This is a genomic window from Klebsiella sp. KP20-425-1, from assembly GCF_025813515.1.
Taxonomy (GTDB): Bacteria; Pseudomonadota; Gammaproteobacteria; order Enterobacterales; family Enterobacteriaceae; genus Klebsiella; species Klebsiella pneumoniae.
The window spans coordinates 783656-840329 of record NZ_CP109614.1; the positions used below are offsets into that span (position 1 = coordinate 783656).

Annotated in this window: 56 protein-coding genes and 1 other RNA gene (1 of these 57 only partly in view); 42 read left to right on the forward strand and 15 right to left on the reverse strand. The window is 58.5% G+C overall.

The genetic code is table 11. The annotated features are described in order from the left end of the window. Positions 1 to 125: 125 nt before the first annotated feature. Positions 126 to 1346 (reverse strand): MFS transporter, encoded by a 1221-nt coding sequence (locus OHJ17_RS03930; RefSeq protein ID WP_032433522.1) that lies wholly within the window; start codon positions 1344 to 1346, stop codon positions 126 to 128. A 427-nt stretch (positions 1347 to 1773) separates the two neighbouring features. Here OHJ17_RS03930 and OHJ17_RS03935 point away from each other — a divergent pair, with 427 nt between their 5' ends. The 14 genes from OHJ17_RS03935 to OHJ17_RS04000 all read left to right on the forward strand — a co-directional run bounded on the left by OHJ17_RS03935 (position 1774) and on the right by OHJ17_RS04000 (position 14489). Continuing rightward, the gene (locus tag OHJ17_RS03935) at positions 1774 to 2097 is read left to right on the forward strand and encodes a Rieske (2Fe-2S) protein (protein ID WP_004151769.1); all 324 of its coding nucleotides are present in this window, start codon (positions 1774 to 1776) and stop codon (positions 2095 to 2097) included. Then, a complete protein-coding gene (locus OHJ17_RS03940) occupies positions 2094 to 2402 on the forward strand; it encodes a recombinase-like helix-turn-helix domain-containing protein (protein WP_009308626.1) in 309 nt (102 codons plus the stop codon). The genes OHJ17_RS03935 and OHJ17_RS03940 overlap by 4 nt, the downstream gene beginning before the upstream one ends. A 10-nt stretch (positions 2403 to 2412) precedes the next feature. Next, positions 2413 to 3435 (forward strand): aromatic ring-hydroxylating oxygenase subunit alpha, encoded by a 1023-nt coding sequence (locus tag OHJ17_RS03945; RefSeq protein ID WP_004151770.1) that lies wholly within the window; start codon positions 2413 to 2415, stop codon positions 3433 to 3435. Next, positions 3435 to 4184: an SDR family oxidoreductase gene (locus OHJ17_RS03950; protein ID WP_004174430.1), complete on the forward strand. Its 750-nt coding sequence runs from the start codon at positions 3435 to 3437 to the stop codon at positions 4182 to 4184. Before OHJ17_RS03945 ends, OHJ17_RS03950 begins: the two co-directional genes overlap by 1 nt. Positions 4185 to 4197: 13 nt before the next feature. Further along, the gene (locus OHJ17_RS03955) at positions 4198 to 4986 is read left to right on the forward strand and encodes an IclR family transcriptional regulator (protein ID WP_009308625.1); all 789 of its coding nucleotides are present in this window, start codon (positions 4198 to 4200) and stop codon (positions 4984 to 4986) included. 88 nt (positions 4987 to 5074) lie between these two features. Next, on the forward strand, positions 5075 to 6001 hold the full coding sequence (locus OHJ17_RS03960; protein ID WP_004149799.1) for a VOC family protein: 927 nt from the start codon (positions 5075 to 5077) through the stop codon (positions 5999 to 6001). Further along, the gene (locus tag OHJ17_RS03965) at positions 5998 to 7194 is read left to right on the forward strand and encodes an NAD(P)/FAD-dependent oxidoreductase (RefSeq protein WP_004174432.1); all 1197 of its coding nucleotides are present in this window, start codon (positions 5998 to 6000) and stop codon (positions 7192 to 7194) included. The genes OHJ17_RS03960 and OHJ17_RS03965 overlap by 4 nt, the downstream gene beginning before the upstream one ends. Positions 7195 to 7220: 26 nt before the next feature. Beyond that, on the forward strand, positions 7221 to 8477 hold the full coding sequence (locus OHJ17_RS03970) for an MFS transporter (protein ID WP_004149797.1): 1257 nt from the start codon (positions 7221 to 7223) through the stop codon (positions 8475 to 8477). A 10-nt stretch (positions 8478 to 8487) separates the two neighbouring features. Beyond that, positions 8488 to 9018 carry a cupin domain-containing protein gene (locus OHJ17_RS03975; RefSeq protein WP_004174433.1) on the forward strand — a complete coding sequence of 177 codons (531 nt, stop codon included), beginning with the start codon at positions 8488 to 8490 and terminating at the stop codon, positions 9016 to 9018. Between the two features lie 9 nt (positions 9019 to 9027). Further along, positions 9028 to 9798, forward strand: coding sequence for an alpha/beta fold hydrolase (locus OHJ17_RS03980; protein WP_004174434.1), 771 nt, complete (start codon positions 9028 to 9030; stop codon positions 9796 to 9798). After that, positions 9782 to 10576 carry an SDR family oxidoreductase gene (locus OHJ17_RS03985; protein WP_002916526.1) on the forward strand — a complete coding sequence of 265 codons (795 nt, stop codon included), beginning with the start codon at positions 9782 to 9784 and terminating at the stop codon, positions 10574 to 10576. The genes OHJ17_RS03980 and OHJ17_RS03985 overlap by 17 nt, the downstream gene beginning before the upstream one ends. Before the next feature lie 9 nt (positions 10577 to 10585). After that, positions 10586 to 11350, forward strand: coding sequence for an aspartate dehydrogenase (locus OHJ17_RS03990; RefSeq protein WP_004211378.1), 765 nt, complete (start codon positions 10586 to 10588; stop codon positions 11348 to 11350). 15 nt (positions 11351 to 11365) lie between these two features. Next, positions 11366 to 12835, forward strand: a complete 1470-nt coding sequence (locus OHJ17_RS03995) for an aldehyde dehydrogenase (protein ID WP_004151779.1) — start codon at positions 11366 to 11368, stop codon at positions 12833 to 12835. A gap of 13 nt (positions 12836 to 12848) precedes the next feature. Then, a complete protein-coding gene (locus OHJ17_RS04000) occupies positions 12849 to 14489 on the forward strand; it encodes a thiamine pyrophosphate-binding protein (protein ID WP_023278740.1) in 1641 nt (546 codons plus the stop codon). A 136-nt stretch (positions 14490 to 14625) separates the two neighbouring features. On the opposite strand, the gene OHJ17_RS04005 is transcribed toward OHJ17_RS04000, so the two are convergent. Next, positions 14626 to 15894, reverse strand: coding sequence for an OprD family porin (locus tag OHJ17_RS04005; RefSeq protein ID WP_032433521.1), 1269 nt, complete (start codon positions 15892 to 15894; stop codon positions 14626 to 14628). A gap of 377 nt (positions 15895 to 16271) precedes the next feature. Next, positions 16272 to 17030 carry a metalloprotease LoiP gene (locus OHJ17_RS04010; RefSeq protein WP_032433520.1) on the reverse strand — a complete coding sequence of 253 codons (759 nt, stop codon included), beginning with the start codon at positions 17028 to 17030 and terminating at the stop codon, positions 16272 to 16274. Between the two features lie 278 nt (positions 17031 to 17308). On the opposite strand from OHJ17_RS04010, the gene tkt reads away from it, so the two are divergent. From tkt to OHJ17_RS04045, 7 genes are all read left to right on the forward strand, one after another. Continuing rightward, entirely contained in the window at positions 17309 to 19300 is a 1992-nt protein-coding gene (tkt, locus tag OHJ17_RS04015) for a transketolase (RefSeq protein ID WP_004174438.1), read from the forward strand. A gap of 383 nt (positions 19301 to 19683) precedes the next feature. Then, positions 19684 to 20712: an erythrose-4-phosphate dehydrogenase gene (epd, locus tag OHJ17_RS04020; protein ID WP_002916512.1), complete on the forward strand. Its 1029-nt coding sequence runs from the start codon at positions 19684 to 19686 to the stop codon at positions 20710 to 20712. A 39-nt stretch (positions 20713 to 20751) separates the two neighbouring features. After that, positions 20752 to 21915, forward strand: coding sequence for a phosphoglycerate kinase (gene pgk, locus OHJ17_RS04025; RefSeq protein ID WP_002916508.1), 1164 nt, complete (start codon positions 20752 to 20754; stop codon positions 21913 to 21915). A 97-nt stretch (positions 21916 to 22012) separates the two neighbouring features. After that, positions 22013 to 23092 carry a class II fructose-bisphosphate aldolase gene (gene fbaA / locus OHJ17_RS04030; RefSeq protein WP_004144748.1) on the forward strand — a complete coding sequence of 360 codons (1080 nt, stop codon included), beginning with the start codon at positions 22013 to 22015 and terminating at the stop codon, positions 23090 to 23092. A 190-nt stretch (positions 23093 to 23282) separates the two neighbouring features. Further along, on the forward strand, positions 23283 to 24140 hold the full coding sequence (locus OHJ17_RS04035; protein ID WP_002916504.1) for a small-conductance mechanosensitive channel MscS: 858 nt from the start codon (positions 23283 to 23285) through the stop codon (positions 24138 to 24140). 151 nt (positions 24141 to 24291) lie between these two features. After that, positions 24292 to 24927 carry an arginine exporter ArgO gene (argO, locus tag OHJ17_RS04040; protein ID WP_004144747.1) on the forward strand — a complete coding sequence of 212 codons (636 nt, stop codon included), beginning with the start codon at positions 24292 to 24294 and terminating at the stop codon, positions 24925 to 24927. Positions 24928 to 25016: 89 nt separating this feature from the next. Then, positions 25017 to 25784, forward strand: coding sequence for an oxidative stress defense protein (locus OHJ17_RS04045; RefSeq protein WP_002916499.1), 768 nt, complete (start codon positions 25017 to 25019; stop codon positions 25782 to 25784). Between the two features lie 53 nt (positions 25785 to 25837). On the opposite strand, the gene argP is transcribed toward OHJ17_RS04045, so the two are convergent. Then, a complete protein-coding gene (argP, locus tag OHJ17_RS04050) occupies positions 25838 to 26731 on the reverse strand; it encodes a DNA-binding transcriptional regulator ArgP (RefSeq protein ID WP_002916497.1) in 894 nt (297 codons plus the stop codon). A gap of 167 nt (positions 26732 to 26898) precedes the next feature. On the opposite strand from argP, the gene rpiA reads away from it, so the two are divergent. Both rpiA and serA read left to right on the forward strand, forming a co-directional pair. Continuing rightward, positions 26899 to 27558 (forward strand): ribose-5-phosphate isomerase RpiA, encoded by a 660-nt coding sequence (gene rpiA / locus OHJ17_RS04055; protein ID WP_002916495.1) that lies wholly within the window; start codon positions 26899 to 26901, stop codon positions 27556 to 27558. A gap of 269 nt (positions 27559 to 27827) precedes the next feature. Beyond that, positions 27828 to 29060 carry a phosphoglycerate dehydrogenase gene (gene serA, locus OHJ17_RS04060; RefSeq protein ID WP_002916493.1) on the forward strand — a complete coding sequence of 411 codons (1233 nt, stop codon included), beginning with the start codon at positions 27828 to 27830 and terminating at the stop codon, positions 29058 to 29060. 83 nt (positions 29061 to 29143) lie between these two features. Here the strand turns inward: serA and OHJ17_RS04065 are convergent, their stop codons facing one another. The 3 genes from OHJ17_RS04065 to zapA form a co-directional block, all read right to left on the reverse strand. Beyond that, positions 29144 to 29740: a 5-formyltetrahydrofolate cyclo-ligase gene (locus OHJ17_RS04065; RefSeq protein ID WP_004144746.1), complete on the reverse strand. Its 597-nt coding sequence runs from the start codon at positions 29738 to 29740 to the stop codon at positions 29144 to 29146. Positions 29741 to 29838: 98 nt separating this feature from the next. Next, positions 29839 to 30022, reverse strand: a non-coding RNA gene (gene ssrS / locus OHJ17_RS04070) — 6S RNA. Between the two features lie 41 nt (positions 30023 to 30063). Next, on the reverse strand, positions 30064 to 30393 hold the full coding sequence (gene zapA / locus OHJ17_RS04075) for a cell division protein ZapA (protein ID WP_002916488.1): 330 nt from the start codon (positions 30391 to 30393) through the stop codon (positions 30064 to 30066). A gap of 166 nt (positions 30394 to 30559) precedes the next feature. Between zapA and OHJ17_RS04080 the strand changes: the two genes are divergently transcribed. From OHJ17_RS04080 to OHJ17_RS04125, 10 genes are all read left to right on the forward strand, one after another. Beyond that, positions 30560 to 31138, forward strand: coding sequence for a YecA/YgfB family protein (locus tag OHJ17_RS04080; RefSeq protein WP_002916486.1), 579 nt, complete (start codon positions 30560 to 30562; stop codon positions 31136 to 31138). A gap of 23 nt (positions 31139 to 31161) precedes the next feature. Then, the gene (pepP, locus tag OHJ17_RS04085; RefSeq protein ID WP_032417592.1) at positions 31162 to 32478 is read left to right on the forward strand and encodes a Xaa-Pro aminopeptidase; all 1317 of its coding nucleotides are present in this window, start codon (positions 31162 to 31164) and stop codon (positions 32476 to 32478) included. Further along, positions 32475 to 33653 (forward strand): 2-octaprenyl-6-methoxyphenyl hydroxylase, encoded by a 1179-nt coding sequence (gene ubiH / locus OHJ17_RS04090; RefSeq protein WP_002916482.1) that lies wholly within the window; start codon positions 32475 to 32477, stop codon positions 33651 to 33653. Before pepP ends, ubiH begins: the two co-directional genes overlap by 4 nt. A gap of 10 nt (positions 33654 to 33663) precedes the next feature. Continuing rightward, a complete protein-coding gene (ubiI, locus tag OHJ17_RS04095; RefSeq protein WP_032433519.1) occupies positions 33664 to 34866 on the forward strand; it encodes an FAD-dependent 2-octaprenylphenol hydroxylase in 1203 nt (400 codons plus the stop codon). 422 nt (positions 34867 to 35288) lie between these two features. Then, complete coding sequence (gene gcvT, locus OHJ17_RS04100) at positions 35289 to 36383, forward strand: glycine cleavage system aminomethyltransferase GcvT (protein ID WP_032433518.1); 1095 nt, start codon at positions 35289 to 35291, stop codon at positions 36381 to 36383. A 24-nt stretch (positions 36384 to 36407) separates the two neighbouring features. Continuing rightward, positions 36408 to 36797, forward strand: a complete 390-nt coding sequence (gene gcvH, locus OHJ17_RS04105; protein ID WP_002916479.1) for a glycine cleavage system protein GcvH — start codon at positions 36408 to 36410, stop codon at positions 36795 to 36797. A gap of 206 nt (positions 36798 to 37003) precedes the next feature. Continuing rightward, positions 37004 to 39877, forward strand: coding sequence for an aminomethyl-transferring glycine dehydrogenase (gene gcvP, locus OHJ17_RS04110; RefSeq protein ID WP_023313619.1), 2874 nt, complete (start codon positions 37004 to 37006; stop codon positions 39875 to 39877). A gap of 62 nt (positions 39878 to 39939) precedes the next feature. Further along, complete coding sequence (locus OHJ17_RS04115) at positions 39940 to 40683, forward strand: SDR family oxidoreductase (RefSeq protein WP_004174442.1); 744 nt, start codon at positions 39940 to 39942, stop codon at positions 40681 to 40683. Between the two features lie 54 nt (positions 40684 to 40737). Further along, positions 40738 to 41040, forward strand: a complete 303-nt coding sequence (locus OHJ17_RS04120; RefSeq protein ID WP_124103178.1) for a hypothetical protein — start codon at positions 40738 to 40740, stop codon at positions 41038 to 41040. Positions 41041 to 41337: 297 nt separating this feature from the next. Then, positions 41338 to 41469, forward strand: a complete 132-nt coding sequence (locus tag OHJ17_RS04125) for a hypothetical protein (protein WP_255069851.1) — start codon at positions 41338 to 41340, stop codon at positions 41467 to 41469. Positions 41470 to 41563: 94 nt separating this feature from the next. On the opposite strand, the gene OHJ17_RS04130 is transcribed toward OHJ17_RS04125, so the two are convergent. The 6 genes from OHJ17_RS04130 to OHJ17_RS04155 form a co-directional block, all read right to left on the reverse strand. Beyond that, a complete protein-coding gene (locus OHJ17_RS04130; protein WP_032433517.1) occupies positions 41564 to 42067 on the reverse strand; it encodes a protein disulfide oxidoreductase in 504 nt (167 codons plus the stop codon). Next, positions 42057 to 42668, reverse strand: a complete 612-nt coding sequence (locus OHJ17_RS04135) for a DsbA family protein (RefSeq protein ID WP_032433516.1) — start codon at positions 42666 to 42668, stop codon at positions 42057 to 42059. Before OHJ17_RS04135 ends, OHJ17_RS04130 begins: the two co-directional genes overlap by 11 nt. A gap of 1 nt (position 42669) precedes the next feature. Further along, positions 42670 to 44676 (reverse strand): protein-disulfide reductase DsbD family protein, encoded by a 2007-nt coding sequence (locus OHJ17_RS04140; protein ID WP_032433515.1) that lies wholly within the window; start codon positions 44674 to 44676, stop codon positions 42670 to 42672. Positions 44677 to 44725: 49 nt separating this feature from the next. After that, on the reverse strand, positions 44726 to 45085 hold the full coding sequence (locus OHJ17_RS04145) for a hypothetical protein (protein ID WP_020802256.1): 360 nt from the start codon (positions 45083 to 45085) through the stop codon (positions 44726 to 44728). A gap of 124 nt (positions 45086 to 45209) precedes the next feature. Then, a complete protein-coding gene (gene bglA / locus OHJ17_RS04150) occupies positions 45210 to 46643 on the reverse strand; it encodes a 6-phospho-beta-glucosidase BglA (protein WP_009485881.1) in 1434 nt (477 codons plus the stop codon). A 118-nt stretch (positions 46644 to 46761) separates the two neighbouring features. Then, positions 46762 to 47490 (reverse strand): MurR/RpiR family transcriptional regulator, encoded by a 729-nt coding sequence (locus tag OHJ17_RS04155; protein ID WP_002916321.1) that lies wholly within the window; start codon positions 47488 to 47490, stop codon positions 46762 to 46764. A gap of 49 nt (positions 47491 to 47539) precedes the next feature. Here OHJ17_RS04155 and yqfB point away from each other — a divergent pair, with 49 nt between their 5' ends. Both yqfB and trhA read left to right on the forward strand, forming a co-directional pair. After that, positions 47540 to 47851, forward strand: a complete 312-nt coding sequence (gene yqfB, locus OHJ17_RS04160; RefSeq protein WP_004144734.1) for a N(4)-acetylcytidine aminohydrolase — start codon at positions 47540 to 47542, stop codon at positions 47849 to 47851. 163 nt (positions 47852 to 48014) lie between these two features. Then, positions 48015 to 48674 carry a PAQR family membrane homeostasis protein TrhA gene (gene trhA, locus OHJ17_RS04165; RefSeq protein ID WP_002916317.1) on the forward strand — a complete coding sequence of 220 codons (660 nt, stop codon included), beginning with the start codon at positions 48015 to 48017 and terminating at the stop codon, positions 48672 to 48674. 150 nt (positions 48675 to 48824) lie between these two features. Here the strand turns inward: trhA and ygfZ are convergent, their stop codons facing one another. Beyond that, positions 48825 to 49808 (reverse strand): tRNA-modifying protein YgfZ, encoded by a 984-nt coding sequence (gene ygfZ, locus OHJ17_RS04170; protein ID WP_002916313.1) that lies wholly within the window; start codon positions 49806 to 49808, stop codon positions 48825 to 48827. 245 nt (positions 49809 to 50053) lie between these two features. Here ygfZ and sdhE point away from each other — a divergent pair, with 245 nt between their 5' ends. Continuing rightward, positions 50054 to 50320: an FAD assembly factor SdhE gene (gene sdhE / locus OHJ17_RS04175; RefSeq protein WP_002916312.1), complete on the forward strand. Its 267-nt coding sequence runs from the start codon at positions 50054 to 50056 to the stop codon at positions 50318 to 50320. Beyond that, positions 50301 to 50711, forward strand: coding sequence for a protein YgfX (locus OHJ17_RS04180; RefSeq protein WP_002916310.1), 411 nt, complete (start codon positions 50301 to 50303; stop codon positions 50709 to 50711). Before sdhE ends, OHJ17_RS04180 begins: the two co-directional genes overlap by 20 nt. Positions 50712 to 50717: 6 nt before the next feature. Here the strand turns inward: OHJ17_RS04180 and fldB are convergent, their stop codons facing one another. Beyond that, positions 50718 to 51239 carry a flavodoxin FldB gene (gene fldB, locus OHJ17_RS04185; protein WP_004144730.1) on the reverse strand — a complete coding sequence of 174 codons (522 nt, stop codon included), beginning with the start codon at positions 51237 to 51239 and terminating at the stop codon, positions 50718 to 50720. A gap of 100 nt (positions 51240 to 51339) precedes the next feature. On the opposite strand from fldB, the gene xerD reads away from it, so the two are divergent. The 5 genes from xerD to lysS form a co-directional block, all read left to right on the forward strand. Beyond that, positions 51340 to 52236 (forward strand): site-specific tyrosine recombinase XerD, encoded by an 897-nt coding sequence (gene xerD / locus OHJ17_RS04190; RefSeq protein WP_004144729.1) that lies wholly within the window; start codon positions 51340 to 51342, stop codon positions 52234 to 52236. A 22-nt stretch (positions 52237 to 52258) separates the two neighbouring features. Then, on the forward strand, positions 52259 to 52972 hold the full coding sequence (gene dsbC / locus OHJ17_RS04195) for a bifunctional protein-disulfide isomerase/oxidoreductase DsbC (RefSeq protein WP_002916301.1): 714 nt from the start codon (positions 52259 to 52261) through the stop codon (positions 52970 to 52972). Positions 52973 to 52977: 5 nt separating this feature from the next. After that, positions 52978 to 54711 (forward strand): single-stranded-DNA-specific exonuclease RecJ, encoded by a 1734-nt coding sequence (gene recJ / locus OHJ17_RS04200; RefSeq protein ID WP_004185546.1) that lies wholly within the window; start codon positions 52978 to 52980, stop codon positions 54709 to 54711. Between the two features lie 85 nt (positions 54712 to 54796). Then, a protein-coding gene (gene prfB, locus OHJ17_RS04205; RefSeq protein WP_095858446.1) for a peptide chain release factor 2 occupies positions 54797 to 55895 on the forward strand; the annotation gives its coding sequence in 2 pieces (ribosomal slippage) (positions 54797 to 54871 and positions 54873 to 55895; 1098 coding nt in all). Between the two features lie 9 nt (positions 55896 to 55904). Then, positions 55905 to 56674: the 5' portion of a lysine--tRNA ligase gene (lysS, locus tag OHJ17_RS04210; RefSeq protein WP_002916299.1), read on the forward strand. It continues 748 nt past the right edge of the window; only the first 770 of its 1518 coding nucleotides appear in the window; its start codon is at positions 55905 to 55907; the stop codon falls past the right edge of the window.

A 56674-nucleotide genomic window follows, 5' to 3' on the forward strand; every position in this document is an offset into this window, starting at 1 on the left:
CTGTTCCCGTCATACTTCAAGTTGCATAGGCGTGGGCAATAAATCGGCCCATCCCTGGGCCTCGTCCTTACGGGGCCAGCGCAAGCGCTGTTCAAAACGACTAGCCGTTTTGTCCTGCAACTTATTTAGGGTATAGACGCGTTTACTGCTGCTGCGCGACGCATACGCAGCAGCAGTGCGCCGCCGGCGCACAGCGTGATCAGCTGCGATGCCACCAGAACGGAAAAACCTGAACTGACCGATCCCACCGATTTCATCACCACTCCCATCAGCAGTGGAATAAACGCCGCGCAAATATTGCCAATGCCGTTAATGATCCCATAGGCGCTGCCCACCGCTTCGCGCGGGGCGTGATGCTGAACCACCGCGGGGATCGCTGCCCCCTGTAATCCCCAGAAAACGTTCGCCGCCAGCATAAACAGCGCCAGCATCGCCGGCTGCTGGCTGAGCATCAGCGCCAGCACAGAACCGGCGGTGAGTAGGCCGCCGATAATAAACAGCAGCGGCGCCTGCTCCGGGCGCATTTTGTCGAGGAGCACGCCGCCAAGAAACTTTGAGCCGAGGCTTAACAGAAAGGGGACAGCCGCCAGCAGGCCGGTAGCCTGTAGCGAGAAGTGGTGCTCGTCGCGCAGCCAGGCGGGCAACCAGGCGCTACTCCCCCACAGATAGCTGAGCGTGGCGATTTCTACCAGCAGGATCCAGCCTAGCAGCGGCGTACGCCAGGCGAGGGCGCAAGTCTGCCTGAAACCCGGCTTCGCGCGCTGTGAGGTTACTTGTGGCGCGGGGAGAAACCGCCAGATTAATCCGCCGCCGAGCAGCAGGTTAAGCAGCGCCAGCGCGTAGAAGGAGCCGATCCAGCCAACGTGCGCCATCAGCCAGGTGACCAGCGGGAAGCCTACCGCCAGCCCCAACGATACGCCAAGGGCGGTCAGCGCATTCGGCTTGCCTATTTCATCAGCGGCGAAGTTGTCGTTGATAAAGCGCGTTTTCAGAGAGAACAGCGGCCCCTCCGCCACGCCAAGAACGATGCGCGCGATCAACATTCCCAGCAGTGAGCCGAGTAGCGGGGAAATGGCGCACACCAGCGCCCATATAGCAATGCTGCTTAAGAGTCCCTGACGATAATGCCATCTACTTTCTATAACTGGGGTTAATAATAATGCCGAAAAACCATAACCCAGAAGAAAGCATGTCATTAGCATACCTTGTAACATTCTGTTTTCATTTAACTGAAAATGGGCAGCGAATTCCGGGTTAAGGATCATCACCGAGATATTTACCCGATCGACGTAGGAAATAATTATTAACAAAAGTAATGCTATTAGCCCTTGCCATTTTGCCGCCATTCGTTGTCTCCACGCTTAATTTAATGATTGCCAGTTATTATTTTTTAACGCCAGAAATAGTTACATGAGTAAAATGGTTCACCTATGAAACTCATTGTTTTTAATTGATTAAATAAATAGCTGTTTCATGGGTGAAACACCATGGTTTCCGCTGTTGCCCATTTTTAATGATCGATTTGAAAAGAAGTCAATAGTCGTATGTGAAATTTAAATCGGCATTTTTATTTATAATGGATCACCGCTTTAAATATCATCATTTCATCTGAATGCAGTTTTTCGTGATCAATTGCACACTTAGCTAATTTAAAAGCCATTCATTAACAAATTCGTCACATTAATGCTTGACGAAACATTCACCGCTTTTATATTGACCGTATTAAATAAGAAACAGAGTTTCATATATGAAACAAAAGCCTGGAGGATTGCGATGAGCTGGATAGGCGTATGTGACGCGGAGCAAGTACAGGAAGATTTCCCATATAGCGGCAATATCGACGGTAAGGAAATCGGTATTTATCTGATTGATGGCGAATATTACGCGCTGGAAGACGTTTGCCCTCATGCCTATGCGCTACTGAGCCAGGGCTTTGTCGAAGATGGCAAGGTGGAATGCCCGCTGCATGAGGCGGTATTCGACGTGAAAACCGGCCAGTGCCTGCATGGCCCCGGCGGCCGCAACCTTAATCGTTACCCGGTGCGGGTATACGACAATCAGATCCAGATTACCTTTATCGAGGAGAACGTGGCATGAGCGAATCCCTGGACTTCAACCCGGCGCTACCGGAAAGCCGCCAGTTTACGCCACCGGCGGAAGGCGGAAACGGCAATATCCACAAGCCTGGCGACTATCACAATCTGATTTGGCAAACCCGCAGCCGGGTGCCGGAAAACTGGGAACTGCAGCTTATCGCCACCCTGGAAACGTTGTTCGAGCAGGGCGCGGAAAATCTCGGTGAACTGGTGAGCGGCCTCAATGGCGTCAGGATGCATGACCAACAGGGCGAACCGTGGAGCGAAAGCAGCTTCCAGGCATTTTTACAGGTTAACGGCTACTGAGGACACAGCGATGACGACAACGGTACAAAACTATCTTGATAAAGGACTGCGCGGCCTGTGGTATCCGGTGCTGGCGAGCTGGGAAGTGCAGTCTGCGCCGGTAGGCATTACCCGTCTCGGCGAGCAGATCGTGGTCTGGCGGAATAAAGATGGCCAGGTGCAGGCCCTGGAAGACCGCTGCCCGCATCGCGGCGCACGCCTGTCAATGGGCTGGAACTTAGGCGATCGTATCGCCTGCTGGTATCACGGCGTGGAAGTCGCCGGCAACGGCGAAGTGAAAGACGTTCCGGCGGTGGATCGCTGCCCGCTGGTCGGCCAGCAGTGCGTGCGCAGCTACAGCGTGCACGAAGCGCACGGGGCAATCTTCCTGTGGTTTGGCGTCACCGCCGATCAGCAGCCTGATGAATTGAGCTTCCCTGAGGAACTAGCCGATAGCGAAAAATACAGTAACTTCCTGTGCACCGCGGCGTGGAAATGCAACTACCAGTACGCGCTGGAAAACGTGATGGACCCGATGCATGGCACCTATTTGCACTCATCATCGCACTCGATGGCAGAAGGCGATCGCAAAGCCGATATGGTCCTGCAGCCGACGAAAACCGGCTTTATCTTCGAGAAAAAAGGGCAGAGCGGCGTTAACTTTGACTGGGTTGAACTGGGCAACAGCGGCGCCTACTGGATGCGTCTGTCTATTCCGTACAAAAAGCGTTTCGGGCCGGGCGGCCACTTCTGGATCGTCGGCATGGTGGTTCCGGAAGATAACGATAACTGTCGCGTCTTCTTCTGGCGCATCCGCGGCGTTCAGGGCTGGCAGCGCGATCTGTGGCGCTTTATGTACCGCAACCGTCTGGAAAAGCTGCACTGGGAAGTACTGGAGCAGGATCGCGTGGTGCTGGAAAGCCTGGCGCCGAACGCCCGCGATCATGAATACCTTTATCAACATGACGTCGGTCTGTCCCGCCTGCGCCGCATGATGCAGAAAGCGGCGAAAGAGCAGTTAGCGCTCCGCGAAGCGCAGCAGGGTGCCGCCTGATGAACGGCCTGCTAAACGGTAAACGTATTGTCGTCACCGGTGCGGCGCGCGGTCTCGGGTACCACTTTGCCGAAGCCTGCGCCGCTCAGGGCGCGACGGTGGTGATGTGCGACATCCTGCAGGGAGAGCTGGCGGAAAGCGCTCATCGCCTGCGGCAGAAGGGCTATCAGGTCGAATCTCACGCCATCGATCTTGCCAGTCAAGCATCGATCGAGCAGGTCTTCAGCGCCATCGGCGCGCAGGGGTCTATCGATGGCTTAGTCAATAACGCAGCGATGGCCACCGGCGTCGGCGGAAAAAATATGATCGATTACGATCCGGATCTGTGGGATCGGGTAATGACGGTCAACGTTAAAGGCACCTGGTTGGTGACCCGCGCGGCGGTACCGCTGCTGCGCGAAGGGGCGGCGATCGTCAACGTCGCTTCGGATACCGCGCTGTGGGGCGCGCCGCGGCTGATGGCCTATGTCGCCAGTAAGGGCGCGGTGATTGCGATGACCCGCTCCATGGCCCGCGAGCTGGGTGAAAAGCGGATCCGTATCAACGCCATCGCGCCGGGACTGACCCGCGTTGAGGCCACGGAATACGTTCCCGCCGAGCGTCATCAGCTGTATGAGAACGGCCGCGCGCTCAGCGGCGCGCAGCAGCCGGAAGATGTCACCGGCAGCGTGGTCTGGCTGCTGAGCGATCTTTCGCGCTTTATCACCGGCCAGCTGATCCCGGTCAACGGCGGTTTTGTCTTTAACTAATAAGTGAGGCGGTATGGCGAACGATCAGGAAGTGAAGTATCTGGTGCCCGGTCTTGAGCGCGGTTTACAACTGCTGCTGGCGTTTGGCGAACAGCATCGCGATCTGACCTTTGCCGAGCTGCATCGGCTGGTGGATATGCCGAAAGCGACCGCCTATCGCGTGGTGCAGACGCTGGAATATATGGGCTTTCTTGAGCGCAACGCCCGCACCAATACCTTTTCGCTGGGCATGAACGTACTGCGTCTGGGCTTTGAATATATCGCCTCACTGGATGTCGCTCAGGTGGGTCAGCCGGTCATCGAGCAACTACGCGATATCAGCCAGTGCAGCAGCCATCTGGCGATCCGCGACGGCCGCGACATCATCTACATCGCCCGCGTCAGCGCCGCCGGTTCGCGTATCAACCAGGTCAGCGTCGGAACGCGGCTACCGGTGCACTGCACCTCGCTTGGCCGCATGCTGCTGACCGATGTTTCCCGCAGCGAGTTTGAACAATTGTTCCCGGATGAACGGCTGCCGGGCAATGCGCCGGGCCAGCTGTACGACCGCGAAGCGCTGTGGCAGATGGTGCAGCAGGATAAAGCCCGCGGCTACGTGATTGGCGAATCGTTCTACCGCCACGGCATCTCATCGATTGTCTATCCGGTCTTTAACCGCAGCGGCCGGGTGGCGGCGGTCGTCAGCATTCTGGTGCCGTCGGACGAGATCCCGCAAAGCGATCGCGAACGGTTGCAGAACGACGTCAGTATGGCGGCGGACAAAATTTCCGGCTTCCTCGGATATTTGTCACAGGCAAGTTAAATCAACAACTTAACAGCAGGCGCTTGATTGCGTCGGGCATGTTTTACGCCCAAATTCGGGCGACTGAACGGTAAAGAGGCGACGAATAATGAGTATTACCGGAATTGAAAAGCTGGAATTTGGCGTAGACGACCTGAACCACAGCGCTAAATTCATGCGCGATTTTGGCCTGACCGGCGACGCCAGCGGCCGCGCGTTTACCACCCTCAGCGGCGCGCGGGTCGAACTTAACCCGACCGATGCCGCCAACTTACCGCCAGCCTTTGAGGCGGGCAACACCCTGCGTCGCATGACCTGGGGCGTGGCGGATCGGGCGGCGCTGGATGCGCTGCGCCCGAAGCTGGAACGCCAGCCCGCTTTCCGTGAAATCGACGGCGCGCTGGAGTGCCGCGATCCCAACGGTATGACGCTGCGGGTGCAGGTTAGCCAGCAAACGGCGGTTGAACTGAACGTTGAACCGATCAACCAGTGGGGCGATGTGCGTCGCATCGACACTCCGAGCCCGGTATACGACCGCGCGCAGCCCATTAACGTCGGCCACGTCGTATTCTTTGTTGAAGAGCTGGCGGCGGTGGAAAGTTTCTATCGCGAAGTGCTGGGCTTTCAGGTGTCAGACCGCTATATCAATCGCGCGGTGTTCCTGCGCTGCGGCGTGCGCGGCGGACACCATAACCTCTTCTTATTGCAGTTGCCCAACCGCAAGCGCGGGCTAAACCACGTCGCGTTTACCGTACGGGATATTCATGAAGTGATCGGCGGCGGCATTGCGATGAATAAAAACGCGTGGAGCACGTTTATCGGCCCCGGCCGCCATCCGGTCTCCTCGGCCTACTTCTGGTATGTCAACAGCCCGACCGGCGGCGCTTTTGAGTACTACACCAACGATGACTATCTGACGGAAAACTGGCAGCCGCGCGAGCTGGAGCATTCACTCGTGTCCTTTACCGAATGGGCGGTGGAAGGCGGTATCGATCACGATACCCGTCGCCAGCAGAAAAAACCGGAGGCGGTATGACGGCGCGGATAGTCATTATCGGCGGCGGCCAGGCTGGCGGCTGGGCGGCGAAAACGCTGCGTGATGAAGGGTTTAGCGGCGAGATTTGCGTGGTTGCCGAAGAGCAATGGGATTTTTACGAGCGCCCGCCGCTGTCGAAAGCGGCATTGCTAGAGGCCGAACCGGCGCTGCCGCGGTTATTCAGCGCCGAGGTGCAGCAGGCACTGGATCTGCGCTGGTACCGCCCGCTGCGCGCGAAATCGATCGACCGGCAAAATAAAACCCTGGCGCTGAGCAACGGCGAAACGCTGGCGTACGACCTACTGCTGATCGCCACCGGCGGCCGCGCGCGGCTGCCGTCCGAGGCCTGGGGGCAGCATCCTCAGGTATATACCCTGCGCCACTGGCAGGACGCGCAGCGTCTGAAGCAGCGGTTGGCATCGGCAACGCGGCTGGCGATCGTCGGCGGCGGCTGGATTGGCCTCGAAATCGCCGCCTCGGCGCGCAAAAGCGGCGTAGCCGTGACCCTTTATGAACAGCAGCCGGCGCTGTGCATGCGCTCGGTCAGTATGGAGGTCTCGCAGGCGCTGGATGAGTTGCATCGCGGGCAGGGCGTTGATATTCGCCGCGGCTGCGGCGCGCTGGAGCTGGAAGATGATAACGGCTTGCCGACGCTGCACTGCGACGGCCAGCGGGAAACCTTCGATGCGGTAGTGGTGGGGATCGGCGTCGATCTGAATCTCGAACTGGCGCGCGATGCCGGGCTCACTGTCGATCGCGGGATTGTCGTTAATGCCCAAGGGCGCAGTAACGATCCGGCGATTTTCGCCGCTGGCGATGTCGCCCAGCACCATCAGTACGGTCTGTGCATTCAGTCGTGGGCCTTTGCGCAAAATCAGGCCATCGCGACAGCGAAAGCGATGCTCGATCCACAGGCCAGCGGCTACGACGAGGCGCCGTGGCTGTGGTCAGATCAATACGATCGCAATATCCAGATCCTCGGGATCCCGCAAGCGGGCAGCCGGACCATTGTGCGTGACGAGCCGCAGGGCGCGATCTACTTCTCCCTGAATGCCGATGGACGCTTAACTCAGCTGGTGGCCTTCAATAATGCACGTATCGTGAAGCTGGCGAAGCGCTGGATGGCGGCGGGAAGGGATCTCTCTAACGTCCCGCTCGCTGACCCGACTTTCTCGCTGATGTCATTGCGATAAGAAACGCGAACCCTTAAGGGGGAGAAATGACCACATTAGAGACCAACGCCGCGCCTGCAGAGGCGAGCGGCGAGGGCGTCCGCACGCCTGAAAAAGCAGTTCGTTGGGCCATTCCGCTGTCGCTGCTGGCCTGCGTGCTGCTGGCTTTTTTCGACAAAATCAGTATCGCCGCGCTGTTTTCCGATAGTCACTTCCAGCAGGCGATGGGCATCGATTTCGACACCACCCGGTTGGGCATTCTGATGAGTGCCTTTTTGCTGAGTTACGGCTTCTCGTCAGTGTTATTAAGCGGCCTTGGCGACCGGATTGCGCCGCTGCGTCTGCTGACTGGAATGATGGTGGTGTGGTGCATCCTGATGGTGATCATGGGCTTCACCCACAACTACGCGCTGATGGTGACGCTGCGCATCCTGTTGGGCATTGCTGAAGGGCCGCTGTTTCCGTTGGCGTTCGCCGTGGTGCGCCACACCTTCCCGCAGCGGCTACAGGCCCGCGCCACCATGCTGTGGCTGCTCGGCACGCCGGTTGGCGCGGCGCTGGGTTTCCCGCTGTCAATTTGGCTACTCAATACCTTCGGCTGGCAGAGCACATTTTTCGTGATGGCGATGCTGACGATACCGGTGCTGATTTTTGTACGCATCGGGCTGCGCGGCGTACAACTGGAGGCGAGAGCGAGCAGCGATAAAACCTCGCAGGAAGCGCGCCGCAGCGCGCGTCTCGAGCTCTTTGTGAGTCCGCATTTTTGGATGATCTGCATCTTCAACATCGCCTTTCTCGCCTATCTGTGGGGGATCAACGGCTGGCTGCCGGGCTACCTGATTAAAGGCAAAGGCATTCATCTGGAACACGCCGGCTGGCTGTCGTCGATGCCATTTATCGCCATGTTGCTAGGCGAAATTATCGGCGCCTGGCTGTCCGACCGCGTCGATAGGCGCGCCGCCGCCTGCTTTATTTCCCTGGCAGGCGCGGGTATTGGCCTGGCGGCAGTGATGCATTTCACCACGCCGCTGCCGGTAATCGCGGCGATGAGCTTTAGCACCTTTATGTGGGGCACCGGCGCGCCAAACATTTTCGCGCTGCTGGCTAAAGCGACCCATCCACGGGTCAGCGCCACGGCGGGTGGAATTTTCAACGGGCTGGGAAACTTTGCCGGGGCGCTATCGCCGGCGGTGATGGGCGCGCTTATCGCCTTCACCCATAGCATGGATTCCGGGCTGATTTTTCTGGCGGTGATGGCGGCGGTGGGCTGCGCCCTGTTACTGCCGCTGCTGAGACGTTACTGAGGATAAAACGATGACTGATTCAACCGTAACTGCAAAACAGAGTTTGAAACCTGACCATATGACGATGGAAGAGTGGGTGGAGTCGCGTATCGCGCGCTTTGAAGGCCGTAAATACGACTGGAATGCGCTGAAATTCCAGGCCGATTTCGATCCGAAATATCGCCGCGCGCAGATGCGCTACATCGGCACCGGCGCCACCGGCGTCGCCAGTGATACCAACACCGTTCCGGCCGAGCACTTCACCTTTTCCACCATGGTGTTGCCGTCCAAATGTGAAGGCCCGCTGCACCTGCATGATGACGTAGAAGAGGTGTTCTTCATGCTCAAAGGGCAGATCACTCTGATGATTCAGGACGGCGACAACTATACCGAAACCGTGCTGCGCGAACGCGATCTGATCTCGGTGCCGCCTGGAATCTACCGCGGTTTGTTTAACCACGGCGAAGAAGAGGCGCTGATGTGCGTGATGCTCGGCACCCATAAGCCGCATATTCCGACCTACCCGGAAGATCATCCGCTGGCAAAAGTAAAACGTAACTAAGGGGCGATGATGACGGGGTTTCGTGAACAAGGAAGCGGTATTCCGCTGACGCTGCTGCACGGCATCAGTTCCGGCGCGGCCTCCTGGCATAAACAGATGGCGCTACCCGGCTACCGCGTGCTGGCCTGGGATATGCCCGGTTATGGCGAAAGCCCGATGCTGGCGGCGGCGCCGGCGAATGCCGGCGATTACGCCGACGCGCTGGCGCGAATGCTGGACCGCGCTGGAGTAGAGCAAACCATACTGGTCGGCCATTCGCTGGGCGCGCTGGTGGCGGCCGCCTTCGCCGCGAAATACCCGCAGAGGGTGCTTTACCTGGTGCTCGCCGACGTCGCGCAGGGCTACGGCCAGGCGGAAGCCGCACAGCGGGAAAAAGTCTGGCAGGGGCGTCAACAGCAGATAGCGCTGGGCGGCGAGGCGATGGCCCAGGGGCGAGCGGCAAAACTGCTGCGCCCTGGCGCGCGCGAAGCCGATGTGGCGACGGTGGCGGCGGGGATGCGCAGGCTACGCCGCGACGGTTATCTCGCCGCGGCCTGGATGCTGGCCCATGACGACATTCACCGTTGGCTCGCCGACTATCGCGGTCGTCTCTCCGTGTGGTGTGGCGAGCAGGATGCCATTACCCAACCGGAGTTAGTGCAGGGAGTGGCGCTGCGTTACGGCGCCCCTTACATCGCCATCCCTCAGGCTGGACATGCCAGCTATCTCGATAACGAAATCTTTTTTAATCAACAGCTTTTACGCATAGGGGAAGAGGTGCGCGATGAATGCACAAATTGAAGGACGCGTCGCGGTAGTCACCGGCGGTTCGTCAGGAATCGGCTTTGAAACGCTGCGCCTGCTGCTGGGCGAAGGGGCGAAAGTCGCCTTTTGTGGCCGCAACCCGGATCGGCTGGCTAGCGCCCATGCGGCGTTGCAAAACGAATATCCAGAAGGTGAGGTGTTCTCCTGGCGCTGTGACGTACTGAACGAAGCTGAAGTTGAGGCGTTCGCCGCCGCGGTCGCCGCGCGTTTCGGCGGCGTCGATATGCTGATTAATAACGCCGGCCAGGGCTATGTCGCCCACTTCGCCGATACGCCACGTGAGGCCTGGCTGCACGAAGCCGAACTGAAACTGTTCGGCGTGATTAACCCGGTAAAGGCCTTTCAGTCCCTGCTAGAGGCGTCGGATATCGCCTCGATTACCTGTGTGAACTCGCTGCTGGCGTTACAGCCGGAAGAGCACATGATCGCCACCTCTGCCGCCCGCGCAGCGCTGCTCAATATGACGCTGACTCTGTCGAAAGAGCTGGTGGATAAAGGTATTCGTGTGAATTCCATTCTGCTGGGGATGGTGGAGTCCGGGCAGTGGCAGCGCCGTTTTGAGAGCCGAAGCGATAAGAGCCAGAGTTGGCAGCAGTGGACCGCCGATATCGCCCGTAAGCGGGGGATCCCGATGGCGCGTCTCGGTAAGCCGCAGGAGCCAGCGCAAGCGCTGCTATTCCTCGCTTCGCCGCTGGCCTCCTTTACCACCGGCGCGGCGCTGGACGTTTCCGGCGGTTTCTGTCGCCATCTGTAAGGAAAGATGATGAAAAAGGTCATGTTAATTGGCTATGGCGCGATGGCCCAGGCGGTGATTGAACGCCTGCCGCCGCAGGTGAGGGTGGAGTGGATCGTGGCGCGCGAATCGCATCACGCAGCGATCTGCCTGCAGTTTGGTCAAGCGGTGACGCCGCTTACCGATCCGCTGCAATGCGGTGGGACGCCGGATCTGGTGCTGGAATGCGCCAGTCAGCAGGCGGTCGCGCAATACGGCGAAGCGGTACTGGCGCGCGGCTGGCATCTGGCGGTGATCTCGACCGGTGCGTTGGCGGACAGCGAACTGGAACAGCGTTTACGTCAGGCGGGCGGCAAGTTGACGCTGCTGGCTGGCGCAGTAGCCGGGATTGACGGCCTGGCGGCGGCCAAAGAGGGGGGGCTTGAACGAGTGACCTATCAGTCGCGTAAAAGCCCGGCCAGCTGGCGCGGCAGCTATGCCGAACAGCTTATCGACCTCAGCGCGGTCAATGAAGCGCAAATTTTCTTCGAAGGCAGCGCCCGCGAGGCGGCGCGGCTATTCCCGGCAAATGCCAACGTGGCGGCAACCATCGCGCTGGGCGGTATCGGCCTTGACGCGACCCGAGTACAGCTGATGGTCGATCCGGCGACGCAACGCAACACCCATACGCTACACGCCGAAGGATTGTTCGGCGAGTTTCACCTGGAGCTGAGCGGCCTGCCGCTCGCCAGCAATCCGAAAACATCGACCCTCGCGGCACTGAGCGCGGTACGCGCCTGCCGTGAACTGGCATAACGCAGAGAGGCTGAGATGGACGAATTAGACATTTTTATCGGCGGCCAGTGGCGTCGCGGCGGCGGCAATTTGATGCACAGCCAGTTTCCGGCGGATGGCGCTATTAACGCGGCGCTGCATGCGGCAAGCCTCGATGATTTACAGGAGGCGATCGACTGTGCCGACCGCGCCTGGCGGGAGCCAACGTGGCGGGCGATGCTGCCGCATCAGCGGGCGAAGATCCTGCATAAAGTCGCCGATCTAATTGAAGCACAGCTTGATGAGCTCACCCAAAAGCAGAGCCGCGATAATGGTAAACCGCTGGCGGAAGCGCGAGGGCTGGTGATGAGCGCGGCGGGGACGGCACGCTATTTTGCCGCCGCCTGCGAACTGCTGGAAGGCGAGCTGCCGACGCCGCGGCAGGCAGATCTATTGACCCTGAGCCGCTATGAGCCGCTGGGCGTGGTGGCGGCGATCACCCCGTGGAACTCGCCGATCGCCAGCGAAATGCAGAAGGTGGCCCCGGCGATCGCCGCCGGAAATGCGGTGATCCTCAAACCGGCGGAAGCCACGCCGCTCATGGCGCTGGAACTGGCGAAGATCTTTGAGCAGGCCGGTTTACCCGCCGGACTGCTGAGCGTGCTGCCGGGTAAAGGATCGATTATCGGCGATGCGCTGGCCCGCCATCCTAAGGTGCGCAAAATTTCCTTTACCGGCGGCACCACCACCGGACGTCACCTGGCGCATGTGGCGGCGGAAAAGCTAATTCCGGCGTCGCTGGAGCTGGGCGGCAAATCACCGACCATCGTGCTGGAAGATGCCGATATCGAACAGGCGGCGCGGGGCATCTGCTACGGCATTTTCAGCTCCGGCGGCCAGGCCTGTATTGCCGGCTCGCGGCTGTTTGTTCATGACAAAGTGTATCCGCAATTAATGGCCCGCCTGCTGGAGTTAACCCAAGGGCTGCGGGTTGGCCATCCGTTCAGCGCTGGCACCCACGTCGGGCCGCTGATCAACGATAAACACCGGCAGAGCGTGCTGGAGTACGTCGAGCTGGCGAAACGCGAAGGCGGCAGCGTGCTATGCGGCGGCGAGATCCCGGCGGATCCGGCGCTGGCGGCAGGCAGCTATTTCCTGCCGACCATCATTGAAGGGCTGAACAATCAGGCCCGCGTTTGCCAGGAAGAGATCTTCGGACCGGTTCTGGTGGCGATGCGTTTTCACGATGAAGCGGCGCTGATCCGCGAGGCCAATGATTCGGTCTTCGGACTGGCGGCGGGGATCTGGACGCGTGATACCGGCCGCGCGCTGCGTCTGAGCGAACAACTGGAAGCCGGTACGGTGTGGATCAACACCTACAAAGTTTTCTCCATTTCGACCCCGTTTGGGGGCTTTAAAGAGAGCGGTCTGGGCCGCGAAAAAGGGATCCAGGGGCTGAAAGCCTGGATGCAACAAAAGAGCATTTATCTGGCGACGGGTAATAGCGTCAACCACTGGTGCGACTGAGAAAGGGTGAGCAATGAGCGAAATGATAACCGTCGGCGATGCCATCGCCAGAACGCTGGAGCAGTATCACGTTGAAGCCATTTATGGCGTCATTTCTATCCATAACCTGCCGATCGCCGATGCCGTCGGCCAGCGGGAAAAAATCCGCTTTGTTCCGGCGCGCGGTGAAGCGGGCTCGGTGACCATGGCTGACGCCCACGGCCGTTTTTCAGGGCTCGGCGTGGCGCTGACCAGTACCGGCGCGGGTGCGGGTAATGCGGTCGGCGCGCTGGTTGAGGCGATGAACGCCGGTACGCCGCTGCTGCACCTGACCGGACAGGTCGAAAAAGCCTGGCTGGACGCCGACACCGGTTTCATTCATGAAACCCGCGATCAGTTGACCTTCCTGAAAGCCAGTTCGAAGCGCGCTTACCGCATTAGCAACGCCAACCAGGCGGTGGCTATCCTGCATAAGGCGATTCAGGAGGCGCAGACGCCGCCGTGCGGCCCGGTCTCGGTGGAGATCCCAATCGACATTCAGAGCGCCAAAATTCCGCTTTCACTGCTGACCGCGCCGCTGAAACGCGCTCCGGCGGTTGAGCCGGAAGCGTCGCTGGTCGATGCGCTGTGGGCGCAGCTTAAGCAGGCGAAGCAACCGCTGTTGTGGCTTGGCGGCGGCGCGTTAGAGAGCGGCGAGGCGGTGAAGACGCTGGCGGATGCCGGGGTGACGGTGATTTCCAGTACCCACGGCCGCGGCATTCTGGCGGACAGCCATCGCGCCAGCCTGCGCGCGTTTCATAATTCTCCCTCGGTTGAAGCGCTGATTTCACAATGTGATTTCACACTTGTTGCCGGTTCCCGGCTGCGCAGCAACGAAACGCGTTCCTGGACGCTGGAACTGCCCACACCGCGGGTGCAGATTGATATCGACCCGGCGGCGGCCAGCCGTAACTACCTGATGGACAACACGCTGGTGGCGGACTGCCGCGCTTTATTAGCGGCGCTGGCAGAGCGGGTGCAGGGCCGGATGTGGGGCGATGCGCGTTGGGATAGCCAGCTTAAAGCGGCGGTAGAGGCGGCGGAGCAGGGGCTGCGCGACCAGTGCGGCGCTTACGCTAAATTGAATGACGCGATTGCGCAGGCGCTGCCCGATGACGGCATCCTGGTGCGCGATATTACCGTTTCCGGCAGCCTGTGGGGCAGCCGTCTGTTCCGCGCTCACGGCCCGCTGATGAATATCCATTCTCTGGCCGGAGCCATCGGTATGGGGCTACCGATGGCGGTGGGCACCGCGATTGCCAATCCGCAACGTAAAGTGGTCGGCCTGGTGGGCGACGGCGGCCTGAGCCTCAACCTTGGCGAACTGGCGACCCTGGCGCAGGAGAAGGCCAACGTGACGCTGTTGATTATGAATGACGGCGGCTACGGCGTAATGCGCGGTATTCAGGATAAGTATTTTGGCGGCCGTCAGTATTACAACGAGCTGCACACGCCAGACTTTACCCTGTTGGCGCAGGCGATGGGTCTGCAGGCGTGGAGCGTGGATCGGGCTGAGGATTTCCAGGCGGTGATGACCGAAGCGCTGGCGATGCCGGGGCCATCGGTGGTGGAAGTGAAGATGGGCCAGATTGGCGCGCTGCGCTTTGCCGGCCCGCCGCAGAAAACGCTGTATTAATGATAACCCAGTGACCCCAACCCTCTCCCTTCCGGGGAGAGGGTACCGCACGGCACAGGGGGTTAATCAAGGCGCCGGACGGTTGCTCCCGCGCGCCGGGAGAGGGCCGGCTCACAGGAGAGGGTTCATTACACGGTTAAAACACGTTAAACGGATATTCGACGTAGAACCGCACTTCATTACCGCTGACGTTATAGTCGCTGGCGTTGCTGGAAACGCGCAGCACCGAATAGCGGAGTCTCAATTTCAAATCTTTCGCCATGCCGTTTTGCACCTGGTACTGCACCTGGTTGAACCATTCGTGTTCTTTACCGTTGCTGGTCTCGGCGGTTTTAATGTTATCGCCGCGAACGTAGGCGGTGGTCCAGCTCAGGCCCGGTACGCCCAGTCCGGCAAAATCCAGGCCATAGGAGGCCTGCCAGGAACGCTCATCCTCGCCGTTAAAATCGGACCAGTAGGAGTTAGCCAGCCAGATGGTGTTGCCGCCATCGCCAACGCCGCCCTGATTCTGATACCCGCCGTAGTGGTAGCCGGTGCTGCCGCTGCTTTGCTGGTAAGCGACCTTAAACGTGTGAATATCCCAGATATAGCTGGCGGCCAGGCTCCAGATGCTGTTGCTGCGCCCGGTGTCATTGGCGTCGGCATATTCTTGATCTAAGCGCGAGTTATAGCCATTGAAGTCAACAATCAGCTGCTGGTCGGCGGCGAACGGCTGCTTGTAGTTCAGGCCGAGATACTGCTTATTCAGCACGTCCTCGACGTGAGAAGCGTAAAGCGCGCCGCTGAGCTGGTCGTTGAATTGATAGCTGGCGCCGCCAAAGGTCAGGCTTTTCAGGCCGCTATTGTGGCTGTCGTCGCTTTTGCGCTGCTGATCGGTAAGATAACCGGCGTTAATTTCCAGACCGTCGATTTCTTTTGAGGTCAGCATGGTACCGGTATAGCTCTCGTACAGCAGCCGCGAGTCATCGGCGTAGACGATTGGCAGCATCGGGCGCTGGCTGCCGTAGCTGAGTACGGTATTCGAGAAGCGCATTTTAGCGGTAGCGCCAAATTTTGCTAAATCGGACTTCGCGCGGCCATCATCATCCTGGGCGAAAAAGTCGATACCGCCCGCGCCGCTGCGGCCGCGGCCGCCGTCGAGGCGCACGGCGTACTGCGCAATGCCGTCAACGCCGAAGCCGACCGGCCCTTGAGTAAAGCCGGACTCGAAGGTAGCGATGATACCCTGACCCCATTCGGCTTTATCCGGCAAACCATCGCGATAATCGCGTTTGATATAAGCGTTACGTAAAAAGAGATCGAGGTGGCTGTCTTCAATAAAGCCCTGACTGGTAGATTGTTGGCTGGCGAAAGCCGGCGCGGCGGCAATAATGCCAAGCGCGAGTAATGGTAATTCTTTTTTCACTGAGGGCACTTCTCTGTCTGTCGATATATTCAAGGGAATCACTGCCAGTCAGATATTCTCCTGAAATAATGTCGAAAGCAATCATTGTGTGAGCAGTTATTGCAGCCGGAAACAGGTTGTATGGTGCATGAGCCGTGCGCCAGGCAGTAAGGGGTGGACTATTTATTATTCGGGTAAAGACGATTCTGGAAGCCAGATAGTGTGCGGCCTTTTTAATTTACCAAATAATATATTTCTGAATCGCCGGGCATAAAATAATTGGCTGTGATGCGCTGTGATAATAATTAACGGTTTGTGCGCTTAAATTATCAATTAATGCGGCTAAATATTTTTACGGATATATAAAAAAGGGAGGCAATAATGCCTCCCGCTGATGATTATTTAATCCCGTCGGCCTTCATGCGATCGCGAATATGCTGGGCGCGCGCTTCTGAGGCCGGGTGATCGTCAAACATCGAACTCTGACGACCGGCTTCCAGCTTGGCCAGTTTCTCGAAGCTGGTGGCCAGTCCCGACGGATTGATACCGCGCTTACGCAGCAGGTCGTAAGAGTAATCATCCGCTTCCGATTCCTGACGCTGGGAGAACTGCGAGTTCACCAGTTTTTCGCCCAGATCGCCCAACTGAGACTGCGACAGGCTACCGACGATACCGCCCGCGGAGGCCGCCGCCGCACGCACGGCGTTGGTACCCAGGGCGACCTGCATGCCTTTCTTCACGTGGCCCAGCGCGACGTGGCCCATTTCGTGGCCGATCACCGCCTCGACTTCATTATCGTTCATCAGATCCATCAGCCCGCTGTAGACGCGGATGCAGCCGTTGGCCATGGCGAAGGCGTTGACATCCTTGGTCTCATAGACCTTGTAGTTCACGGGCTGACCATTGATGTTATCGCCCAGCGCAGCCGCGATTTTGTTCAGCCGCTGGCTGTATTCACTGTTGGCCGGGGCGATTTTCGCTTTGGCGTCCATCTCTTTACAGGCCTGGTCGCTTAAGGTTTTCACCTGCGCGTCGCTGAGAGAGTATGCCTGGAAGGCTTCGGCGCCTGAGCTGAGCAGAGCGTTGGAGTCCATGTTCTGACATCCGGTGAGGGTTGCTGCGATCCCAAGAGCAAGTACGGTTGAGCGAATTTTCATTTTTATCTTCCACAATCTTATGGTTGTTTATCCGAAAATACGGCGACGGCAGGGAACCGTATTCTGCGTAAATTATAAAGAGTATCGCAGGATGCGGGCGAGCGGATTCCGGCGTAGCACAACCTGTTCCAGAGATTTCTTAAAGGGCAAAAGGATGCTCCATGTACATGACTTGTCGCTTGGGTTACATTGTTCACACTTTTTTCCGGCGTAGCCCAAAACGCGCTCTCGTCAAGTCGTTAAGGGCATGGCCTTCAACAGTCCGAACTGGAGTCAAAATGTCCTCACGTAAAGAGCTTGCTAACGCTATTCGTGCGCTGAGCATGGACGCTGTACAGAAAGCCAAATCCGGCCACCCGGGGGCCCCGATGGGTATGGCTGACATTGCCGAAGTGCTGTGGCGTGATTTCCTGAACCATAACCCGAACAATCCGGCCTGGGCTGACCGTGACCGTTTTGTGTTGTCAAATGGCCATGGTTCGATGCTGATTTACAGCCTGCTGCACCTCACTGGCTACGATCTGCCGATTGAAGAGCTGAAAAACTTCCGCCAGCTGCACTCCAAAACTCCGGGTCACCCGGAAGTCGGTTACACCGCAGGCGTGGAAACCACCACCGGTCCGCTGGGCCAGGGTATCGCTAACGCGGTCGGGATGGCTATCGCCGAGAAAACCCTGGCGGCGCAGTTCAACCGTCCGGGACACGATATCGTCGACCACTACACCTACGCCTTCATGGGCGACGGCTGTATGATGGAAGGCATTTCTCACGAAGTGTGCTCCCTGGCCGGTACCCTGAAACTGGGTAAACTGGTGGCGTTCTATGATGACAACGGCATCTCCATCGACGGCCACGTTGAAGGCTGGTTCACCGACGACACCGCGAAACGCTTTGAAGCCTACGGCTGGCACGTGGTGCGCGGCGTGGACGGTCACGACGCTGACGCCATCAAACGCGCGGTAGAAGAAGCACGGGCGGTCACCGACAAACCGTCCCTGCTGATGTGCAAAACCATCATCGGTTTCGGTTCGCCGAACAAAGCCGGTACCCACGACTCCCACGGCGCGCCGCTGGGCGACGCCGAAATCGCCCTGACCCGCGAAGCGCTGGGCTGGAAACACGCGCCGTTTGACATCCCGTCTGACATCTATGCCCAGTGGGATGCCAAAGAAGCCGGCCAGGCGAAAGAAGCGGCGTGGAATGAGAAGTTCGCTGCCTACGCCAAAGCCTTCCCGCAGGAAGCAGCCGAATTCACCCGCCGTATGAAAGGCGAGATGCCGTCTGACTTCGACGCGAAAGCTAACGAGTTCATCGCGAAGCTGCAGGCCAACCCGGCGAAAATCGCCAGCCGTAAAGCCTCGCAGAACGCCATCGAAGCCTTCGGCCCGCTGCTGCCGGAATTCCTCGGCGGCTCCGCAGATCTCGCGCCGTCCAACCTGACCCTGTGGTCCGGCTCTAAGCCGATCAACGAAGACGCTGCCGGGAACTACATCCACTACGGCGTGCGCGAGTTCGGTATGACCGCTATCGCCAACGGTATCGCGCTGCACGGCGGCTTCCTGCCGTACACCTCCACCTTCCTGATGTTCGTGGAATACGCGCGTAACGCGGTACGTATGGCCGCGCTGATGAAACAGCGTCAGGTGATGGTCTACACCCACGACTCCATCGGTCTGGGCGAAGACGGCCCGACTCACCAGCCGGTAGAGCAGGTGGCTTCCCTGCGCGTGACCCCGAACATGTCCACCTGGCGTCCGTGTGACCAGGTTGAATCCGCGATTGCGTGGAAATATGGCGTGGAGCGTCAGGACGGCCCGACCGCGCTGATCCTCTCCCGTCAGAACCTGGCGCAGCAGGAGCGTACCGCAGAGCAGCTGGCGAACGTGGCCCGCGGCGGTTATGTGCTGAAAGATTGCGCCGGCCAGCCGGAGCTGATCTTCATCGCCACCGGTTCAGAAGTGGAACTGGCGGTTGCCGCATGGGACAAACTGACTGCCGAAGGCGTGAAGGCGCGCGTGGTTTCCATGCCGTCCACCGACGCGTTCGACAAGCAGGATGCGGCTTATCGCGAATCCGTACTGCCGAAAGCCGTGACCGCGCGCGTTGCCGTGGAAGCGGGTATCGCTGACTACTGGTTCAAATACGTTGGCCTGAACGGCGCTATCGTTGGCATGACCACCTTCGGTGAGTCTGCGCCGGCTGAGCAGCTGTTCGAGGAGTTCGGCTTCACCGTTGATAACGTGGTCGCTAAAGCGAAAGCGCTGCTGTAATCGCTGGTACGGTGCGGGCTGATGCCCTCACCCCAACCCTCTCCCACAGGAGAGGGTGCAAACACCAAAACGGTAACCCCTGGGTTACCGTTTTGCTTTTATCTCGCCACCCGGCTTTTTGTATCTGCTATTCCTGAACCATGTAATACGGTTGTAAATTATTCCAGAGAAAATGTGATGTGAGTCATATAGCTGGTTTATTGCGCTGGACAAACATTCCTTTTATTCCTCATTTCGCTTATTCTAGCTGAAGCGTTTCAGTCGTTTAAATGTTCGACAATTAATCAATCAGTCGCAGTTTGCAGCTGGTAAGGTTCCCCTCAGAGCGTTGCTGGATTACTCTGTCAGCCACCTCATAACAGGGACAGCCTTGCAGGAGATCTATGACCATTCGCATCGCGATTAATGGCTTCGGTCGCATTGGACGCAACGTGGTTCGTGCTCTATATGAATCCGGGCGTCGTGCGGAAATCACCGTGGTGGCAATCAATGAGCTGGCGGATGCCGCGGGCATCGCGCATTTATTGAAATATGACACCAGCCATGGCCGTTTCGCCTGGGATGTCCGTCAGGAGCGCGAGCAGCTGTTTGTTGGCGACGATGCCATCCGTCTGCTGCATGAGCCGACCATTGCGGCGCTGCCCTGGCGCGAACTGGCGGTGGACGTCGTGCTTGACTGTACCGGGGTATACGGGAGTCGTGAACACGGTGAAGCCCATCTTCAGGCGGGGGCGAAAAAAGTGCTCTTTTCCCACCCCGGCGGCAACGACCTCGACGCGACGGTGGTGTACGGCGTAAATCAGGATGAACTTCGCGCCGGGCATCGCATTGTCTCCAACGCCTCCTGCACCACCAACTGCATTATTCCGATCATTAAACTGCTCGATGACGCCTATGGCATTGAGTCCGGCACCGTCACCACCATTCACTCGGCGATGCATGACCAGCAGGTGATTGACGCTTATCATCCGGATCTGCGGCGTACCCGCGCGGCCAGCCAGTCGATCATTCCGGTGGATACCAAACTGGCGGCAGGGATCACCCGTATTTTTCCGCAATTTAACGACCGTTTTGAAGCGATTGCCGTGCGGGTGCCGACGATTAACGTGACGGCAATTGACCTGAGCGTGACGGTGAAAAAACCGGTAAAAGCATGTGAAGTCAACCAGTTGCTGCAAAAAGCAGCACAAGGTGCATTTCATGGTATAGTTGACTATACGGAATTACCGTTGGTCTCGACAGATTTTAACCACGATCCGCACAGCGCCATCGTCGATGGTACGCAAACCCGGGTCAGTGGCGCGCATCTGATCAAAACGCTGGTCTGGTGCGATAACGAATGGGGCTTTGCTAACCGAATGCTCGACACGACGTTAGCGATGGCGGCTATTGGTTTCAGGTTCGACGCGTAAACGTCGACAAAACTTTATGAATCAACGAGAGGATTCACCATGTCTGTAATTAAGATGACCGATCTGGATCTGGCTGGTAAACGCGTTTTTATCCGTGCGGATCTGAACGTACCAGTTAAAGACGGGAAAGTAACCAGCGACGCACGTATCCGTGCATCTCTGCCGACCATTGAACTGGCGCTGAAGCAGGGCGCGAAAGTCATGGTTACTTCTCACCTGGGTCGTCCGACCGAAGGCGAGTACAACGAAGAATTCTCTCTGCTGCCGGTTGTTAATTACCTGAAAGACAAACTGTCCAACCCGGTACGCCTGGTTAAAGACTACCTGGACGGCGTGGAAGTGGCTGCCGGTGAACTGGTGGTGCTGGAAAACGTTCGCTTCAACAAAGGCGAGAAAAAAGACGACGAAGAACTGTCTAAGAAATACGCTGCGCTGTGCGACGTGTTCGTGATGGACGCTTTCGGTACTGCGCACCGCGCGCAGGCTTCCACCCACGGCATCGGCAAATTTGCTGACGTGGCGTGCGCAGGCCCGCTGCTGGCCGCTGAACTGGACGCGCTGGGTAAAGCGCTGAAAGAGCCAGCTCGTCCGATGGTCGCTATCGTTGGTGGTTCTAAAGTGTCCACCAAACTGACCGTTCTGGATTCCCTGTCTAAAATCGCTGACCAGCTGATCGTGGGCGGCGGTATCGCTAACACCTTCGTTGCTGCTCAGGGCCACAACGTCGGTAAATCCCTGTACGAAGCAGATCTGGTTGATGAAGCCAAGCGCCTGCTGGGCACCTGCGATATCCCGGTTCCGACCGACGTTCGCGTAGCGACCGAGTTCTCCGAAACCGCAACGGCAACCCTGAAATCTGTTAACGACATCAAAGATGACGAGCAGATTCTGGACCTTGGCGACGTTTCCGCACAGAAACTGGCTGAAATCCTGAAGAACGCCAAAACCATCCTGTGGAACGGCCCGGTTGGCGTATTCGAATTCCCTAACTTCCGTAAAGGGACTGAAATCGTGGCTAACGCTATCGCGGACAGCGAAGGTTTCTCCATCGCCGGCGGCGGTGACACCCTGGCAGCGATCGACCTGTTCGGCATCGCTGACAAAATTTCCTACATCTCCACTGGCGGCGGCGCATTCCTTGAATTCGTCGAAGGCAAAGTCCTGCCGGCAGTAGCGATGCTCGAAGAGCGCGCTAAGCAGTAATTCAGTTCAGGCGGGGAAACCCGCCTGTTTTTCAGCGCGCTTAAGGGCTCGCGAACCTTCTTCAACGGTCGAAGATACAGATACAGGACTAAGTAACATGTCTAAAATTTTTGATTTCGTAAAACCGGGCGTCATCACTGGCGACGACGTTCAGAAAGTGTTCCAGGTAGCGAAAGAAAACAACTTTGCACTGCCGGCGGTAAACTGCGTAGGTACTGATTCCATCAACGCCGTTCTGGAAGCTGCAGCGAAAGTTCGCTCTCCGGTTATCGTTCAGTTCTCTAACGGCGGCGCAGCGTTCATCGCAGGTAAAGGCGTGAAAACTGACGTTCCTCAGGGCGCTGCTATCCTCGGCGCTATCTCTGGCGCCCACCACGTGCACCAGATGGCTGAACACTACGGCGTGCCGGTTATCCTGCACACTGACCACTGCGCGAAGAAACTGCTGCCGTGGATCGACGGCCTGCTGGACGCCGGTGAAAAACACTTCGCCGCTACTGGCAAACCGCTGTTCTCTTCCCACATGATCGACCTGTCTGAAGAGTCCCTGCACGAAAACATCGAGATCTGCTCTAAGTACCTGGCTCGCATGGCCAAAATGGGCATGACCCTGGAAATCGAACTGGGCTGCACCGGCGGTGAAGAAGACGGCGTGGATAACAGCCACATGGACGCTTCCGCCCTGTACACCCAGCCGGAAGACGTGGATTACGCCTACACCGAGCTGAGCAAAATCAGCCCGCGCTTCACCATCGCCGCTTCCTTCGGTAACGTACACGGCGTGTACAAACCAGGTAACGTAGTTCTGACCCCGACCATCCTGCGCGACTCTCAGGAATATGTTTCCAAGAAACACAACCTGCCGCACAACAGCCTGAACTTCGTGTTCCACGGCGGTTCCGGTTCTTCCGCTCAGGAAATCAAAGACTCCGTCAGCTACGGCGTGGTGAAAATGAACATTGATACCGACACCCAATGGGCAACCTGGGACGGTATCCTGCAGTATTACAAAGCGAACGAAGCTTACCTGCAGGGCCAGCTGGGCAACCCGAAAGGCGAAGACCAGCCGAACAAGAAATACTACGACCCGCGCGTATGGCTGCGTGCTGCCCAGACTTCCATGGTGACTCGTCTGGAGCAGGCATTTAAAGAGCTGAACGCGATCGACGTTCTGTAAGAAAAATCTGTTTCTTACCCGGAAGCCCGCAGCAATGCGGGCTTTTTTATTATCTTAACAACAGGATAGCGCGGCAGAAAACTGTGATCCATTTGGCAAAACGTGCACTTATTGTTTACCCTATAACCTGACTGCCCTGTCGCAGGCTGAGTTATTTACTTCCCCCCAGGGGATTCATAAGGAATGTTAAATGGAAGATTTGAACGTTGTCGATAGCATCAACCACGCCGGGACGTGGCTGGCACGCAACCAGGAGCTGCTGCTGAGCTATGCCGTCAACATCGTCGCGGCTATCGCTATCCTGATCGTCGGGATGATCGTGGCGCGCGTCGTCTCTAATACCGTCAACCGCCTGATGCTGGCGCGTAAAATTGACGCTACCGTGGCCGATTTTCTCTCTGCGCTGGTGCGCTATGCGGTTATCGCCTTTACGCTGATTGCCGCCCTGGGGCGGGTAGGCGTGCAGACCGCCTCGGTGATTGCGGTGCTGGGTGCTGCCGGTTTGGCGGTGGGTTTAGCGCTGCAGGGATCGCTGTCGAACCTTGCCGCAGGCGTACTGCTGGTGATGTTCCGCCCGTTCCGCGCTGGCGAGTATGTCGACCTTGGCGGCGTGGCAGGTACGGTGTTGAACGTGCAGATTTTCTCCACCACCCTGCGTACCGCGGACGGTAAAGTAGTGGTGGTCCCGAACGGGAAAATCATCGCCGGCAATATCATTAACTTCTCCCGGGAGCCTGCGCGTCGCAATGAGTTTATTATCGGCGTCGCTTACGATGCTGATATCGACAAGGTAAAGCAGCTGCTGACCTCGATTATCGAATCTGACGATCGAATTCTGCGCGATCGGGAAATGACCGTTCGTCTGAACGAACTCGGCGCCTCGTCGGTGAACTTCGTGGTGCGCGTGTGGAGCAAAAGCAGCGATCTGCAAAACGTCTACTGGGATATCCTCGAGCGTATCAAGCGTGAATTTGACGCCAACGGCATCAGCTTCCCTTACCCGCAGATGGATGTTCATGTGGTGCGCCTGCCGGAAAAAGCAGAGTAAACCGCCTCTCAATAACTTAGGCCGGCCATGCCGGCCTTTTTCAATAGCTCATCATTAGTTGTTCTAATTAATGATTAATTCTTTCAATTTCCGCTAATAATTCATTCGCGCTATAGTCAGCGCCACTCTCGAACTCGGCGGATAAATCCTTATGTTTACTTATTACTTTCAGGGGCTTGCCCTGGGAGCGGCTATGATATTGCCGCTTGGCCCTCAAAATGCCTTTGTGATGAATCAGGGGATCCGTCGTCAGTATCATCTGATGATTGCCCTGCTATGCGCGGTCAGCGACTTGCTGTTAATCTGCGCTGGCATTTTCGGCGGTAGCGCACTGCTGATGCAATCCCCGTGGCTGCTGGCGCTAGTGACCTGGGGCGGCGTGGCCTTTTTGCTGTGGTATGGCTTCGGCGCATTGAAAACGGCGTTCAGTCAGAGTCTTGAACTCGCCAATGCAGAGGTAATGCAGCAGGGGCGCTGGAAAATCATTATCACCATGCTGGCGGTGACCTGGCTTAACCCGCACGTTTATCTGGACACCTTTGTGGTGTTAGGCAGCCTGGGAGGTCAGCTGGCGGTGGAGCCGAAGCGCTGGTTTGCGCTAGGGACCATTAGCGCCTCTTTCCTGTGGTTCTTTGGCCTGGCGCTGTTAGCCGCCTGGCTGGCGCCGCGACTGCGTACCGCCAGAGCTCAGCGGATCATCAATATTGTGGTCGGCGCCGTCATGTGGTTTATTGCGTTTCAGCTGGCAAGAGAAGGCGTCAGCCATATCCAGGCGTTGCTTAACTAAGCGTTGTCCGATGGACTTTCCTGCTGTACGCGCTAAGCTTGCTGGCATGCGTCCCGTAAGGGCGATTTAAGTAACATGGAGAAACGACAGTGAAGTTAAAAGTCTTAGCCCTGGCGGCAACACTCGGATTGACCACGATGGCGGCACAGGCCAGCGAATTGCCGGATGGCCCGCACATTGTGACTTCAGGCACAGCAAGCGTTGCCGCGGTTCCGGACATCGCCACCCTGGCGATCGAAGTGAACGTGTCGGCAAAAGACGCCGCGTCGGCAAAAAAACAGGCTGACGATCGCGTTGCGCAATATCTCTCTTTCCTCGAAAAGAGCGGTATTGCTAAAAAGGACATCAACTCGGCGAATCTGCGTACCCAGCCTGATTACGACTATCAGAACGGGAAAAGCATTCTGAAAGGCTATCGCGCGGTGCGCACAGTGGAAGTGACCTTGCGCCAGCTGGATAAACTCAACGGTCTGCTGGATGGCGCCCTGAAAGCGGGTCTCAACGAGATTCGCTCCGTCTCGCTGGGCGTTGCGCAACCGGACGCCTACAAAGATAAAGCGCGTAAAGCGGCGATCGACGACGCCGTGCATCAGGCGCAGGAGCTGGCCGCAGGCTTCCACAGCAAGCTGGGTCCGGTGTACAGCGTGCGCTACCATGTCTCCAACTATCAGCCGAGCCCGATGGTTCGCATGATGAAGGCCGCTGACGCTGCGCCGGTTTCTGCCCAGGAAACCTACGAGCAGGCGACTATCCAGTTTGACGACCAGGTCGATGTAGTCTTTGAGCTGCAGCCGGCGCAAGCCGCTGCTCCAGCCACCCCGGCGAAACCGGCGGAAACGCCGAAACCGGCCCAGTAAGCGATAGAAACAAAAAAGCCACTTCAGCGAAGTGGCTTTTTTATGCCCGCGGTTTAATCCTGACGCAGCACCTTGTGTCCGTAGTCAATGAGCGCATCGGTCACCCGGCGCATCATGCGGCTTTCCGGGGCGAAGCGGTGCCAGTAGAGCATGCGGCGCTGGAACAGGCCCGGGGTGAGATCGATAAGTTCGCCGCTGTTGAGCTCTTTTTCGATCTGCAGATGCGGGATCATACAGCAGGTGGTGCCCTGGCGCGCCAGCTGCACGAAAGCTTCCGACGAGTTGACGATGTGGCAGGGGACGCTGCCCGGCGGCAGGTCGAAGTTTTGCTGCAGGAACGCCTGATGCATATCGTCCAGATGGTCGAAGGCGACGACCGGCGCCTTAAGCAGCGCCGAACGCGTCACGCCATTCGGGAAATAGCGTTGCGCAAACTCTTTTGATGCGACAAACAGGTAATCGAGCGCCCCCAGCTGATCCACCAGGCAGCTTGGCAGCGCCTGCGGCTGGATACTCACTGCGCCCACTACTTCGCCACGGCGCAGGCGCTCCTGGGTGCGGGTTTCATCTTCCACCTGCAGGTTGAGACGAATAGGGGAGTCTGACAGAACGTTGGCCAGCGCCGGCAGCAGCCAGGTCGCCAGACTGTCGGCGTTCACCGCCAGCGACAGCAGCAGCGGCGTCGAGCCGGTTTGTTCATCGCCCAGCCACTCTTCCTCCAGCAGTTCAACCTGGCGCAACAGAGCCAGCAGTTTCTGTCCTTGCTCGGTGGGGCGCGGCGGCACGGTACGCACCAGCAGCGGCTGGCCGAACATATTTTCCAACTGCTTAATACGCTGTGAGACGGCGGACTGGGTAATACATAGCTTCTGCGCGGCGCGCTCAAATCCTCGTTCCCTAATCACCGCATCCAGCGCTTGTAGTGTCCTGTAGTCCGGTCGTTTCATTATTCTGGCGTGCCCCCATAACTAATCGTTATCTCGCACTATGACATAAATTTTTATTTGATACAGACGAAATTGGTCTGTTCAGTTGTGTGATCTGCATCGCAGGGACATTTCCACTATCGATGTTCTATAATGCGCCACAGGCATTCACATCTCGGACCAGAATTATGACGCAGGATGAACTGAAAAAAGCGGTAGGTTGGGCAGCACTGCAATATGTACAGCCAGGGACTATTGTCGGCGTAGGCACCGGCTCGACGGCGGCCCATTTTATTGACGCGCTGGGCACCATGAAGGGGCAGATCGAAGGGGCGGTTTCCAGCTCCGACGCCTCCACCGAGAAGCTGAAAAGCCTCGGGATCACCGTCTTCGATCTTAACAGCGTCGATCGCCTGGGGATCTATGTTGACGGCGCGGATGAGATCAACGGCCATATGCAGATGATCAAAGGCGGCGGCGCGGCGCTGACCCGTGAAAAGATCATCGCCTCGGTCGCGGATAAATTTATCTGCATCGCCGACGCCTCCAAGCAGGTCGATATTCTGGGCAAGTTCCCGCTGCCGGTGGAAGTCATTCCGATGGCGCGCAGCGCCGTGGCGCGTCAGCTGGTCAAGCTGGGCGGCCGTCCAGAGTACCGTCAGGGCGTGGTGACCGATAACGGCAACGTGATCCTTGACGTGCACGGCCTGGAAATTCTCGATGCGATCGCGCTGGAAAACGCGATCAACGGTATTCCTGGCGTCGTCACCGTGGGGCTGTTCGCCAACCGTGGCGCCGACGTGGCGCTGATTGGTACTGCCGACGGCGTGAAGACCATCGTAAAATAGTCTGTCCGCAGGGAGCCGACCGGCTCCCTCGCAAATATTTTTTCACCAGGTGCAATTTGGTGACTTCTGTCACATTTATGCAACCATTCTGATTTACACGCTACCATTTCTTCTCTTTCTGGTGTTTTGTCCTGCGATTTCCCTCTGGATGACATTTCTTCAGGACGGCGACGCAAACGTTCATATTGCCGCGATAGTTTTTTTTGATATGTTGCTGAGACGAACTTTCGTTCAGCACGACATCAGTTAAGACAAAACAGGACGGGGAAATGGCTAAGGTATCACTGGAAAAAGACAAGATTAAATTTCTGCTGGTTGAAGGTGTGCATCAAAAGGCAATCGATAGCCTTCGCGCAGCGGGTTACACCAACATTGAATTTCATAAAGGCGCGCTGGATTCAGAACAGCTGAAAGCGTCGATCCGTGATGCCCATTTCATCGGCCTGCGTTCCCGTACCCATCTGACTGAAGAGATTTTCGCCGCAGCGGAAAAACTGGTTGCCGTCGGTTGCTTCTGCATCGGGACCAACCAGGTCGATCTGAACGCCGCTGCGAAGCGCGGTATTCCGGTGTTTAACGCGCCGTTCTCTAACACCCGCTCGGTGGCCGAGTTGGTGATCGGCGAACTGCTGCTGATGCTGCGCGGCGTGCCGGAAGCCAACGCCAAAGCGCACCGCGGGGTGTGGAACAAGCAGGCGGTCGGCAGCTTCGAAGCGCGTGGTAAAAAGCTGGGCATCATCGGTTACGGCCACATCGGTACCCAGCTTGGCATTCTGGCGGAATCGCTGGGAATGCACGTCTTCTTCTATGATATTGAAAACAAACTGCCGCTCGGCAACGCCACTCAGGTACAGCATCTCTCCGACCTGCTGAACATGAGCGATGTGGTCAGCCTGCACGTGCCGGAAAACGCCTCTACCAAAAATATGATGGGCGCGGAAGAACTGGCGCTGATGAAGCCGGGCGCGCTGCTGATCAACGCTTCCCGTGGTACCGTGGTGGACATTCCGGCGCTATGCGATGCGCTGGCCAGTAAGCATCTGGCCGGGGCGGCTATCGACGTCTTCCCGACTGAACCTGCGACCAACAGCGACCCCTTCACTTCGCCGCTGTGCGAGTTTGATAACGTGATCCTCACACCGCATATCGGTGGCTCCACTCAGGAAGCGCAGGAGAACATCGGTCTGGAAGTAGCTGGCAAGCTGGCGAAATACTCTGACAACGGGTCAACCCTGTCGGCAGTTAACTTCCCGGAAGTTTCTCTACCGCTGCACGGCGGCCGTCGTCTGCTGCATATCCATGAGAACCGGCCGGGCGTCCTGACCGCAATCAACCAAATCTTCGCCGCGCAGAGCATCAACATTGCCGCCCAGTATCTGCAAACGTCGCCGCAGATGGGCTACGTGGTGATTGATATTGAAGCGGAAGAAGATGTTGCCCAGCAGGCGCTGCAGGCAATGAAAGCGATCCCGGGGACTATCCGCGCCCGTCTGCTGTTCTAATCATTTTTGCCTCTCGGGCAGGTCGCGTACCTGCCCGTTTTTTTGTTAATACTTTCCAGGCTGAATTTCTCGTCCCCGCGTACCTACCAACACCAGGTTTTTCCCGGGGTGATGACCGCCGGCAGCGGGATATCCCACTCTTCGCTCGGCAGGCTATCCACCTGCTGGCAGTCGTGCGCGTAGCCCACCGGCTGCAGGCGATACTGCTGCCAGTTTTGCAGCGTCCGGTCGTAAAAACCGCCGCCCATTCCCAGCCGTTGGCCACTGACATCGAAGGCCACCAGCGGGGTCACCAGCACATCGAGTTCAGCCAGCGGCAGCACATCCCGCACATCGAGCTTCGGTTCGCGGATCTTCAGGCGATTCACGATCAGTTGGCTCTGCGGATGGTAGTGTAAAAACAGCAGATTGCCGGGGCTAAAGGGATGCAGCACCGGGAGATATACCCGCTTGCCGGCGCGCCAGAGCTGGTCGATCAGCGGCTGGGTGTCCAGCTCGCCGTCAAAGGAGAGAAACAGCGCCACGTTGTGAGCGAGAACTATCGGCGGCCAGGCCATCATCCGCTCGGCGGCCTGTTGGGCAAACAGGCGCTGTTGCTCCGGGCTGAGTGCGCGTCGACGATCGCGGATCTGCTGGCGAATATGCTGACGGGAGAGCAGGGTATCGGGCTGTATAGTCATGCAGGTCTCGTTACGAGCTGGCGAAACAATAGGAGCAAGTGTAATACAGGGCGGCTTCAGCCGAAAACACGTATGGGGGATGATGCGAAGTAAAGAAGGGAATCTCCGAGATGCCGCCGCAGGCTGTAACCCTTGAACCCTTGGTTCAAGGTGAATATGTCGTCACGGTTTTAAGGCTTCTCGGACGAACCGAGCATGCTCACCAACCGTGGAGCGCCACATTCTTGTGGTATGAAATATCGGCTCAGGGGACTGGCCCGCTTGCAAACATCTCAGAGAAATTTTGTTCTTGCGATTACTCTAACACAGTTAACTGCAAAGTGTTATTCAAACTTCGACCCTGGCTTTTCGCTTATGCGACCTTGCTCAAGCAATGCTTGTTCGATGGTCTGCTGAAGCATGCGAATGCGCTGCTCCATGCTGGAAGCGTAGTCGCGGGTCTTCGCTTTTTCCTGAGTCAACTCATAGCTGATGTTCAACGCCGCGATGAAGACCAGCTGCTCAGTATTTGTGACTCTAGTGCGTTCTTTTAAATCTTGCAACCGCTGATTAAGGTCTTCAGCTGCCTGATTCAGGGCATCCCTTTGTTCAGGCGGGCAATTCACTCGCAGTGAACGGCCGAAAATTTGGAGATCTACGGGTTGTGCAGACATGCCACCTTCCTGCTGATTGACTGCGCTGCCTTCACACCCTGGCCCGGGTCTGCGAAGGGGCGACACTATAGCTACCCTGGTGCGAAGATACAAGCCCTATTCTGGTTCACCAGGGTCCAAAGTGGTAGCATACCATGAATATTCCTCCCAACGATGACGAATGCGCATGTCTATACAGAACGAAATGCCTGGTTACAACGATGTAGACCAGTTACTGAACCAACAAGGGGTAGGTCTCACCCCGGCCGAAATGCACGGTTTGATCAGCGGATTGCTGTGCGGCGGCAACACGGACAGCAGCTGGCAGCCGCTGGTGCACGACCTGACCAACGAAGGTCTCGCCTTTGGCCATGAACTGGCTCAGGCGCTGCGTAACATGCATTCCGCCATCAGCGATTCACTGGATGACGACGGTTTCCTCTTTCAACTGTATCTGCCGGAAGGCGATGCGGTGAGCGTCTTTGACCGTGCCGACGCCCTCGCCGGTTGGGTCAACCACTTCCTGCTTGGTCTTGGCGTTAGCCAGCCGAAGCTGGATAAAGTGAAGGATGAAACCGGGGAAGCGATTGACGATCTGCGTAATATTGCCCAGCTGGGCTACGATGAAGACGAAGATCAGGAAGAGCTGGAGATGTCTCTGGAGGAGATTATCGAGTATGTCCGCGTTGCCGCACTGCTGTGCCACGACACCTTTGCCCGTCAGCAGCCAACCGCACCGGAAGTCCGCAAACCGACATTACACTAACTAAAATTCGTTCAGGGGGCGTCATGACTCAGCAGGAATTTCTATCGCGTCGCCAGACGCTGTTGGCGCAGATGCAGCCAGGCAGCGCGGCGCTGATTTTCGCCGCACCGGAAGCGGTGCGCAGTGCAGATTCGGAATATCCCTACCGGCAGAACAGCGATTTCTGGTACTTCACCGGCTTTAACGAACCGGAAGCGCTGCTGGTGTTGATTAAAAGCGATGAAACCCACAACCATAGCGTGCTGTTCAACCGGGTTCGCGATCTGACCGCTGAGATCTGGTTTGGACGCCGTCTGGGCCAGGAGGCCGCGCCGGCGAAGCTTGGCGTCGACCGGGCGCTGGCGTTCAGCGAAATCAACCAGCAGCTGTATCAGCTGCTCAACGGTCTGGACGCGATCTACTTCGCCCAGGGTGAATATGCCTATGCCGATGAGATTGTGTTCAACGCCCTCGAAAAACTGCGCAAAGGCTCGCGCCAGAATCTGCAGGCGCCGAACTCGGTTATCGACTGGCGGCCCATTGTGCATGAGATGCGCCTGTTTAAATCCGCGGAAGAGCTTGCCGTGATGCGCCGCGCCGGGGAGATCACCGCGCTGGCCCATACCCGGGCGATGGAAAAATGCCGCCCTGGCATGTTCGAATATCAGCTGGAAGGTGAAATTCTCCATGAATTCAACCGCCACGGGGCACGTTTCCCCTCCTATAACACCATCGTTGGCGGCGGCGAAAACGGCTGTATTCTGCACTACACCGAAAACGAATCTGAACTGCGCGACGGCGATTTAGTCCTGATTGACGCCGGCTGCGAGTATCGCGGCTATGCCGGGGACATTACCCGCACCTTCCCGGTAAACGGTAAATTTACCCAGCCGCAGCGCGAGATCTACGACATTGTGCTCGAATCGCTGGAGACCGCGCTGAAATTCTATCGGCCGGGCACCTCGATCTGTCAGGTCAACCAGGAAGTGGTGCGCATTATGATTACCGGCCTGGTGCGGCTGGGGATCCTGAAAGGCGAGATTGACGAGCTTATCGCCAACAACGCCCACCGCCCGTACTTTATGCATGGCCTGAGCCACTGGCTGGGTCTGGATGTGCACGATGTCGGTAATTACGACACCGACCGTTCGCGCATCCTGGAGCCGGGAATGGTGCTGACCGTCGAGCCGGGACTGTATATCGCCACCGATGCCGACGTGCCGGCGCAGTATCGCGGCATCGGCATCCGTATTGAAGATGACATCGTGATTACCGAAGACGGTAACGAAAATCTCACCGCCGGCGTGGTGAAGAAGGCGGATGAGATCGAGGCGCTGATGGCGGCGGCGCGCCAGTCATGAGCGTGCTGATCGTCGGGGGCGGGATGACCGGGGCGACGCTCGCGCTGGCCATCTCCCGTTTGACCGGCGGCGCGCTGCCGGTCCACCTCATTGAAGCGCAGGATCCGCATTCGTCACGCCACCCTGGCTTTGACGACCGGGCGATCGCCCTGGCTGCGGGCACCTGCCAGCAGCTGGCGCGTATCGGTATCTGGCAACGCCTCGCCGAACGCGCGACGCCCATCCAGCGAGTACACGTCAGCGACCGCGGTCATGCCGGGTTTGTGAATCTGGCGGCGGCGGATTATGGCCTGTCGGCGCTGGGCCAGGTGGTTGAACTCCACGATGTCGGCCAGCGGCTGTTTGGTCTGCTGCGCGAGGCGCCGGGCGTCACGCTGCACTGTCCGGCGAAAGTGGAAGCGGTCAGTCGCAGCCAGGAGAGCGTCAGCCTTACGCTTGAGGGCGGCGAAATCATTAACGGTAAGCTGCTGGTGGCGGCGGACGGTTCCCGTTCGGCACTGGGCGCCCGCTGCGGCATCAGCTGGCAGCAGCAGCCGTATGAGCAGATAGCGATCATTGCTAACGTCAGCACCGCGTTGCCCCACGAAGGTCGCGCCTTCGAGCGCTTTACCGAGCATGGCCCGCTGGCGATGCTGCCGATGTCGCAAGGGCGCTGCTCGCTGGTGTGGTGTCATCCGCAGTCGCGCCGCGATGAGGTGCAGAGCTGGTCTGACGAACGCTTTTGTCAGGAGCTGCAGCAGGCGTTCGGCTGGCGGCTGGGGCGTATTACCCACGCCGGGAAGCGCAGCGTCTATCCGCTGGCCCTCACCACCGCCAGCCGCGCGGTGTCGCACCGCCTGGCGCTGGTCGGCAACGCGGCGCAGACGCTGCACCCGATCGCCGGGCAGGGCTTTAATCTCGGCCTGCGCGATGTGATGAGCCTGGCGGAATTACTCGCTGACGCCCATCTCAGCGGCGAAGATGTCGGTCATTATCCGCTGCTGTGCCGCTATCAGGCGCGCAGGGCAGGGGATAAAGCCGCCACCATCGGCGTGACCGATGGGCTGGTGCATCTGTTTGCCAACCGTTGGGCGCCGCTGGTGGCGGGGCGCAACGTCGGTCTGATGGCGATGGAATTATTTACCCCGGCGCGCGATGCGCTGGCGCAGCGTACCCTCGGTTGGGTTCCCCGTTAAGGAGTAGAACGTGCAAAGTGTTGATGTTGCCATTGTTGGCGGTGGAATGGTGGGGCTGGTGGTAGCCTGCGGTCTACAGGGTAGCGGCCTGCGCGTCGCAGTGCTGGAGAAAGCAGAGCCGCGACCGCTGGCCGCCGATGCGCCGCCGGCGCTGCGCGTTTCGGCAATTAATGCCGCCAGCGAAAAGCTGCTGACGAAGCTGGACGTCTGGCGCGAGATCGTCGCCCAGCGGGCCAGCTGCTATCACGGTATGGAAGTGTGGGATAAAGACAGCTTTGGCCACATTAGCTTCGATGACCAGAGCATGGGCTTTAGCCACCTTGGCTATATTATCGAAAATGCCGTAGTGCATCATGCATTGTGGCAGAAGGCGCAGCGTTGCGCTGACGTTACCCTGCTGGCTCCGGCGGAACTTCAGCAGGTGGCGTGGGGCGAGAATGAAGCCTTTCTCAGCCTGCAGGACGGCAGCATGCTGACCGCGCGGCTGGTGATCGGCGCCGATGGTGCCAATTCATGGCTGCGCAATAAAGCCGATATTCCGCTGACCTTCTGGGATTACCATCATCATGCGTTGGTGGCGACCATCCGTACCGCTGAGCCGCATCAGGCGGTGGCCCGCCAGGCGTTCCATGGCGACGGGATCCTCGCCTTCCTGCCGCTCAGCGATCCGCACCTGTGCTCGATCGTCTGGTCGCTGTCGCCGGGGGAAGCGCAGCGGATGCAGCAGGCTGATGAAACCACCTTCAACCAGGCGCTGAATATCGCGTTCGATAATCGCCTTGGCCTCTGCCAGCTGGCAAGTGAACGTGAAGTTTTCCCGCTGACCGGCCGCTATGCCCGTCAGTTTGCCGCCCATCGACTGGCGCTGGTCGGCGATGCCGCGCATACCATCCATCCGCTGGCCGGGCAGGGGGTCAACCTCGGTTTTATGGATGCCGCCGAGCTTATTGACGAGCTGAAGCGCCTGCACGCTCAGGGCAAAGATATCGGCCAGCATCTTTATCTGCGCCGCTACGAGCGCAGCCGCAAGCACAGCGCGGCGCTGATGCTGGCGGGCATGCAGGGCTTCCGCGAAATGTTCTCCGGGAGCCATCCGGCGAAGAAATTTCTTCGCGATGTGGGACTCAAACTGGCCGATACGCTGCCGGGCGTGAAACCGCAGCTGATTCGCCAGGCGATGGGCCTCAACGATCTGCCTGCCTGGTTACGTTAACCGCGTCACACTTCTTTCACCCGGCCTGGGCGCCGGGTTTTCCCCCTCATTTGAAATATTCTAATTTCACCTCTTTTTTCGCATTAGATTTATTAATGCGTCCTTTTTTTTGTTAAAGAAATTAGAGCCGTAAAATCGCATAAAACACCATCATTACCTAATTGTCGCGCCGTTAATGTTAATTTTATGTGGCGTAAATCGCTTTTTTCCAGTCAATAACTCTGTAGGCTTTTCGGCGGATTTTAGCCATAAGCTAATGTGATGCCCTGAATGAGCTTATGGTTTAGCGCCGGGTTCGGTGGTAAGTTCAGGCCAAAGAGAACGTTTGCGTCGGCGTCCGTCAGCGATGCCGACGCCGAATTTCGTGGCGCAAAATCGCCGACAATTTCGTGGCTGGTTCCGTTTTATTCGATGAGGAAAAGATGGCTCAACAGACTCCGTTGTATGAACAACACACGCTGTGCGGCGCGCGCATGGTGGATTTCCATGGCTGGATGATGCCGCTGCATTACGGGTCCCAGATTGATGAGCACCATGCGGTGCGCGGCGATGCAGGGATGTTCGATGTGTCGCATATGACCATCGTCGATTTCCACGGCAGCCGGATCCGCGAGTTCTTGCGCTATTTGCTGGCCAACGATGTGGCGAAGCTCACCACCCCAGGCAAAGCGCTCTACACCGGCATGCTGACCGCCTCCGCCGGCGTCATCGACGACCTGATTGTCTATTTCCTTTCTGAAGATTATTTCCGCCTCGTTGTTAACTCCGCCACCCGCGAAAAAGACCTCGCCTGGATCTCCGAACAAGCTGAACCTTACGGCCTTGAAATTACCGTTCGCGACGATCTGTCGCTGATCGCGGTGCAGGGCCCCCAGGCGAAAGCGAAGGCGGCGACGCTGTTTACCGACGCTCAGCGTCAGGCCGTGGAAGGCATGAAGCCGTTCTTCGGCGTGCAGGCCGGCGACCTGTTTATCGCCACCACCGGCTATACCGGCGAAGCGGGTTATGAAATTGCGATGCCGAACGAGCAGGCGGCTGATTTCTGGCGCGGTCTGCTGGACGCTGGCGTTAAGCCGTGCGGTCTTGGCGCGCGCGACACCCTGCGCCTGGAGGCTGGGATGAACTTGTACGGCCAGGAGATGGACGAAGGCGTTTCCCCGCTGGCGGCGAACATGGGCTGGACTATCGCCTGGGAGCCCGCCGATCGTAACTTCATCGGCCGCGAAGCGCTGGAGATGCAGCGTGAAAAAGGCACCGAGCAGCTGGTTGGCCTGGTGATGACCGAGAAAGGCGTCCTGCGCGGTGGTCTGCCGGTCCGTTTTACCGATCGCGACGGTAATCAAAAAGAAGGCATTATCACCAGCGGCACCTTCTCGCCGACGCTGGGCTACAGCATCGCGCTGGCTCGCGTGCCGGCCGGGATTGGCGACACCGCGGTGGTGCAAATCCGTAACCGTGAAATGCCGGTAAAAGTGACTAAACCTGGTTTTGTACGCAATGGCAAAGCCATTGTGTGATTTCCCTTTTTTGGAGATGAATTGATGAGCAACGTACCAGCAGAACTGAAATACAGCAAAGAACACGAGTGGCTGCGTAAAGAAGCGGACGGTACCTATACCGTAGGGATCACCGAGCACGCGCAGGAGCTGCTTGGCGATATGGTTTTCGTTGACCTGCCGGAAGTGGGCGCCACCGTTGAAGCGGGCGCCGATTGCGCGGTTGCCGAATCCGTGAAGGCGGCCTCCGATATCTACGCGCCGATTAGCGGTGAAATCGTTGCCGTCAACGAAGAGCTGAACGACTCTCCGGAACTGGTCAACAGCGACCCGTATACCGACGGCTGGATCTTCAAGATCAAAGCCAGCGACGAAGCGCAGGTTGCCGCGCTGCTGGATGCCGCCGCGTATGAAGCTTTACTGGAAGACGAATAAATACGCTTCATCCTTCACGCTGCAGGGGCGTTGGCTTCCTGGCTCCCCCCGGTCACTTACTTTTGTAAGCTCCCGGGGAGTCGCTGTGTCGCCGCCTTCCTGCAACGCGAATGATTTTGCGTATTCTGGCCCGGTAAGCATCAGCGCTTGCCGGGCAAACCAGTCAGACAACCACGATTCACCGCACGTTTCAGGAACCATCGCTCATGACTCAGACTTTAAGTCAGCTTGAAAACCGCGACGCCTTTATTGAACGTCACATTGGCCCGGACGCTCAGCAGCAGCAAGAGATGCTGAAGACCGTCGGCGCGGATTCGCTTAACGCCCTGATCGGCCAGATTGTGCCGCAGGATATCCAGCTGGCGACCCCACCGCAGGTGGGCGACGCGACTACCGAATTCGCCGCGCTGGCGGAGCTGAAGGCGATTGCCAGTCGCAACAAGCGCTTCAAGTCTTACATCGGCATGGGCTATACCGCCGTGCAGCTGCCGCCGGTCATTCAGCGCAACATGCTGGAAAACCCGGGCTGGTATACCGCCTATACCCCTTACCAGCCGGAAGTATCCCAGGGCCGTCTGGAGTCGCTGCTCAACTTCCAGCAGGTCACTCTGGATCTGACCGGGTTGGATATCGCTTCCGCTTCGCTGCTTGATGAAGCCACCGCCGCCGCCGAAGCGATGGCGATGGCCAAACGCGTCAGTAAACTGAAGAGCGCCAACCGCTTCTTCGTTGCCGCCGATGTCCATCCGCAAACCCTGGACGTGGTGCGCACCCGCGCGGAAACCTTCGGCTTCGAGGTGATCGTTGATGACGCCGACAAAGTGCTCGATCATCAGGATGTCTTCGGCGTGCTGCTGCAGCAGGTGGGCACCACCGGCGAAATCCACGATTACAGCAAACTGATCGCCGAGCTGAAAGCGCGCAAAGTGATTGTCAGCGTCGCTGCCGACTTTATGGCGCTGGTGCTGCTGACGGCGCCGGGCAAGCAGGGCGCGGATATCGTTTTCGGTTCCGCCCAACGCTTCGGCGTGCCAATGGGCTACGGCGGCCCGCACGCAGCCTTCTTCGCGGCGAAAGATGAATTCAAACGCTCCATGCCGGGCCGGATTATCGGCGTATCGAAAGATGCGGCGGGGAATACCGCGCTGCGCATGGCGATGCAGACTCGCGAGCAGCACATCCGCCGTGAGAAAGCGAACTCCAACATTTGTACCTCGCAGGTGCTGCTGGCCAACATCGCCAGCCTGTACGCGGTATTCCACGGCCCGGCGGGTCTGAAACGTATCGCTGGTCGCATTCATCGTCTGACCGACATTCTGGCCGACGGCCTGCAGAAGAAAGGGCTGAAGCTGCGCCATGCCCACTACTTCGACACCCTGTGCGTCGAAGTGGCAGATAAAGCCGCGGTGCTGGCGCGTGCCGAAGCCCTGCAGATTAACCTGCGCAGCGATATTCACGGCGCGGTGGGCATTACGCTCGATGAAGCGACCACCCGCGAAGATGTGCTGAACCTGTTCCGCGCTATCGTCGGCGACGATCACGGTCTGGATATCGATACCCTGGATAAAGACGTGGCGCTGGATAGCCGTTCGATCCCGGCGGCGATGCTGCGCGACGATGCGATCCTCACCCATCCGGTGTTTAACCGCTACCATAGCGAAACCGAGATGATGCGCTACATGCACGCCCTGGAGCGTAAAGATCTGGCGCTGAACCAGGCGATGATCCCGCTGGGCTCCTGCACCATGAAACTGAACGCCGCGGCGGAGATGATCCCGATCACCTGGCCGGAATTCGCCGAGCTGCACCCGTTCTGCCCGGTCGAGCAGGCGGAAGGGTATCAGCAGATGATCGCCCAGCTTTCCGACTGGCTGGTGAAACTGACCGGCTATGACGCCGTCTGCATGCAGCCGAACTCCGGCGCGCAGGGTGAATATGCTGGCCTGCTGGCGATTCGCCATTATCACGAGAGCCGCAACGAAGGCCATCGCGATATCTGCCTGATCCCTAGCTCCGCGCACGGCACCAACCCGGCTTCCGCGCAGATGGCGGGTATGCAGGTAGTGGTCGTTGCCTGTGATAAAAACGGCAACATCGATCTCGCCGATCTGCGTGAAAAAGCAGAGCAGGCGGGGGCCAATCTCTCCTGCATCATGGTCACCTATCCGTCGACCCACGGCGTGTATGAAGAGACCATTCGCGAAGTGTGCGAGATCGTGCACCAGTTTGGCGGCCAGGTTTATCTCGACGGCGCCAACATGAACGCCCAGGTCGGGATCACCTCTCCGGGCTTTATCGGCGCCGACGTTTCGCACCTCAACCTGCATAAAACGTTCTGCATTCCGCACGGCGGCGGCGGCCCGGGCATGGGCCCAATCGGCGTAAAAGCGCACCTGGCGCCGTTCGTGCCGGGCCACAGCGTGGTACAGATTGAAGGTATGCTGACCCGCCAGGGCGCGGTTTCCGCCGCGCCGTTCGGCAGCGCTTCCATTCTGCCGATCAGCTGGATGTATATCCGCATGATGGGCGCGGAAGGGCTGAAGCAGGCGAGCCAGAACGCGATCCTTAACGCCAACTACATCGCTACCCGGCTGAAAGACGCCTACCCGGTGCTCTACACCGGTCGCGATGGTCGCGTAGCGCACGAATGTATTCTCGATATTCGTCCGCTGAAAGAAGAGACCGGCATTAGCGAGCTGGATATCGCCAAGCGCCTGATCGACTTTGGCTTCCATGCCCCGACCATGTCTTTCCCGGTAGCGGGGACGCTGATGGTTGAGCCGACGGAATCGGAAAGCAAGGTCGAGCTGGACCGCTTTATCGACGCGATGCTGGCGATCCGCGCGGAAATCGACCGCGTCAAAGCCGGCGAATGGCCGTTGGAGGATAACCCTCTGGTGAACGCGCCGCACACCCAGGGCGAGCTGGTGGGCGAGTGGAACCATCCGTACAGCCGCGAGCTGGCGGTATTCCCGGCAGGGTTGCACAACAAGTACTGGCCGACGGTGAAACGTCTGGATGATGTCTACGGCGACCGCAACCTGTTCTGCTCCTGCGTACCGATGAGCGAATACCAGTAAGTTTGCGTTTTAGCTAAACTTTTAAAGGCGCTGCGGCGCCTTTATTTTTTTGGAGGGAAGGTATGGGAATAGCTCTTATTAGCGGCGCGAGCCGCGGCATAGGCCGGGCGACGGCGCTGCTGCTGGCGCAGGAAGGATATACCGTGGCGGTCAATTACCATCACAACATTAACGCCGCCACCGAGGTGGTGAATACCATTGTGGCGTCTGGCGGCAAAGCCACGGCGCTGCGGGCGGACATCAGCGATGAAGCGCAGGTGATGGCGATGTTTGAGGCGATCGACCGCATGGGCGAGCCGCTGACGGCGCTGGTCAACAACGCCGGGATCCTGTTTACCCAGTGTACGGTGGAGAGCCTGAGCGCCGAGCGTATTAACCGCGTGCTGGCCACCAACGTCACCGGTTATTTCCTCTGCTGTCGCGAGGCGGTAAAGCGCATGTCACATCGACATGGCGGCAAGGGCGGGGCGATAGTTAACGTGTCGTCGGCGGCGTCGCGCCTTGGCGCGCCGGGGGAGTACGTTGACTATGCCGCGTCGAAAGGGGCGGTAGATACCCTGACTACCGGGCTGGCGCTGGAGGTGGCGGCGCAGGGGATCCGGGTCAACGGCGTGCGTCCGGGGCTGATTTATACCGAGATGCACGCCTCCGGCGGTGAACCGGGACGCGTGGATCGAGTGAAAGGTTCGCTACCGATGCAGCGCGGCGGCCAGCCGGAAGAGGTCGCTCAGGCCATTGCCTGGCTGCTGAGCGACAAAGCGTCGTATGTGACGGGCAGTTTCCTCGAACTGGCGGGCGGTAAATAACCCGTAGATGTCTATTGCCCGGCGGCGCTTCGCTTGTCGGGGAAACCTTCCCGGATGGCGGCTACGCCTTATCCGGGTTACCCAACGATGCGTACCCGTAGCCCGGCGGCGCAGCGCGAGCCGGGGAAACCTTCCCGGATGGCGGCTACGCCTTATCCGGGCTACCCAACGATGCGTACCCGTAGCCCGGCTGAGCGCAGCGCTTGCCGGGGAAACCTTCCCGGATGGCGGCTACGCCTTATCCGGGCTACCCAACGATGCGTACCCGTAGCCCGGCTGAGCGCTGCGCTTGCCTGGGAAACTTTCCCGGATGGCGGCTACGCCTTATCCGGGCTAGCCAACGATGCGTACCCGTAGCCCGGCTGAGCGCAGCGCTTGCCGGGGAAACCTTCCCGGATAGCGGCTACGCCTTATCCGGGCTACCCAACGATGCGTACCCGTAGCCCGGCTGAGCGCAGCGCGAGCCGGGGAAACCTTCCCGGATAGCAGCTACGCCTTATCCGGGTTACCCAACGATGCGTACCTGTAGCCCGGCTGAGCGCAGCGCTTGCCTGGGAAACCTTGCCGGATGGCGGCTACGCCTTATCCGGGCTACCCAACGATGCGTACCCGTAGCCCGGCTGAGCGCTGCGCTTGCCTGGGAAACCTTGCCGGATGGCGGCTACGCCTTATCCGGGCTACCCAACGATGCGTACCCGTAGCCCGGCTGAGCGCAGCGCGAGCCGGGTAACCTTCCCGGATAGCGGCTACGCCTTATCCGGGTTACTCAACGATGCGTACCCGTAGCCCGGCTGAGCGCAGCGCGAGCCGGGTAACCTTCCCGGATGGCGGTTACGCCTTATCCGGGCTACCCAACGATGCGAGCCGGGAACCCGACGGTCTACCAGGAGGCCAGCCACAGCCTCAGGCGCATTCCCCAACTGCTGGTCCAGCCGGTGGTGACCGACTTCACCTCGCCTTGAGAAATGAACACCAGCGTTGGCGTCACCTGCACGTCCCACTGCCGCGCCAGCTGGCCGCTCGGATCATTCACCGTCGGCAGCGCCATTTTCTTCCTGGTCAACCACTTCTCAAGCGTGGCGCTATCGCCGGAACGCAGGGCTACCGTCAGCACATTGCCGCCGTCGGCGGCAAGAGATGCCACCGACGGCGTGGTATAGCGACAAACTCCGCACCAGGTCGCCCAGACGTACAGCAGCAGCGGCTTTTGCTGGCTCATAGCGTTCAGATCCAGCGTCCTGCCGTCGAGTGTCTGCAGCGATGTGGCGCTGAAGTTTTGCGGTAGCGCGGGCTGGCGAAAATAATCCACCGCCAGGCTCACCGCCGCGCCAATCAGCAGCCACACCGCCAGCTCGCGCAGCCAGCGCCTGATTTTACTGGCCACGGGCTTTCGCCAGCTGTTCTTTCACCAGCCCCTCCAGCTCATCAGCAGGGATTGCGCCGGCCACCATCTGATCGCCGATGATGGTCGCCGGGGTGCCCTGAATATTCAGCACCTGCGACAAAATCAGGTTCATTTTTAGCGAATCCATGGTCTTGTCATCAATATTCACGCTATCGGTGGCGGTTTTCTTCTGCGCGGCGGCGATGCTGGCGTCATCGTGATAGCCTTTTTTCGCCATCAGCCGCTGATGCAGCGCCCAGAACTTATCGGGCTGCTGACGCCAGGTGGAGAGCGCGGCTTTAGCGGCATTCACTGAACTCTGCCCTTTAAACGGCAGCAGCTTAACGATGAGCTGGATGTCCGGATTATCGTGGACGATTTTTTCCAGCATCGGATCAAACTGTTTGCAGTAAGGGCAGTTGTAATCGGTAAACGAGACGATTGTGAGTTTTGGCTCTTTCGCGCCGGTGCGCGGGCTATTCGGATCGTTAAACAGCAGCTGGACTAACTGGTCATTACCGTTCGATTGTGGTTCTTCCGCCGGGGCGGCGAAGCTGAAGGCCGATACGCACAGCAGTAATAAGGCGCTGATAGCTCTCATGTTATTTTCCTTTAGCGGCGGACAGGGTGGCGAGAAGGTGTTCGCGGTCTAACAGCGCAGGCAGAATCTGTCCCTGCGGCAATTCCGGTCCGTAAATCTGGTTAAACGGCACCGCGGCGCTGCCGCGAGCGGTTAAAAACTGGCTAATGACAGCGGAGGGGCGGCTCCAGTCGCCGCGCAGGGCGACTACGTCTGGCGCTAACAGCGCCTGCTGGACGTCGTCGCGCAGCAGCACGTTGTATTTATTGGCTTTACAGGTCACGCACCAGTCGGCGGTGACATCAATAAATACCCGCTTATGCTCCGCCAGGGCGCTGGCGATAGCCTGCTCGCTGAGCGGCTGCCAGTTAACCCGGTCGCGGCGCGGGCCCTGGCCGTCCTGTTGGGCGACAAAGGCGACGGCGCCCGCTACCACGATGGCCAGGGCGCCCGCGCGCAGCGCCGTCCGCCAGCGGTAGCGCCAGGCGGTGGCCACTAGCAGGGCGATGGCCAGAATCACCAGCAGGGTAAGCACCGGCGTACGGCCGATGTGGATCGTCAGCAGGCTGACCAGCCATAGCGCTGAACCAAGCATCATTAGCCCCAGCACCACCCGCAGATGATTCATCCAGCGGCCCGGGCGTGGCAGTCGTTGCGCCAGACCCGGCCAGGCAACGATCAGCAGCCACGGCAGGCTCATGCCGATCCCCATGGCGAAGAAAATGCCCCACAGCAGCGGCAGGGGCGCCACCAGCGCCACCGACACGGCGGTGCCGAGGAACGGCGCGGTGCAGGGCGTCGCCAGCAGGGTGGCGAAGGCGCCCTGCCAGAAATGGCCCATTAAGCCGTTGCCGCCGCGGGTGGCGAGGAAGGTGCTGGCGCTGGAGGATAGGCGGATTTCGAACAGCCCCAATAAACTGGCGCTGAACAGCACCATCACCAGCGCCATCGCGCCGATAAACCACGGGTTCTGGAACTGGATGCCCCAGCCGAGCGCCTGATTCCCCAGGCGTAGCGCGGTCATCAGCGCCAGCGCCAGGAACGAGACGACGATCCCAAATACCGAGGCGAGGAACTGCCGCCGCACCGCGCCGCGTTCGCGACCTTCGGTTTGCACCAGCGAGCCGAGCTTCATCGCCAGCACCGGCAGCACGCAGGGCATGACGTTGAGAATAAGCCCGCCGGCCAGCGCCATCAGCAGCACCCAGCCTAACGCCAGCCCCGGCGCGGCGCTGCCGGCGGCGACGGCGATTTGGCTTTCCTGCGCCTGACCGCTATCCGCCAGCACCAGCGACAGCGTTTTGCCGCTCAGGTCCGGCGCCGCTTCGCCCCAGCTATCGGTGACCGGTACGGTGGCGGTCAGCGTATCGCCGCGGGTGGTAAAGCTCGGCTTGCCGAAATCGACATCCTCCATGCTGTCGATAAACAGCGCTGGCTGCTGCCAGCCGGCATCGCGGCGGGCGGTCACCGTCAGTTTGCCGCTGACGTAGCTGGCGGTCAGTTGCGAAGTCAGACCATCGCGCAGCGGCAGTGTGCCCATCGCGCGGGTAAAATCATAATTAAATCGCTCCCCCGCCGGAGTCGTCATATCCAGCGAAAAGGGGTAGTCAGTGAGAATGCAGACATTGCTGCAGGTAGAGAGCGTCAGGACGCCGCTAAGCGTCGGCGGTATCTTCCCGCGCAGCGTCATCGGGAAGCTGACGTCGCCGTGATAGCCCTGAGTGGAAATGCCCGCGACGTCGAAGCGCTGCGGCGTCGGCCAGCGCCAGTTCACCTCCAGCGGCGTGTGCCAGGCGATAGCCGGCGCGATGCCGCCTTCCCCTGGCGAGCGCCAGTAGGTTTTCCAGCCCTTTTCCACCGCTACGTCTAAAAGCAGGCGAGTGTCGCCATTGCTCTCGGTTTGCGCCCGCAGGCGCACGCTGGCGTGTTGATTGTCGGCGGCGCGCAGCCAGCCGCTGTCGGCGGCCTGGCTGACGGGCAGCCATAGCCAAAGCAGGCAGACCAGTAGTCGCCTGAATACCATATACATAAGTTTGCTCCGTAAGTGATGAATTAACCTGAACTGTCAGGAGAATCAATCACTCACGGAAGACGCATAATCGCAGATGCACCCGCAATCGGGGTGAGGAGATAACGCGGGGAGGCCACTGGCGTTCGATACGCGGCGGGATCGCCGCCAGCACCGCCAGCAGCAGGGTGATAGCCAACAACGCCCCTTCAAACAGCATCGGCGGAACGGCCATCAGCGACTTGGCGCTGAGCTCGCACGGCGTGACCGGCGCCTCGGCCTGATCCTGGTTTTGCTGTAGCGACTGGCTGTCGGCGGTGAGGTTCATGACCAGCGCGTGCATCCCGGCCATCCGTTGAGCGGTGCAGGTTAGCACCACCAGACAGGCCAGGAGGACAAAAAGAATGGCTTTGCGTTGTCGCTTAATCATGATTGCCTCAAATATTCACGAGGCTTATCTTAACGGGCGAACGGGTTTTGGCAATGGTAAAGCTGTAAAGAAGTGTCTGGCGGATAAGCAATTAGCCCTCCCCCGGCCGGGAGAGGGCGGTTAGTTACAGGTTCTCACCGTTGCTGGCGATGACCTCTTTGTACCAGTTAAAGCTCTTCTTGCGCGAGCGGGACATGTCGCCGGTGCCATCGTCGTGTTTGTTGACGTAGATGAAGCCGTAGCGTTTGCTGTACTGCCCGGTGGTGAAGGAGACGCAGTCGATGCAGCCCCATGGGGTATAGCCCATCAGATCGACGCCGTCATAAGTGACCGCTTTGATCATCTCTTCGATGTGGGCGCGCAGGTAGTCGATGCGGTAGTCATCGTTGATGCTGCCGTCGGCTTCTACTTTGTCGTAGGCGCCAAAGCCGTTTTCCACGATAAACAGCGGCTTCTGATAACGCTCATACAGTTCACACAGAGAATAGCGCAGGCCGACCGGGTCAATCTGCCAGCCCCAGTCTGAAGCTTTGACGTGCGGGTTCGGCACGCTGCCTTCGAAACCGGAAATGGCGTCGCCAGTGCCGCCCTCGGCTTTCACCGCGTTGGTCATGTAGTAGCTGAAGCCGAGATAGGCGCAGGTACCTTCGCGCAGGATCTGCGCGTCGCCGTCTTCCATCCTGATGTTGAAGCCGCGGCGTTCCCATTCATTCAACACATAGCTCGGGTAGTAACCGCGCAGCTGGACGTCGGTAAAGACGTAGCGCTCGCGCATCGACTCCTGGGCGAACATGACATCTTCCGGTTTGCAGGAGTAAGGGTAGAGGGCGACCATCGCCAGCATGCAGCCGACCTGCATGTCCGGGTTGATGCGCCGCGCCGCTTTCACCGCCAGCGCGCTGGCCACGAACTGGTGGTGCAGCACCTGGTACATGGTCTCTTCCGGATTGTCATGCTCGGTATAGACCACCCCGGAGCAGCAGTAGCCGAACAGCGGCGCGCGCCAGTTGCGCTGGTTGTTGATCTCGTTAAAGGTCATCCAGTATTTCACTTTGTGCTTATAGCGCTCGAAGACCACTTCGGCGAAGCGTACAAAGAAATCGACCACTTTGCGGTTGGTCCAGCCGCCGTACTGCTGCACCAGGTGCAGGGGCATCTCGAAGTGGGAGAGGGTGATCACCGGCTCGATGTTGTATTTCAGCAGCTCGTCGAACATGTCGTCGTAGAACTTCAGTCCCTCTTCATTCGGCTGGGTTTCGTCACCCTGCGGGAAGATGCGGGTCCAGGCGATAGAGGTGCGGAAGCATTTGAAGCCCATCTCGGCGAACAGTTTGATGTCTTCTTTGTAGCGACCGTAGAAGTCGACGGCTTCGTGGTTCGGGTAGTATTTTCCCGCTTCGACCTGGTGGGTGATTTCGCGCGGCACGCCGTGCGCCCCGCCGGTCAACACATCGCAGATGCTGGGGCCTTTGCCGCCCTGATCCCAGCCGCCTTCAACCTGATGCGCGGCGACCGCGCCGCCCCATAAAAAATCTTTCGGAAGGGTTAATTTTTTCATCCTGGCTAATCTCTCTAATAACTATTGTTCTCGAGTCTAGCAAAGTGAAAGTGAATGTCACGATATAACAAATTCCGCCAAAGGTAATATGTTACATCAAAAAAACAGGCTGTTATTTTTAGCTGATTTTGCGCGCTAATTTACGTCCGAGGGATTCGAGAATATAGATCACTGGAATTTGCGTTGTAATATCGTAGACCCCGCCAATGCGCGTCTGCGGCACGTGCCAGGAGAGATTGAAATCAGCCAGTTTGGCCAGCCGCGAATGCTCATGGCTGGTAATCGACATCACCTTGCAATGATGCAGGCTGAACTGGCTGGCAAAGCGCAGGATCTCTTCCGTCTCGCCAGAGACGGAAAGCACGATCGCCAGCGCGTTGCGGGCCATATCGTTGGTTACCGGAAAATAGGGGTCGTCAATATGGTTGCTGAATTTACCGACGTTGGAGAAGAAGCGTGCGCCATATTTCGCCAGCGCGCCGGAGGTGCCGGCGCCGACAAAAATAATACGTTCGGAGGCGAGAATAATATCGACGGCCTGCTCGAGTAATTCATCGAACTCGTCATTATTGACGCTTTTAAAAAAGCTCATTATTTCGCTGGCGCCGATATTTGCCTGTTGAGGCTCATTCTGCTCGAGATATAATTTAAAGCGCACGCGAAATTCAGAGTAGCCCTCGCACTGCAGTTTGCGGCAGAAGCGTAACACGGTGGTCGTGGAGACCCCGGCGGCCTCGGCCAGTTCGCGGATGGTCATGTACATCACTTTGTCACGATTTTTAATGACGTAGTGGTAGACCATCATCTCAAGATTATTGAGACTGGCGACAGCGGCGTGGGAGAACATACTCACAGGGCGAACTCACAATTCATAATGACCAGGACGGAATTATATCATGCAGGCCAATGACATTACCTTTTTTCAGCGTTTTCAGGACGACATCCTCGCCGGGCGCAAAACCATCACCATTCGCGATGCAGCGGAGTCGCACTTTAAGCCCGGCGATGTGCTGCGCGTTGGGCGCTATGAAGATGACGGCTATTTTTGCACCATCGCCGTGACCGCGACCTCGACGGTGACGCTCGATACGCTGACCGAACAGCATGCGCAACAGGAGAATATGACTCTCGGGCAGCTGCGGCAGGTCATCAGCGACATCTATCCTGGCGAGAGCCAGTTTTATGTCATTGAATTCAAAACGCTTTAAGATAAGCAGGAACAGCTGTGAGTTGAAATAAAAATGTAACTTTTTGATTTTAATGTATTTACAAATATACATCGTTTTATTTTAGCTAACAGGTGTTCACTGGAATCATTCTCAGTTACCCTAAGTGGGCAATGAAAGCGTTCTTGTTTTCACGGAGTCCAGTATGGTTCGCAAACCATTAATCACTCAGGGATATTCTCTGGCAGAGGAAGTTGCCAACAGCATCAGCCACGGGATTGGGCTGGTGTTTGGTATCGTCGGCCTTGTGTTGCTGCTGGTGCAGGCGGCGGATACAAACGCCAGCGCGACGGCGATCGCCAGCTACAGCCTGTACGGCGGCAGCATGATTATGCTGTTCCTCGCTTCCACGCTCTATCACGCGATCCCGCATCAGCGGGCGAAACAGTGGCTGAAAAAGTTCGACCACTGCGCTATCTACCTGTTGATTGCCGGGACCTACACGCCGTTTTTGCTGGTGGGGTTGAATTCACCGCTGGCGAAGGGGCTGATGATCGTCATCTGGAGCCTGGCGCTGCTGGGGATCCTGTTTAAGCTGACCATCGCGCACCGCTTTAAAATTTTGTCGCTGGTGACCTATCTGACCATGGGGTGGCTGTCGCTTATCGTGGTCTATCAGCTGGCAGTGAAGCTGGCGGTGGGCGGGGTAACGCTGCTTGCGGTTGGCGGGGTGGTGTACTCGCTGGGGGTCATCTTCTACGTCTGCAAACGTATTCCTTATAACCACGCTATCTGGCACGGCTTCGTGCTCGGCGGCAGCGTGTGTCACTTCCTGGCGATTTATCTTTACATCGGCCAGTCCTGATAAACATGCCACGGTGGCGCTGCGCTTACCGTGGCTACGATATTCTGCGGCCTGGAAATTCCACGGTGGCGCTACGCTTACCGTGGCTACGATATTCTGCGGCCGGGTAGCCCGGCTAAGGCGCAAGCGCCGCAAGCCGGGAACTTTTCCTTAATTTTCTTCCAGCGAATACGGCAATGGTTTGATGCTCAGGCTGCCGGCATCGTCGCGTACACGGAACACGCTGTCCGGTTCCATGTCGTTATTCATCACTACCTGGACCATCAGGCTTCCGTCATCCAGCTGTACGGCTGCCAGCACCGTACCGGTGCGGCGCCAGTTGTCGCCCATCTTCAGCTCCAGGTCTTCCCCGGCTTCCGGCACCCGGCTGGCGGTCCCTGACAGCGTCCACAGCGCGCGCTTATTGGCGCCGCGGAATTTCGCCCTCGCGACCATTTCCTGGCCGGTGTAGCAGCCTTTTTTGAAGCTGATGCCGCCCAGCGCCTGCAGGTTGGTGGCCTGCGGAATGAACTGCCCGCTGTTAGCGCTGTCGATAACCGGCAGGCCGGCTTCAATATTCAGCGCCAGCCACTGTTGGCTGTTGTTAAACTGCGCTTCGCCGCGCAACGCGTCGGTGACGCGGTTGGCGGTGTCGACATCGGTCACCAGCAGGAAGCGCTCGCCCGGGTGTTCAAACCACAGCAGGCTGGTGGCGCCTTCGCTGACCACCGGGGTGGCAGCGTCGGGCAAGGCGGCGAACAGCGGCGCCAGCGCGGCGCGCGCCTGGAAGCCGGCCACCCCCAGCAGAACCAGATCGTCGTTGGCGGCGATGGTGACTTTGGAGAAGACGGCATATTTTTTCAGCTCGGTCAGCTGCGCGTCGCGCAGGCTGCGGCGCTCAATCCACGCGAAGCCGCCCTCGCGACGGAATACGCGCAGGTTGCTCCACATCTTGCCTTTGGCATCACAGTGGGCGGCAAGCAGATGCTGGGCATCGGTGAGATGACTCACATCGGCGGTAATCTGCCCCTGCAGATATTTTTCGCTGTCCGGCCCGCTAATTGTCGCCAGCGCCCAGTCATCCAGGGTCATCAGCGTTAACGGCAGACGAGCGGAAGAGGAAGGCTGACGCGGAGGAAAAGGTGTAAAAGCCATAGTCATATCCTGAATCGCTTAACGCAGTGTGTGTGACCAATGGTAAAAGAGCTATAGTGCATTGCAAGTGCTTTCAACAGGCCATTTGTGCGCTGGCGTGAGACAGCCGCCTGACGCAGGGAATCAATAAACCCATCATTATTTTAAGGTTTTTATGGAAGGATGCTCGCATTCAGCGATATTCCTGTAAAGTTACGGCAGAAAACGGGTTAAACTAACCTATATTTTGCTGCTGGAAGGTCAACATGGACATTAACAATAAAGCACGTATCCACTGGGCATGCCGCCGCGGGATGCGCGAACTCGACATCTCCATCATGCCGTTCTTTGAGTATGAGTACGATACCCTCAGCGACGCTGACAAACAGCTGTTCATTCGCCTGCTGGAAAATGACGATCCGGATCTGTTCAACTGGCTGATGAACCACGGCAAACCGGCCGATGCGGAGCTGCAGCGGATGGTAACCTTAATTCAGACACGGAATCGGGAACGTGGTCCTGTGGCAATCTGATCTCCGTATCTCCTGGCGCGCGCAGTGGTTTTCCCTGCTGCTTCACGGCGTGGTGGCGGCCCTGGTGCTGTTGGTTCCCTGGCCGCTGAGCTATACCCCGATCTGGCTGCTGCTGCTGTCGCTGGTGGTCTTCGACTGCGTGCGCAGCCAGCGGCGGATCCATGCCCGTCGCGGGGAGATAAAACTGCTCACCGATTCCCGTCTTCGCTGGCAAAACGCCGAATGGGAGATCCTCGGGACGCCGTGGGTTATCAATAGCGGTATGCTGCTGCGTTTGCGCCATGTCGATACCCGGCGCGGACAGCATCTTTGGCTGGCGGCGGACAGCATGGACGCCGGAGAGTGGCGCGATCTGCGCCGGCTGGTGCTGCAAAAACCGGCGCAGGAGTAAGCCGCGTCAGGAAAAGTGTTCGGCCATTTCGCCGAGGATCTGCTCGCACCAGCTCTGGATGCGCTCGTCGCTCAGGTCGTACTGGTTGGTTTCATCCAGCGCCAGGCCAACGAACAGTTGGCCATCGGCGATCACCGGTTTCGGGCTGGTGAACTCATAGCCTTCGGTTGGCCAGTAGCCGACAAACTTCACGCCCTTGGTCGCCAGCTTGTCATGCAGCATGCCGAGCGCGTCAAGGAACCATTCGCCGTAGCCCAGCTGATCGCCCATGCCGTACAACGCGACGATCTTTCCCTCGAGGTTCAGGGTGTCCAGCTGATCCCAGACCGCTTCCCAGTCTTCCTGAATTTCGCCGAAATCCCAGGTCGGGATGCCAAGGATCAGTACGTCGTACTGGCTCATCAGCGCGGGGGAGTCATCTTTCAGATTGTGCAGCGTCACCAGCTCGGGGCCGATGATATCGCGGATTTTCTCCGCGGCCATTTCGGTGTAGCAGGTACTGGAGCCGTAAAACAGACCTATATTCATCGCGTAAACATCTCGATTCTTGCCGTGAATGGCGGGCAGTGTACCAGAAAGGCGTCCTCTTAAGGCATAATGAGAGCGTTTAACGAACAAAGAGGCCGATGTGAAACAGGATCTGGCACTAATCGAACAGTTTCTCGATGCCCTTTGGCTGGAGCGCAACCTGGCGGAGAATACGCTCAGCGCCTACCGTCGCGATTTGACGATGTTAGTTGAGTGGTTGCACCATCGCGGCCTGTCGCTGGCAAGCGTTGGCAGCGACGATCTGCAGGCGCTGCTGGCTGAGCGGCAGTCCGGCGGCTACAAAGCCACCAGCACCGCGCGCCTGCTGAGCGCCGTGCGCCGTTTTTTCCAGCATCTGTACCGGGAAAAAATTCGCCCGGACGATCCCAGCGCGCTGCTGGCCTCGCCGAAGCTACCGCAGCGGCTGCCAAAAGATCTCAGTGAGGCGCAGGTTGAGCGCCTGCTGCAGGCGCCGCTGGTGGAGCAGCCGCTGGAATTGCGCGATAAAGCGATGCTGGAGGTGCTGTATGCCACCGGCCTGCGCGTCTCGGAGCTGGTGGGGCTGACGATGAGCGACATCAGCCTGCGGCAGGGCGTGCTGCGGGTGGTGGGAAAAGGCAACAAAGAGCGGCTGGTGCCGCTGGGGGAAGAGGCGGTACTGTGGGTGGAAAATTACCTCGAGTATGGTCGCCCCTGGCTGCTGAACGGCGTGGCGTCGGATGTCTTATTTCCCAGCCAGCGCGCCCAGCAGATGACGCGCCAGACCTTCTGGCATCGGATTAAACACTATGCCGTACTGGCGGGGATCGACAGCGAAAAGCTTTCCCCGCACGTGTTACGCCATGCGTTCGCCACGCATTTGCTCAATCATGGCGCCGATCTGCGCGTGGTGCAGATGCTGTTAGGACACAGCGATCTCTCCACCACGCAGATATACACCCACGTGGCGACCGAGCGTCTGCGACAACTTCATCAACAGCACCACCCGCGGGCGTGAGTGCTGAACAAAAGGACTGAGTATGAAAAAAGGTTTATTGATGTTCACCCTGCTGGCGGCCTCCCTTTCAGGAGCGGCGCACGCCGATAGCGCGGCAATTAAACAGTCGCTGGCGAAGCTGGGTGTGCAGAGCACCGATATTCAACCATCGCCGGTTTCCGGGATGAGCACGGTGCTGACCGACAGCGGCGTGCTGTACGTGACCGACGACGGCAAACATATCATCCAGGGGCCGATGTACGACGTGAGCGGCGCTCAGCCGGTCAACGTCACCAACCAGCTGCTGCTGGGTAAGCTGAACGCGCTGAGCAATGAGATGATTGTCTACAAAGCGCCGAAGGAGCAGCACGTCATCACCGTCTTCACCGATATTACCTGCGGCTACTGTCATAAACTGCACGAGCAGATGAGCGACTACAACGCGCTGGGGATCACCGTGCGCTATCTGGCTTTCCCGCGACAGGGTCTGCAAAGCCAGGCGGAGCAGGACATGAAGGCCATCTGGTGCGCGAAAGATCGCAACAAAGCGCTGGATGACGCCATGAATGGTAAAGGCGTGCAGCCGGCGAGCTGCAGCGTAGATATCGCCAAACATTACACCCTCGGCGTGCAGATGGGCGTCAACGGTACGCCGGCGATGGTCCTCAGTAACGGCATGGTGCTGCCGGGCTATCAGGGGCCGAAAGAGCTGAAGGCGTTCCTTGATGAGCACAAAAAACAGACAAGCGGTAACTGATTCGCGTGAAACAACAGATACAACTACGCCGCCGCGAGGCGGTTGACGGCGTCGAACTCCCCGCCGACCTGCCGCCGCTGCTGCAGCGGCTATATGCCAGCCGCGGGGTGCGCAGCGCGCAGGAGCTGGAGCGCAGCGTCAAAGGCATGCTCCCCTGGACGCAGCTCACCGGCGTTGAAAAAGCGGTCGAGATGCTGCATGACGCGTTCCAGAAAGGGTTGCACATCGTGGTGGTCGGTGATTTTGACGCCGACGGCGCCACCAGCACCGCGCTCAGCGTGTTGGCCCTGCGCGCGCTGGGTTACGGCAACGTCTCCTATCTGGTGCCGAACCGCTTTGAAGACGGCTACGGTTTAAGCCCGGAAGTGGTCGATCAGGCCCATGCTCGCGGCGCGCAGATGATCATGACCGTCGACAACGGGATCTCGTCCCATGCCGGCGTCGATCATGCCCATGCGCTGGGGATCCCGGTGCTGGTGACCGATCACCATCTGCCGGGCGAGACGCTGCCGGCGGCGGAAGCTATCGTTAATCCCAACCTGCGCGATTGCGACTTCCCGTCAAAATCACTGGCCGGGGTGGGGGTGGCGTTTTATCTGATGCTGGCGCTGCGCACTTTTCTGCGCGATAAAGGCTGGTTCGACGCTCGCGGCATCCCCGCGCCGAACCTTGCCGAGCTGCTGGATCTGGTGGCGCTTGGCACCGTCGCGGACGTCGTGCCGCTGGATGCTAACAACCGTATCCTCACCTGGCAGGGGTTAAGCCGCATTCGCGCCGGCAAATGTCGGCCCGGTATTAAGGCGCTGCTGGAAATTGCCAACCGCGATCCGCAAAAGCTGGCGGCCAGCGACCTCGGTTTCGCCCTCGGGCCGCGCCTGAACGCGGCGGGACGGCTGGACGACATGTCGGTCGGCGTCGCGCTGCTGCTGTGCGACAACATCGGCGAAGCGCGGGTGCTGGCCAACGAGCTCGATGCGCTTAATCAGACGCGCAAAGAGATTGAGCAGGGGATGCAGGCGGAAGCGCTAACGCTCTGTCAGCAGCTGGAGCGCAGCGCCGATACCCTGCCCGGCGGGCTGGCGATGTACCATCCGCAATGGCATCAAGGGGTAGTCGGCATTCTCGCCTCGCGGATTAAGGAGCGCTTCCATCGCCCGGTTATCGCTTTTGCGCCTACCGGCGACGGCACGCTGAAAGGCTCCGGTCGTTCCATTCAGGGGTTGCATATGCGCGATGCGCTGGAGCGCCTTGATACGCTTTATCCCGGGCTAATCCTGAAGTTCGGCGGCCACGCGATGGCGGCGGGCTTATCGCTGGAGGAGGCGCGTTTTGAAGAGTTTCAACAGCGCTTCGGCGAGCTGGTGACCGAATGGCTGGATCCTGCGCTGTTGCAGGGCGAGGTGGTTTCCGATGGCCCGCTGGCGGCGGCGGAGATGAGCATGGAAGTGGCGCAGATGCTGCGCGACGCCGGGCCGTGGGGGCAGATGTTCCCGGAACCGCTGTTTGACGGTCGTTTTCGCCTGCTGCAGCAGCGGCTGGTGGGCGAGCGTCACCTGAAGGTGATGGTCGAACCGGTTGACGGCGGGCCGCTGCTGGACGGTATCGTCTTCAACGTTGATACTTCCATCTGGCCGGATAACGGCGTGCGTGAAGTCCAGTTAGCCTACAAGCTCGACATCAACGAGTTCCGCGGCAACCGTAGCCTGCAGCTGATCATCGATCACCTCTGGCCAAATTGACAACAGTGTAGGAATAAGGGCGCGAATCCGGTAGAATTCCGCTCTTATCACCGCATTTTGACAAATCCATTAAAAGAAACCGACCATGTTTGAAATAAATCCGGTAAAAAACCGCATTCAGGACCTCACGGAGCGCTCCGACGTTCTTAGGGGGTATCTTTGACTACGATGCCAAGAAAGAGCGTCTCGAAGAAGTAAACGCCGAGCTGGAACAGCCGGACGTGTGGAACGAACCCGAACGCGCCCAGGCGCTGGGTAAAGAGCGTTCTTCCCTGGAAGCCATCGTAGATACCCTGGATCAGATGTCCCAGGGGCTGGAAGACGTTGCCGGCCTGCTGGATCTGGCCGTGGAAGCGGACGACGAAGAGACCTTTAACGAAGCCGTCGCCGAGCTGGATACCCTGGAAGAGAAGCTGGCGCAGCTTGAGTTCCGCCGCATGTTCTCCGGCGAATATGACAGCGCCGATTGCTACCTTGACATTCAGGCCGGTTCCGGCGGCACCGAAGCTCAGGACTGGGCCAGCATGCTGATGCGCATGTACCTGCGCTGGGCGGAAGCGCGCGGCTTTAAGACCGAAATCATCGAAGAATCCGAAGGTGAAGTCGCGGGGATTAAATCCGTGACCATTAAGATCATTGGCGATTACGCCTACGGCTGGCTGCGTACGGAAACCGGCGTTCATCGTCTGGTGCGTAAGAGCCCGTTCGATTCCGGCGGCCGCCGTCATACCTCCTTCAGCTCCGCGTTCGTTTACCCGGAAGTGGAAGACGATATCGATATCGAAATTAACCCGGCCGACCTGCGCATTGACGTATACCGCGCCTCCGGCGCCGGTGGTCAGCACGTTAACCGTACGGAATCCGCGGTGCGTATTACCCATATCCCGACCGGATTGGTGACGCAGTGCCAGAACGACCGTTCGCAGCACAAGAACAAAGACCAGGCCATGAAGCAGATGAAAGCAAAGCTTTATGAACTGGAGATGCAGAAGAAAAATGCCGAGAAGCAGGCGATGGAAGACAACAAGTCCGATATCGGCTGGGGCAGCCAGATCCGCTCTTACGTGTTGGATGACTCGCGTATTAAAGATCTGCGTACCGGGGTGGAAACCCGCAACACTCAGGCGGTGCTCGACGGCAGCCTGGACCAATTTATCGAAGCAAGTTTGAAAGCAGGGTTATGAGGAACCAACATGTCTGAACAACAAGCACAGGGCGCTGACGCGGCAATTGACCTTAATAATGAACTGAAAACCCGTCGCGAGAAGCTGGCTGCGCTGCGTGAGCAGGGCGTCGCATTCCCGAACGATTTCCGTCGTGACCATACCTCTGACCAACTGCACGCTGACTTCGATGGCAAAGAAAACGAAGAGCTGGAAGCGCTGAACGTTGAAGTGGCCGTTGCTGGCCGCATGATGACCCGTCGTATCATGGGTAAAGCGTCCTTCGTGACCCTGCAGGACGTAGGCGGCCGCATCCAGCTGTACGTGGCGCGTGATGACCTGGCGGAAGGCGTTTATAACGACCAGTTCAAAAAGTGGGACCTCGGCGACATCATCGCCGCCCGCGGTAAGTTGTTCAAGACCAAAACCGGTGAGCTCTCTATCCACTGCACCGAGCTGCGTCTGTTGACTAAAGCTCTGCGCCCGCTGCCGGACAAATTCCACGGCCTGCAGGATCAGGAAGCGCGTTACCGTCAGCGTTACCTGGACCTGATCTCCAACGATGAATCTCGTAAGACCTTCAAAGTGCGTTCGCAGATCCTGGCGGGCATCCGTCAGTTCATGGTTGGCCGCGGCTTTATGGAAGTAGAAACCCCGATGATGCAGGTGATCCCGGGCGGCGCTTCCGCGCGTCCGTTCATCACCCATCATAACGCGCTGGATCTGGACATGTACCTGCGTATCGCGCCGGAACTGTACCTCAAGCGTCTGGTGGTTGGCGGCTTCGAACGCGTCTTCGA

Coding starts and splice junctions, on each gene's coding strand:
- OHJ17_RS03930 (WP_032433522.1), bottom strand. CDS start 1,346: ATGGCGGCAAAATGGCAAGGGCTAATAGCATTACTTTTGTTAATAATT.
- OHJ17_RS03935 (WP_004151769.1), top strand. CDS start 1,774: ATGAGCTGGATAGGCGTATGTGACGCGGAGCAAGTACAGGAAGATTTC.
- OHJ17_RS03940 (WP_009308626.1), top strand. CDS start 2,094: ATGAGCGAATCCCTGGACTTCAACCCGGCGCTACCGGAAAGCCGCCAG.
- OHJ17_RS03945 (WP_004151770.1), top strand. CDS start 2,413: ATGACGACAACGGTACAAAACTATCTTGATAAAGGACTGCGCGGCCTG.
- OHJ17_RS03950 (WP_004174430.1), top strand. CDS start 3,435: ATGAACGGCCTGCTAAACGGTAAACGTATTGTCGTCACCGGTGCGGCG.
- OHJ17_RS03955 (WP_009308625.1), top strand. CDS start 4,198: ATGGCGAACGATCAGGAAGTGAAGTATCTGGTGCCCGGTCTTGAGCGC.
- OHJ17_RS03960 (WP_004149799.1), top strand. CDS start 5,075: ATGAGTATTACCGGAATTGAAAAGCTGGAATTTGGCGTAGACGACCTG.
- OHJ17_RS03965 (WP_004174432.1), top strand. CDS start 5,998: ATGACGGCGCGGATAGTCATTATCGGCGGCGGCCAGGCTGGCGGCTGG.
- OHJ17_RS03970 (WP_004149797.1), top strand. CDS start 7,221: ATGACCACATTAGAGACCAACGCCGCGCCTGCAGAGGCGAGCGGCGAG.
- OHJ17_RS03975 (WP_004174433.1), top strand. CDS start 8,488: ATGACTGATTCAACCGTAACTGCAAAACAGAGTTTGAAACCTGACCAT.
- OHJ17_RS03980 (WP_004174434.1), top strand. CDS start 9,028: ATGACGGGGTTTCGTGAACAAGGAAGCGGTATTCCGCTGACGCTGCTG.
- OHJ17_RS03985 (WP_002916526.1), top strand. CDS start 9,782: ATGAATGCACAAATTGAAGGACGCGTCGCGGTAGTCACCGGCGGTTCG.
- OHJ17_RS03990 (WP_004211378.1), top strand. CDS start 10,586: ATGAAAAAGGTCATGTTAATTGGCTATGGCGCGATGGCCCAGGCGGTG.
- OHJ17_RS03995 (WP_004151779.1), top strand. CDS start 11,366: ATGGACGAATTAGACATTTTTATCGGCGGCCAGTGGCGTCGCGGCGGC.
- OHJ17_RS04000 (WP_023278740.1), top strand. CDS start 12,849: ATGAGCGAAATGATAACCGTCGGCGATGCCATCGCCAGAACGCTGGAG.
- OHJ17_RS04010 (WP_032433520.1), bottom strand. CDS start 17,030: ATGAAAATTCGCTCAACCGTACTTGCTCTTGGGATCGCAGCAACCCTC.
- tkt (WP_004174438.1), top strand. CDS start 17,309: ATGTCCTCACGTAAAGAGCTTGCTAACGCTATTCGTGCGCTGAGCATG.
- epd (WP_002916512.1), top strand. CDS start 19,684: ATGACCATTCGCATCGCGATTAATGGCTTCGGTCGCATTGGACGCAAC.
- pgk (WP_002916508.1), top strand. CDS start 20,752: ATGTCTGTAATTAAGATGACCGATCTGGATCTGGCTGGTAAACGCGTT.
- fbaA (WP_004144748.1), top strand. CDS start 22,013: ATGTCTAAAATTTTTGATTTCGTAAAACCGGGCGTCATCACTGGCGAC.
- OHJ17_RS04035 (WP_002916504.1), top strand. CDS start 23,283: ATGGAAGATTTGAACGTTGTCGATAGCATCAACCACGCCGGGACGTGG.
- argO (WP_004144747.1), top strand. CDS start 24,292: ATGTTTACTTATTACTTTCAGGGGCTTGCCCTGGGAGCGGCTATGATA.
- argP (WP_002916497.1), bottom strand. CDS start 26,731: ATGAAACGACCGGACTACAGGACACTACAAGCGCTGGATGCGGTGATT.
- rpiA (WP_002916495.1), top strand. CDS start 26,899: ATGACGCAGGATGAACTGAAAAAAGCGGTAGGTTGGGCAGCACTGCAA.
- serA (WP_002916493.1), top strand. CDS start 27,828: ATGGCTAAGGTATCACTGGAAAAAGACAAGATTAAATTTCTGCTGGTT.
- OHJ17_RS04065 (WP_004144746.1), bottom strand. CDS start 29,740: ATGACTATACAGCCCGATACCCTGCTCTCCCGTCAGCATATTCGCCAG.
- zapA (WP_002916488.1), bottom strand. CDS start 30,393: ATGTCTGCACAACCCGTAGATCTCCAAATTTTCGGCCGTTCACTGCGA.
- OHJ17_RS04080 (WP_002916486.1), top strand. CDS start 30,560: ATGTCTATACAGAACGAAATGCCTGGTTACAACGATGTAGACCAGTTA.
- pepP (WP_032417592.1), top strand. CDS start 31,162: ATGACTCAGCAGGAATTTCTATCGCGTCGCCAGACGCTGTTGGCGCAG.
- ubiH (WP_002916482.1), top strand. CDS start 32,475: ATGAGCGTGCTGATCGTCGGGGGCGGGATGACCGGGGCGACGCTCGCG.
- gcvT (WP_032433518.1), top strand. CDS start 35,289: ATGGCTCAACAGACTCCGTTGTATGAACAACACACGCTGTGCGGCGCG.
- gcvH (WP_002916479.1), top strand. CDS start 36,408: ATGAGCAACGTACCAGCAGAACTGAAATACAGCAAAGAACACGAGTGG.
- gcvP (WP_023313619.1), top strand. CDS start 37,004: ATGACTCAGACTTTAAGTCAGCTTGAAAACCGCGACGCCTTTATTGAA.
- OHJ17_RS04115 (WP_004174442.1), top strand. CDS start 39,940: ATGGGAATAGCTCTTATTAGCGGCGCGAGCCGCGGCATAGGCCGGGCG.
- OHJ17_RS04120 (WP_124103178.1), top strand. CDS start 40,738: ATGGCGGCTACGCCTTATCCGGGTTACCCAACGATGCGTACCCGTAGC.
- OHJ17_RS04125 (WP_255069851.1), top strand. CDS start 41,338: ATGGCGGCTACGCCTTATCCGGGCTACCCAACGATGCGTACCCGTAGC.
- OHJ17_RS04135 (WP_032433516.1), bottom strand. CDS start 42,668: ATGAGAGCTATCAGCGCCTTATTACTGCTGTGCGTATCGGCCTTCAGC.
- OHJ17_RS04140 (WP_032433515.1), bottom strand. CDS start 44,676: ATGTATATGGTATTCAGGCGACTACTGGTCTGCCTGCTTTGGCTATGG.
- OHJ17_RS04145 (WP_020802256.1), bottom strand. CDS start 45,085: ATGATTAAGCGACAACGCAAAGCCATTCTTTTTGTCCTCCTGGCCTGT.
- bglA (WP_009485881.1), bottom strand. CDS start 46,643: ATGAAAAAATTAACCCTTCCGAAAGATTTTTTATGGGGCGGCGCGGTC.
- OHJ17_RS04155 (WP_002916321.1), bottom strand. CDS start 47,490: ATGTTCTCCCACGCCGCTGTCGCCAGTCTCAATAATCTTGAGATGATG.
- yqfB (WP_004144734.1), top strand. CDS start 47,540: ATGCAGGCCAATGACATTACCTTTTTTCAGCGTTTTCAGGACGACATC.
- trhA (WP_002916317.1), top strand. CDS start 48,015: ATGGTTCGCAAACCATTAATCACTCAGGGATATTCTCTGGCAGAGGAA.
- ygfZ (WP_002916313.1), bottom strand. CDS start 49,808: ATGGCTTTTACACCTTTTCCTCCGCGTCAGCCTTCCTCTTCCGCTCGT.
- sdhE (WP_002916312.1), top strand. CDS start 50,054: ATGGACATTAACAATAAAGCACGTATCCACTGGGCATGCCGCCGCGGG.
- fldB (WP_004144730.1), bottom strand. CDS start 51,239: ATGAATATAGGTCTGTTTTACGGCTCCAGTACCTGCTACACCGAAATG.
- dsbC (WP_002916301.1), top strand. CDS start 52,259: ATGAAAAAAGGTTTATTGATGTTCACCCTGCTGGCGGCCTCCCTTTCA.